This is a genomic window from Paenibacillus rhizoplanae, from assembly GCF_042684125.1.
In the GTDB taxonomy this organism is placed as follows: Bacteria; Bacillota; Bacilli; order Paenibacillales; family Paenibacillaceae; genus Paenibacillus_AQ; species Paenibacillus_AQ rhizoplanae.
Map to the genome: position 1 here is coordinate 1 of NZ_JBHUKY010000014.1, position 57,671 is coordinate 57,671.

A 57,671-nucleotide genomic window follows, 5' to 3' on the forward strand; every position below is an offset into this window, starting at 1 on the left:
ATGCCGCTGCGGGTGCGGGCCCGGCGGCTGCGCTCAGCCGGGCGGAGGCACCGCGCGGCGTAACGCCCGCCGCGCTGCGTAAGCGGAGCGGCGTGCCCGGCGCCGCCGCGATCCTGCAGAAGAACTACTATTCGTGGTTCTTCCGGGTGGGTCGCGGCCGCTACACGCTCACGGCCGCCGGAAGGGCAGCGCTGATCGAGTATGCCCGGGTCGCGGAGATCAGCGCCGCCAAGCTGTAGGCGGTGCGCCCGGGGGAGCGCCTGACGGGATTCGCCCGGCCCCAACCGGGGAAGCCGCTCCGGGATTCGCCCGGCGCCAACTGCGCCGTCTATCCATCTAAGCGACGCCTTCCGCTGGGCCCGGGCAGCAACGCTTGAGCTAGCTACAACCCCCGCCTGGGGTGCCAAACTGGCTGCGTACCAGGCGTGCTGCCTAGCTTACCAGTGCTGCTTCTGGCGGATGCGCCTATAATACACCCAGCCACGCTCACTTCCAGCGCCATATCCCTACAGGCGAATCGCGTACCCGTTCCACCTGCCCAACAGCAGGTGGAATTTAGACACTTAAATTCACTGGTTTATCCGGTCCAAAAAGATTAGTTGGATAAACAGCATTTATTTTCTGTGATTCTGAGCCCCATTAGCGTATCCCGGGCGAGTAGATGTACTTTTTCCAACTAAACTCCTGAATTTCAGGATTCTAGCATAATTAAGTGCCTTTTTTCCAACTGCTATTATGTTAGGTTGGGAACGGTCACCAGGATAGCCCGACCTGGACTATTCCCCATCCACCCGCGCCCCAAAAAAGCTACAACCGTAAGCTCCTGCAGACGGCCCACGGATGATCAGGCGCAGGTTGTTCCGCACACAGTATCGCTGCAAGGCTGCGGCGCGACAACTCCAAAAGTCCGCTCACCCCCAACCACACTCCCCACTCACTCCCTACACACTCCCCCACTCACTCCTCACTTACACCCCGCTCACTTCCTACACACTCCACACTCACTCCCTACACACTCCCCACTCACTTCCCGTGCAGCTCATATTTGCGCCCGTTCAGCAGCGCACTTCCCATCGCTCCGGCAAGCAGCGCCACCAGCAGGTTCATGCCTACGGACAGCCAGTTAATGGTCTCGTTAATGTTGGACGGCTGCTCCTGCCCCGCCGGGCTCACGGTAAGCAGATTCGCATATTGCTTGAAGCTGTCCGCCGCAGAGGAGCCGATGCTGAAATGCTCGCTTCCCCGGATCACCAAAGCAAACTGGATACCGGTTATGAGGACGATGAGGGCAGCAATGCAGAGGTGGCTTAGCGCCGGCTTACGGAATCTTTTGGCAGCCGCAAGGGCCAGACCCATCAGCGCCAGGCCTGCCGGAAGGCTGCACAGCTTGGAGAGTATGAAGTAGGTAACGCCCAGCGCGGGACTTGTGGAATGTGCGATCCGCTGATGGTACAGCCCCTCGGGATTCAGGAACACATCCAGCAGTGTGGTGGACCAGACCGCCGTAAGCCCCAGCATAAATACAGCGGACTTCACACCGAACAGAGCGGAGGTTCGGAGCGGCAGCATATGGTTAATCGGCATCGTCCCTGTGAAGAATTCCCTGTAATAATCCATATAGATATAGACCGGCAGCAGTATGCCTATTACCATATTTACCAGCAGGAAGACGAAGGCGATATCCTGTCCGTGATTAAACAGAAAATACAGGTTAGCCAGACCGCTTAAGACAGTGAAGATGGCAAAGATGGCAAAATGCTTCCGGCATTCAAGCTTGAATTGATGTAAATAAACCATGATGTTCTCCCCTTTTGTAAAGTAGCTTAAATCAGACGTTTGAATAAATCCTCAATCGGCATACCGTGCTCCCGCCGCAGCTCCTCCACCCTTCCCTGCAGCAGCACTTTGCCATCGTTCACAAACACCACATCCGTAAACAGACTCTCGACATCGTGAATCAGATGCGTACTGATCAGGATGGAGCTGTCCGGATCGAAATTATCCAGGATGATGCCTATGATCTTATCCCTCGTGGAAGGGTCCACCGCCGCCAGCGGCTCGTCCAGAACGAATAGCCGGGCTTTGCGCGCAAACACCAGCGAGAGGCTTACCCTCTCCCGCATCCCTTTGGATAAGGATTTCACCTTGTCCTGCAGATTCAGTCCCAAGGCTTCAATCATGCTGTACGCCTTCTCCCGCTGAAAATCGGCAAACGAGTGGTCAAAAAAAGCAATGCTTTCTTCAATCGTCATCCATGGGTACAGGAACTCGCGGTCGGGCAGGTAAGAGACGATTTTTTTGGTGTCCAGGCCGGGCCGCATCCCGCTGACCGTAAGAGTCCCCTTATAATCCCTGAGCAAAGAGACAATCAGCTTCATCAGCGTCGTCTTCCCCGCCCCGTTTGGTCCAAGCAGCCCTACGATTCTCCCGGCGGGAATAGTCAGGTTAAGACCGTCCAGCGCCGTCTTTCTTCCATACCTTTTGGTTACATTGCTGCACTCCAGTACATTCTCCATCTCCTGCAACTCCTTAGATATGTATTTCCTGCTTAGTACTTGTGAATATATTCACTTGTTATCTTAGACGTATTACACATCGTAATCCCTGCGGAGGCCTGCACAAAAAAGGATGACCGCCAGCCATCCAGGCCCAGCGGTCATCCTGCTTCCATTTAGGGGTTCATTCGTTCGCTCGCACCCGGACCCTTAACTACGGGCCGTGAACTCAGTGACAGCTTCACTCATCAGGTTCATTCCGAGCAACAGCTCATCCCGGCCGGGATGGCTGAAGTTCAGGCGGATGCGGTCAGTGCCTCCGCTTACACTGCACAGCGGCCCGGGCAGGAAGGCGACACCCTTCGCCAGAGCGGCGCGCAGCAGAGCCATCGCATCCAAGCCTTCGGGCAGCGATACCCAGAGGAACATGCCGCCCACCGGCATATCGTACACGCTGCTCTTCCAGGCCGGACGCTTCAGCAGCTCCGCCATTAGCTTCAGGCGGGTATTGTATTCGCGGTTCAGCAGGGCGATATGCTCGCGCAGATCAAAGGCCGATACACTCAGCAGATGATGCAGCAGCCGCTGATTCAGTGAGCTGGACTGCCAGTCAGCCATCTGCTTGGCGGCAGCCATCATACCGATCAGCTCCCGGCTTCCCGCCGCCCAGCCCGTCCGCAGCGCGGGCGCGACAGTCTTGCTGAAGGAGCCGATATACAGCACATGCCCGCCCTCGCTGACATTCTCCAGCGCGTAGAGGGTTGGATACCGCCTGGAAGGATGTCCTTCACTCCGCTGGAAGTGCAGATCGCCATAAGAATCATCCTCCACAATCAGCACATTATGGGAGATACACAGCTCCAGAATCTCATGACGCCGCGCCAGGCTCCAGAGCACTCCGCTGGGATTGGTGAAGCTCGGCGCGGCGAACAGCATCTTGGGCCTGTACTGCCGGATCATGCTGCGCAGATGATCCGGCAGCAGGCCATCCTTATCACCCTGCACCGGAATAATAACGGCTCCCTGCATCCTCAGCGCCTGCAGAATACCGGGAGACGTCGGATTCTCAACCAGCACATGATCCCCGGGATCAATATACACCCTGGACAGCAGATCGATGGCCTGTTGACTCCCCGTTGTCAGCAGCACTCCGCCTTCGGCTACCGCCACGCCTTTGCTGCGGAGCCAATCTCCGGTCAGCCATTCGCGGAGCGGGCCATACCCCTCAGGCTCCCCGTATTGCAGCGCACTTGCATCTGTGGAGATAACGGTAGATGCCGCCTCAGACAGCAATGACAGCGGAAATAATTCTTCTGCCGGGAGCTCCTCTGCCAGCGAGATTAGCGTACCCCGGCGTGTCTCCTTACGGATACTCAGCAGCGGTGAAGATAACAATGTATGTGCGCGCGAAGAAAACTCATACTTCATACGCTTCCCCCCTTTATCTGGTTTAAGAATATTCCAGTCCTGACGCCATTATGTCGTAATACAGGGATTATGCGTAGATTTGCTTGTTCTGTCTTGAGAAAAGCGCGAACTTCTCAATCGCCTGCGCTCTTGTCGATACTTCCAGCTTCACATAAATCTTGCGCAGGTAGTTATCGATTGAACGGCGGCTGACTTCAATTTCAAGTGCGATTTTGTCGTATGTAATTCCTTGCACAATGCGTTCCATGATGAACATCTCCGTCTGTGTTAGCTGCAAGACACCTTCCAGTCCTCTGGAGGAGGCTACTGGACGGAAGCCCTTTTCGATCCACTCCAGCGGAATGGAGAGTAACCCTTCGCGGATACCGCGGATCATCTGCAGAAGCTGACCCGGAGTGGCTCCCTTCGACAATACCCCGCTCGCTCCCAGTTCAATCAGGGGCAGGAATATTTCCTTATCGTTCTCTTCCGTCATGATAATAATGTGGGAACACGGTGAGCTTTTTTTCATTTCCGGCAGCACCTGCTCTACGGTTCCATCATGCATCTGATAATCACTCAGCACCAGATCAGGCCTTAATTCCTCCATACCCGCGAGACATTCTTCCCAGGTAGCGAACATGCCGTCTACCGTCAGTCCCTCCTCATCTTCCAGAATTAATTTTGTTCCCAGCATACTTGTGGGATGACACCCCACGATGACCACCTGCCAGACCTTCGTCATTAATGCCCAGACCTCCTGCTATCTATATAATTTTCCAGAATGGAAAGCGCTGTAAGCGTTTCCTGTCAACACGCAAGCAAGGATCTATGCTGTCTAAGTCTAATCTTCCTACTTTTACCTTGAATACGTCCATCAGATATTCCAATCTATAGAAATTGTATCGCAGTAGTTTAACAGGATGCAATTACTTTTTGTCGTTTCTGCGCGGCTCTTTCATTTTTGCGAAAAAGATGAAAGTCTGATAGAATGAGGACTTGAAAAAATATGGCTTGAGGTGATGAAATGCAACCGCTAGCGGAATCGACCCGGGTACACTCTCGCCGGAGCGCAGAGAGAAGCGGCTCGTCCGTAAAATGGTTTCTACTGTTCTGGATTCTGATGATCGCAATCGGCGTTTATGCCGTGTACAGCTACAGCAATCATCTGAAAGATCAGGTGCTAAGCGAGCTTGGATCTCAAAGCCAGCAGCAGCTTACCGTTTTGAAGACCGATTACGAGTCCAAGATTGCCGTCCTGTCAGAACAAGTGAAGGAGCTTCAGAGCACCGTGCAGACATTCAATGAGCTGCTGACCTTCACCAAGGATAATGCCAGCAACAAGACCGACAATAGCAACAAGCTGTACACGCAATTAAGCGAAGTCAAGAAACAGCTCGATACGCTCAAGAAAGAGATGGATCTGCTCAAATGATGACACCTGTCAAAAGAGTGAACCGGTTCTTCATGCTTCTGACCGCTCCGTTATTCGGACTGCTGCTCTGTCTGTGGCTGTATCAGCCGCCGCTTGAGCTTAAGCTGAATACTGCACCCTTCGCAGCTGCTCCCGGACCCGTGAATGAAACCGCCCAATTGAAGCAGGATCTGGCTGTAGCCAAAAGCTATGCCTCTTACACCATAGACTCCATCGGCACCAGCGCACAGCTCTACAAGCAGACTACGAACGCTATGAACGCACTGGTCAGCACAGCAGCAGCACAGACCTCCCGGCCCGAGCGGATCTACAACCGCCGGATTAGCTCCCGGCTCGGCATTCCCGCCGATGTGATCAGCAGTGACCGGATTACCATTGAATTATACCGGCTGAACCCCGGCAACTATACAGCATACGCCATGAAGATTAAGCTGAAGGATTCGTCAGCCATGAAGATGAGCCTGGCCGGGGACGGCACAGGCGCTTCCGAGACCACCCTGCAGGCAGTGAACCGCTACGGCGCCTCAGCCGGTATTAATGCCGGAGGATTCGCCGATCAGAACGGCAAGCGTTATCCTCTCTCAACCACCGTCGTCGGCGGAGAGTATCTGTACGGCTTCGAACCCAGCTACAAGGACCTCAGCTTCGTCGGCCTGAACAAGTCCGGCCAGCTGATCGGCGGCAAGTTCACCAGCCGCACCCAGCTGGATCAGCTGGAGCCGGTATTCGGGGCAACCTTCGTCCCCGTTCTGCTGAAGAATCAGAGCAAGACAGCCATCCCGCTGAAATGGCAGCTGGCCCCGAAGCGGGCACCGCGGACCATTATCGGCAACTACAAGGATAATCAGCTGCTGATTCTGGTCGCTGACGGATATAACGAGAACGGCAACTCCGGTGCTACACTGGCCGAGCTTCAAGACAAGCTGTACAACCTCGGCGTCATTGATGCTTATAACCTGGACGGTGGCGGCTCATCGTCCATGATTTTCCGCGGCAAGGTCATTAACAAGCCTTCCGACGGCAATCTGCGCCGCGTCCCGACGAACTTTCTGTTCTTCAAGTAATTCCGAGTATAACCGTCAATGCTAAATATCACATTTTCATTTATTTTTACAGATTAACAAGGTATACTCAGGATAACGAAGATCGTCAATAATGGAGGTGCCTTGCATGTCGTTCTCCCTGACTTTTTGGATCGTGACCCTGGTATTCGTACTTTTTATGGCTGGTATTCTTACTTCTTCCTACAACGACGACAAGACTAAGGGCCTGTAACCCGCCCCCCGCGAATGAACCGCCGGATGCATACCACAAAAAGGAGCACCGCACTGATGTGCGGCGCTCTTTTTGTATTGTTCACTATTCACCGAAGCCGAGTCCAACCAGCATCCATGTTATAGGACGCCGCTGTGGCGTTTTACCCTATGTAGATAATTGATGCGGTCTACGCTTTTACGCGTGTCTTGGCAATTGGGTCATTTCGGAAAGACAGCTTGAACAAATATAACGGTCTTTATATTCGCTTACGCCTTCGACAGATCCACAGAAGACACACTTCGGACGGTAACGCTCCAGAATAATGTGGTCGCCCTGAACCAGAATCTCAACAGGGTCACCTTCATTCATTTGATACCTTTTACGCAGAGACTTAGGCAGAACAATTCTACCCAGCTGATCTACTTTACGTACAACGCCAGCAGGTTTCATATCTAACTTACACTCTCCTGTTCAACTTATGATTAGTAGTGCCATTTCAGACATCTAAGTTCACGTACCCTATTACTTTCTTCGGCACTATTCAACTATTTCGTTACTAAAATGTCGAATCCTGCTGAAAAAAATAAAAAATGATGTCAACTTTTAGAAAAGTTGTGGGAAATCGAGTTGCCGGAGCGCTTCGTAGACCACAATCGCTGCCGAATTGGATAAATTCAGCGATCTTACCGCCTCGCTCATCGGCATCCGCATCGCCGTTTCTTGTCCAGCCTCCAGAATCTCTGCCGGTAATCCTTTGGTTTCTTTACCGAACACGAAGAAGTCTCCATCGCGGAAACTGAAATCGCTATAACGTTTCTTGGCCTTGGTGGTTGCGTAGAAGAAACGGCCTTCCTGATACTTCTCAAGCACTTCACTGAAGGAATTGTGGTATTCAATATTCACCGCATGCCAATAATCGAGTCCGGCACGCTTCAGCGTAGCATCGTCTGTGCGGAAGCCCAGCGGGTGTACGAGATGGAGATGGGTTCCTGTTGCCGCGCAGGTGCGGGCGATATTGCCGGTATTCGCCGGAATTTCCGGTTCCACCAGCACAATGTGTAATGCCATAATATGGACGCTTCCTCTCTGTAGGGTCTTAAAGACTGCGGCGGAGTAAGTACCCGCAGTTCCTTCCTTGGCCCTGTGATGTATTCTTGATGCTGCGGGCAAGAAGAAACCTTCCGCTGCCAGGCGGAAGGTCAGGAACGTTCTTTCATTACCCTTGAGTTTGCCGGAAATGCTTCATGAAATCAGCCAGTGCCTTAACGTTCTCATGTGGAACCGCGTTGTAGATCGAAGCCCGTAAGCCGCCTACGCTGCGGTGTCCCTTGAGGCCGACAAAGCCTTCTGCTTCGGAAGCTTTGATGAACTGCTTCTCCAGCTCCTCCGATGGCATCCGGAACGTTACATTCATGATGGAACGGCTGCCTTCTTCCGCAACTCCGCGGTAGAAGCCGTCGCTGCCGTCGATATAATCATATAGGAGACCTGCTTTGTCACGGTTCTTGGCTTCAGTGCCGGCAAGCCCGCCCTGTTCCTCAATCCATTTTAACACTTCATTAACCATATATACAGAGAAGGATGGCGGCGTATTGTAGAGAGAATTATTCTTGTAATGAGTATCATACCGCAGAATCGTAGGAATATTCGCCGGAGAACTTGCGATCAGCTCTTCCTTGGCAATCACTACGGTGACGCCTGAGGGTCCGAGATTCTTCTGCGCACCGGCATAAATCAGGCCGAATTGGTTCACATCGAAATCGCGGCTCAGAATATCACTGGACATATCGGCAATCAGCGGAATGTTACCGGCATCAGGATACTGTGCATACTGCGTGCCTTCAATCGTTTCATTCGAGGTGACATGCAGATAAGCTGCATTGTCCGCAGCCTTGATGCTGCTAAGCTCAGGAATGGCCAGGAATTTCTTGTCTGCCGAGGATGCAGCTACATGCCCGCCGCCTGTCAGCTTGGCTTCCTTCAGGGCTTTGTCTGCCCAGCTTCCTGTCATTACATAGCTGCCGACCTGGCCTTCTGAGATAAAATTCATCGGAACCATAGCGAACTGTGTGCTTGCCCCGCCCTGGATGAACAATACCTTGTAGCCCTGCGGATTGCCGAGGAGCGAAAGCAGGCGTTCCTGAGCTTCATTATGCACGGATTCGTATATCGCCCCGCGGTGCGACATCTCCATGATGGACATTCCGCTCTCCCGGAACTCTACAAACTCCGCTTGCGCACGTTCCAATACTGCCAGCGGCAATGCTGCCGGACCGGCATTAAAATTGTATGCTCTCTTGCTCAAAATAACTCCCACCCTTTCTCTCCTATGAATATGGATATCGCTATGATAGCAGATAACGATAAACACCAGCAAGTATAATTATTCACATATAAGGTAAGCCAGGCAGGGTTCAGGAAGTGAAAAACTGATAGCTGCGGCTCCAACCCTTGCTGTGACGCGGTAAAATAGTGATGTCAGCAAAAACCTCGGGAGAAATAACATGCTTATCCCCCCACAAAGCAATCCGCTCGGCGGCGAAATCTCCGCTCTCTCTGATACAGGCTCCGCTCGGCTTATGGATCAGCTCCCAGTAATAATCTGCCTCCGCCTGCTCCCAGCCTTCGAGTCTGCAATAGAATTGGCGGTCCGCTTCCCCTGACCATGTCAGGCTATTCCCGTCTACGCTGAGCAAATTCTCCGTATAAGCGGATTCCGGGGCTACGATCTGCGGCGTTCCCGGCAGCCTAAGCTCATAATCCGTCCCTACAAGCGCCCCATCAATGCCGACAAAATTATGAATATACTCTTCAATCCGCAGCGCTTCGGTCCCTGTATTCTCTACCCTGTAAGAAATGTCCAGCCGGTTCCCTTCCAGCTTCAACGTCTTGACCAGCCGCATGCTGTATCCCCGGCATTCCAGCGGCTGCACAGTGTATGTAACCGATTGTCCGCTCCACTCTTCAGTGACCGGAAACGGTTTTAGCGGATACTTCCCTACGAATGAATAAGGCTCATCACTTTGCTTCTGCAGCAGCCCGATACCGAATTTGGGAAACCATTCCCCGGCGGCAGCATCCTCATAGCCAATTGCCCGGGAAATGCCAAACTCATTGCAGAGACCTATCCCTCCCGTACCCTGTCCTGGCACCAGACTTTCCGGAACGCAAAAGGTATGCCCGCCCTGCTCCAGCGTCACTCCTGTAATAAATCCGGTCCAGTCAAAACGGGTGCCCCCGTAGGCTCCCACCTCAGCAATCTCTACTGTCAGTACTCCATTAGATAGTATACGTGTCATTAATCTCTTTCCTTTCTGTCCTTAAATGGACGCAGCACATCCTATCATAGCATTACCAGGCCCATTCTATACGGTATATTTGGATATTGAAACGCCTGCTCTGCACAGACCGGCAGAGCAGGCGATAGTGTTCAGCAGCTCCGGCTTAGGCCAGTTCTACCTCCAGCAGATGAATTTCTCCTTCAGGCAGGCCTGTCAGCAGGCTGCGTGGAATCACAGCGCCCTCTGAGACGCGCTGAAGCGTTACCTCAGCTCCGTTCAAGCGGACTGCGTATATTTGATACTCTCCATACTCCGTGCTTCCTGAGGCCGTATAGACGACTTTCAGCTCGCGTCCGGCAAAGATAGTCTTGATAGCGGCGCTCTTATCGCCGTCAAACTGTTCATTTACCAGCTTCGGCTGCAGCAGCAGGTCGCCGAGCTTGCCTTTGACGCCAAATACTTCAGTGACCATGGTCAGCAGCAGCCAGCTTGCCGAGCCTGTCAGATACGTATACATTCCTCTGCCCTGCTCGTTGATATATTCCGGGATACCGGGATACATCCGGCTGACCTCGAAGTTCGCACTCAGGCGATACAGTGAGTCCAGCACCTTGCGGCCTTCTTTGACATATCCGCGCTTATACAGCGCATTGCCGTACATAACGGTCATGTGGCTGAACATAGCCCCGTTCTCCTTATGTCCGAAGGCGAAGCCGAACGCCCGGCCCAGATTCTGCTGAATGCCGCCGAAGTTACTGTTCAGCCGGTAGCCGATCTTCTGATCGTACAGATTGCGCTCTACGGCAGAGATGATCGCAGGAATCTGCTCTGGAGCAGCCGCGTGGCCCAGGAGAGGGAAGACCTGTCCGGTAAGCGTCATCCGTGTGCCTGAGGCACCTTCACCCTCTACCCGTTCCCCGTCATTATTATAATAGCCGTTGAACCAGCCGTCACCGTGTCCGCTCTCTACCCATTCATTGCGGCGCAGGTGATCGAAGATCCATTCTGCTTTACGGGCGAGATCTGCTGCAACCTCGTCAAGCTTCAGGACGGTTTTCTCCCCGCTCACCTTGTTCGGTGCAGCAGCATAGTAGCGGCTGAGCTGCTCATGCTTGGCAGAGATAGATTCATAGTTGACCGCTTGCCCCAGTGAATCGAGCAGCAGTACCATCTCTTCAGCCAGCCCCAGCGTATCTCCGCCAGTCCGGTCCTTCAGGGTAATCAGCAGCTTGGACAGATCGAGCAGATTGCTGGCATAGAAGGCTGTGAAGGTGACACTTTCGCCCCGCTGTGCAGCCATATCGAGGCCGTCATTCCAGTCCGCTCCTTCCAGCAGAATGTTGTTATGCTCACCCACATTGAAGAAGGGAACCAGATTCTGCAGCAGGATATGCTCTAAAATAGTACCTGAATAGACTTCGCCCGCAGTTGTCCGCAGACTGCTTCCTATACCCGGTTCCCAGGAGGCATCGCGGTCCTTACAGCGGTTCATGAAGCTATCGCGGAAGTAGGTCTGCTCCTGCAGCAGGAAGTCCAGATCCCCGCTCTGATCCAGATAGAGCATGGTAGTCAGGAACGGCCACGCACCATGGTCCATCCAGACCCGTGGAATATTGTTGCGGTCCGCAATGAATTCGCCCGGCTGCTGACCGATGATCGTCGCATTGCTGCCGTCTATTCGGACTCCGGCGTAGTTGTTCAGGAGCAGGCTGCGTACATCCGCAGGCTCCATAATCAATAGAGCCAGACAATCCTGCCAGAGATCGCGCCAGCCGCGTCCCCCTCTGCCGTAATCGTGGTACGGCAGGAACGAGTTACCGTATAATCTACGCAGCACCGGCTGCAGCGTGACCCATTTCATCCATTCGTCAGCGGCATGATCTCCTGTATGGAATTCTACCGTATTGACTTTATCCGCCCAGAAATGCTTATTCTCTTCAAGCAATGTATCGAAAGCCGCAACCGAGCCATATTTGCCCATCAGCGCCTGCACATCGATTCTATTATTGTCAATAGCCATCGCTATGACATAAGAATGACTCTGACCCGGCTCCAGAGTGATCGCGGCGAAACGCAGGCCTCCCAGTGCCTCGTATCCTTCCTTAGCTGCTTCGCCGCCTTTCCCAATCGGCGGAGCCAGATTGTTCACAACGGCTTCCGGCCAGTCCAAGCTTCCACCCTCACCGATGAATTCCTCCTGCACCGGGAATAATCCTGTTGGCAGCTCACCGCCCCCGCCAGCCCCGAATACCCCGTACGAAGTATGATTCACCCGGTGGCCGCGTTCGTCGAAGGACAGGGCAGGCTGCACCTCTACACCATAATCCGAAGTATAGATCCGGTTCAGCAGCGAAGTAACATGCCGGTGATCGCGCAGGTCATCCGCAGAACGCGCATACAACGGAATAGCCGCAGTAGGTGTCAGCGTAAGCGCCTCTGTACCGCAGTTTGTAAGTACCACCTTCATTAGCTCAACCTTGTCATTGCCGCAGGGTACGAAGCTTGTGATCTGCGCCCTTAGCCCCAGGTCACTGCTCTCCCGCGTCACCCGATGCCACAGAAGTCCTGCTTCCAGCAAGGATTCATCTGCTGCTTCGCCATAGAACGCCGCATTCTGCCGTGCGGAATTACCCGCAGCTGACCAGGCTCCCTTACCTTCAATGTACACCCAGAAATTGCGCGAGGCGCGGGAATTATGCAGATCCTCCACCGAGATGGGCGGCGTCAGAAAGGTATTATGACCCGAAGCGGCCTGACCATGCAGCTTAGGACTGACCGAGGACATCATGCCCCCTTCATTAACTAGCGGAAAATATAAAAAACTGCTCCGGTCCGGCTGCTCCAGCCGAAAGTCCCCGTTATTCCCGGTGAAGCTCCAGCCTGCTTTTGATCCATTGGTTTGTTCTTTCAATCCATTCATCCTCCCTGTTCCCTAACAGCAGATCTCTTCTTGTTTGCGTTGATAACATGACCACACGAGCACATAATTGCATAACCCGAATCCGCTTTCCGAAATCGGTTTCGGTTCCATTATCACACCGTTATTTCCCTTTGTAAAGCGTTATTTGTGACTTATGAGCAGAGATTGATGTGCTAAATTAATACTCAAAAACTCAGAACGCCACATTAAATTGTAACTTTATTACATTAATACTATTTAAATAACGAAACTTTACGAAAACACAATATTAAGCTATTTGTAACCCATGAGAACGGGGTTCCACATTTGCTCAACTAGCACACATTCGCCGAATTCAGGAGGACTAATGCTCTTTACACGCAAACACGCAAAAAGCCCCCGGAATCAATGATTCCAGGGGCCTCTCTATCCAGCTATATTCACACTAGACCAGCTTATCTTATACGTCGAAGTACAGGGAGTATTCATGCGGATGAACGCGGATGGCAACGGCTTGAGCTTCGGAACGCTTCAGGGCGATATAGTTATCGATGAAGTCCTTGGTGAATACGCCGCCCTCTGTCAGGAATTCGAAGTCAGCCTCCAGTGCATCCAGAGCTTCGTCCAGGGAAGCTGGAACGCTGCGGATCTTCTCTTTGTCTGCATCAGACAATTCGTAGATGTTCTTGTCCAGCGGACCGTAGCCCATTTCTTCAGGGTTGATCTTCTTCTTAATTCCGTCCAGACCTGCCATCAACATAGCGGAGAAGGCCAGATATGGGTTAGCCGTGGAGTCCGGTGTACGGAATTCGATGCGACAGCCCTTAGGTGTCACAGCAGCAACCGGGATACGGACAGCAGCGGAACGGTTACCCTTGGAATAGACCAGATTGACCGGTGCTTCATAGCCAGGAACCAGACGTTTGAACGAGTTGGTGCTTGGGTTCGTCAGCGCGATCAATGCAGGAGCATGATACAGGATACCGCCGATGTAATGCAGCGCCATTTCACTCAGGTTGGCATATGCGCCTTTTTCGTAGAACAATGGAGCATCGCCGTTGAAAATCGATTGGTGAACGTGCATTCCGCTACCGTTATCGCCGAACAGCGGTTTTGGCATGAAGGTCGCTACCTTGCCGTATTGGCGTGCAGTGTTCTGCACAATGTATTTGTAAGTGAGGAGGTTATCAGCTGTTTTCTTCAAGGTGTCAAAACGGAAGTTGATCTCCGCTTGGCCTGCTGTTGCTACTTCGTGGTGGTGACGCTCGATTTCGAGGCCAGCTTCACCAAGCAGACGGCACATTTCACTGCGGATATCCTGCTGGGAATCCACTGGAGCTACAGGCACGTATCCACCCTTCACGCCAACCTTGAATGCCATGTTGCCGCCTTCTTCCTTGCGGCCAGTGTTCCATGCTGCTTCCTCGGAATCTACGTAGAAGGAGGAAGTATTCATTCCGCTCTCGTAACGTACATCGTCGAAGATGAAGAACTCGGATTCAGGTGCGAAGAATGCTGCTGTACCTACACCGCTGGATTGCAGGAATTCTTCAGCCTTCACTGCGATACCGCGCGGGTCGCGCTCGTAACGTTCGCCATCCGGCGTGAAGATGTCGCACATAATGTTCAGCGTCGGGTGAGCAGTGAACGGGTCAATGTAAGTGGTGCTTGGATCAGGCATCATTACCATATCCGACTCTTCAATCCCCCGGAAGCCTGTAATGGAAGAACCATCGAATGCTACTCCATTTACAAAGGTTTCTTCTTCAACTGCGGATGCTGGCAAAGAGATGTGGTGAGCACGTCCACCCAAATCTACAAACCGGAAATCCACCCACTCGATATTGTTTTCCTTGATCGTCTGCAATACTTTTTCAACCGACATGCTTAATTCCTCCCCAGATTCCGAACATTAGGCCGCTCATCGTATCAAATGTTCTTGTTTTTATTTTTTTGCTGTCGTCATTATAAAACGCATACCTAACATCGTCAATGCTTATGTCAGGTATTTCTTGCGACAATGTAAGATATTCTGACGCTTTGGTGAAAATAGCAAATTCATCCGGATTCCATGTCACCTTTGTCCCAGGTGCAGCAAAAACAGCCCCCATCCTCCGCCCTGGAACGGGGAGAAGAGAGCTGTTCATTAGTCATTATACGTTGAAAATCACACTACAGGCGCAGCCTCCAGAGAAGGAGAGAACTTGCGGCCTACCAGCGGTGCCAGCTTCTCCAGATCGCGCAGCAGGCTGTCAAACTGTTCAGGGAACAGGGACTGCACGCCGTCGCCGGTCATGGAGTTATCAGGGTCGGTATGCATCTCGATAATCAGACCGTTGGCGCCGGCAGCAACTGAGGCCTTGGCCATAGGGGCTACCAGTTCACGGCGTCCGGTGCCGTGGCTCGGGTCAGAGATTACAGGCAGGTGGCTGAGATTCTGCAGCACAGGAATGGCCGACAGATCCAGTGTGTTGCGCGTGTAAGTCTCGAAGGTACGGATGCCGCGCTCGCATAGCATGACATCCCGGTTGCCCCCGGCGAGAATGTATTCTGCCGCATTCAGCAGCTCATCGTAGGTCGCACTGAACCCGCGCTTCAGTAGCACAGGACGGCCGCAGGTCCCCAGCTTGCGCAGCAGATCAAAGTTCTGCATGTTGCGTGTACCTACCTGCAGAATATCCGCGTGCTCGGCACAGATATCCACATATTCCGGCGTCATGACCTCAGTAATGGTCAGCAGGCCGTGACGTTTGCCGGCTTCCGCCATCATCGTCAGCCCTTCCACGCCAACTCCCTGGAAGCTGTAAGGTCCGGTACGCGGCTTGAAGGCACCTCCGCGCAGCACCTGGCCGCCGGAAGCCTTGACCAGCCTGGCAATCTCATCGATCTGCTCCGGAGATTCCACAGCACAAGGACCGCCCATAATAACCATGTTCTCTCCGCCGATCTTCACTCCGCGGATATCAATAACCGTATCCTCCGGATGGAAGTCGCGGCTTGCGAGCTTGTAGGATTTGGTAATCTTCACCACGTTCTCCACGCCCTTCATCTGGCGCAGATGCTCGGCAAGCTTCGGAGTGACGCCCCCGACCAGTCCGATTACGGTATGGTCAGCCCCTACTGAGAGGTGGACCTGCAAGCCTTCCTTCTCAATCACGGCAATAATCTCATTCACCTGTTCCTGAGGTGTTTGGTTGGATGTAATAACGATCATATTATAGCTCCCCTTTTGGACCTGTATTGGTAATGTTGGATAGTCCGGCACACTGCTGATTCTCTAATTCACTATCTCACTACGACGCGTGTACGCTTTTAAGCACTAAAGTGATTTTACCGCATATTCCCCTTTCAGTCAACCACTATTCCCCCGCTTCGCGTGAATTCCAGGTGGCAAAACAAGTAGAAACGGCTTTGCCCTCCTTTTAAAGGACGGTACCGTTTCAGCGAGAAATAGAAGGATAAGTATCTTGTGCAACATATACATTCTTATATTTCGAAAAAAGCAGCACAGCCCTCTCGGACCGCACTGCCGATTGAATCGTATGAATTCCTTGTTATTCTGAAATGTCAGTTGGTGCTCGCTGTCTTTTTCTTCACCGGCGGCAGGAGCTTCGCCATATTAACCGTGCGCGTGATCTCCCAAGTCTCCGGCTTCGCTTCGTCATACTGCTCCAGATAATTAATGACTTCCTTGGTGATCGGTGTCGGCGTAGAAGCGCCGGAAGTCACACCTACCTTGGTAATTCCCTTCAGCCACTCCGTATTCAGCTCGGAGACGTCAGCGATCCGGTAAGCCGTAACTCCGGCGATCTCCTCGGATACCTGCGCCAAGCGGTTAGAGTTATTGCTGCGCGGATCACCCACCACAATAACCAGCTCGCACTGGCCCGCCTGCTCAGCGACAGCCTCCTGCCGCACCTGCGTAGCCATACAAATCTCATTATGAACCTCGGCGCCGGGGAAGGTCTCCAGCAGCTTGCGCATAATATGCTTGATATCCCACTGGCTCATTGTAGTCTGGTTTGTAATGACAATCCGTGAGGAAGGGATAGAGAGCCCGGCAATATCCTCTTCCTTTTCGATCAGATGGACATGCTCCGGCGCAATTCCCACCGCACCTTCCGGCTCCGGATGGCCTTTCTTGCCGATATAGATAATTTCGCAGCCCTCATCAACCTTCTCCTTAATGAGGTCATGCGTCTTCGTCACATCAGGGCAGGTAGCATCTACCGTAGTCAGCCCTTTGGCGCGTGCCATCTTACGGACCTCGGGCGATACGCCGTGCGCTGTGAAGATGACTGTTCCCTTATCTACTTTATCTAGAATATCCAGACGGTTATGCCCGTCCAGCGTAATGATTCCGTCATCCTCGAAGGAGTTCGTGACATGGCTGTTGTGCACAATCATGCCCAGTATATAAATCGGCCGGGGCAAATCAAGATTCTGCGCAGCCTGCCGTGCCATTACCATAGCATCGACGACGCCATAGCAATACCCCCGGGGAGAGATTTTGATGACTTCCATGAATTCACCGCTTTCTGCTGTCAATGACTGCTGTAATAGGAGCCCCTCAATTATAACCTATTCCAGCGGCGGGGCAAAGAGAAGCGGCAGCCAGATGACAAAGGTAGTCCCTTCCCCCTGACGGGTGACCACCTCAACAGAGCCTCCATGCTCTTCAATAATCCATTTGGCAATGGACAATCCAAGCCCGATGCCTTCCGTGATTCCTCTGGATTCATCTGCGCGGTAGAAGCGGTCGAAGATATGCGGCACCTCATCTTTGTCCATCCCGATTCCCGTATCGGCAATGCGGATTCCTACCTGATTCTGATACAGCAATGCATCCAGCGTAACCTCACCGGCCGGGGTATATTTGAACGCATTGTCAATGAAAATAAACATCATCTGCTGCAGATAATCCTTATTCCCCAGGATATACTTACCGTTCAGATGGCCCATCTCACCGACAGACCACTCCGCTTCACGCGTCAGGAACGACGCCCGGCGGGCCACTTCAGTCATCATCGGCTCCAGTGCTACCGGCTCGATCTCGAAGGTCCGGCCGGTATCCGCCCGGGCCAGGGAGAGCATATCCGCGACCAGACGGCTCATGCGCTTAGACTCATCAGCAATATCCTTCACGGATTCGATCGAGAGCTGACGGATCTCCGCCTCGGTCATCCGGCTGTCCTGCGGGTCCATCTCCCAGACCTTTTGCAATAGATCAATGTTCCCGCGGATGGTTGTAAGCGGTGTCCGCAGCTCATGCGAAGCATCCGAGACGAAGCGGCGCTGCGTGGCATAGGCCTCCTCCAGCCCCGTATAGAAGCCCTCCATCCGCCCAAGCATACTGTTGACCGTCGCGATCAGCCGCCCGATCTCATCCTCCGGCCCGTCGTATTCGATCCGTGAGCTGAGGTCGGTTCCCGTCTGTATCCCGTTCGCCGCCTCAATGACCATGCCGATCGGGCTCATCGCCTTGCGGGCCAGGAACAGGCCGAAGGTGAAGGCCGCGACCAGAGTAGCGAAGGAACCGGCCAGCAAAATATTCTTTAGCCGGTTGAGCAGCGTGACCTGTTCCCCCGTATAGACGGCGACCTGAAGGACAGCAGGCGCAGGCAGACTGTTGTTGAGCGTTACATCAACCGCCCGCTGATAGATCAGGAAGGGGTTGCCGCCATACCTGGCTTGCAGGAATCCCTCCTGGCTATGCAGGTCCTCCTTGGCAGGAACCTGGAATTTCAGTTTAATTTCGGTCATATTCGGGCTTGGAATCAGCCGGTCCAGATCATAGATGTACATTTGGGCAAACAGGCTCTGACCCGCCGGTCCCCCAAGCATCGGCTGAAGGGTTCCGTCCTGAGTCAGGCCAGCCTTCAATTCTACCTGTTGCGACAGATTCTGGAGCCGGTCCTTCAAATCGCCATACGTATTAATATAGACAAAGCCGTAGATAACCGCCGACAAGACCAGCAGCATAACGGCAAGAATCCCAGAATACCAGGCAGTGAGCCGCAAACGTATGGACATATTAGTCACCTCTTAGGATGTAACCGGCTCCCCGGATCGTCTGAATCAGTCGTTTGCCGCCATGCTCCTCCGTCTTCTGGCGCAGCATTGCAATATATACCTCCAGCACATTCGATTCCCCGCTGTAATCATAGCCCCAGATCTTATCCATGATGAGATCGCGGGAGAGCACCCGCTTCGGGTTCTGCATGAACAGATGCAATAGCTCGAATTCCTTCGCCGTCAGCTCCAGGCGACGGCCGGCGCGGGTTACTTCCCGGGAATCCACATCCAGCGTAATATCCTCATAAGAGACCGCTTGATCCGGGCTTCCTCCCTGCTCGCTTTTGCGCCGGAGCAGTGCCCGGACTCTGGCCAGCAGCTCCTCCAGAGCAAACGGCTTCACCAGATAGTCATCTGCACCCAGGTCAAGCCCCTTCACCCGGTGTTCAATTTCATCCTTAGCGGTCAGCATCAGCACAGGAACACTGCTGCCGCCCTCACGCAGACGACGGCATACCTCGAACCCGTCGACCTGTGGCATCATGACATCCAGAATGACCACATCGGGATCACTGTTCAGAACAGCGCGCAGCCCATCCGCCCCGTTCGACGCAGTCTTGACATCATAGCCCTCAAAGGCCAGCCCGCGGCGGAGCATGGAGGTTATTTTCTCATCATCATCAATTATTAGTATATTCGGTCGCATCCGGCAGCCCCCATTGTCTCATTCATATATCTCTATTGTATCAGATGCACCAGTCTCTCCGCATCCGTACACGAACAGCACAGAGCGGAAGGGTTGCCCCTTCCGCTCTGCCGCTCACCGTCCGGTGTGCTTATTGCTTCTGAGTCTGTGCATTCTCGAAATCATTCTTGTTGCCGATCGTTACGGGCAGATCCAGCTTCTTGCCGTCACGGACCACATTCAGAGTCGCCTTATCGCCTACCTTAAGCGTCTGGATGTAAGTGATCAGATCCTGGCTGGTAGCGTAGCTCTTTCCGTCAATTCCTGTGATGATATCGTAAGGGCGCAGATCTGCTGTATAGGCTGGAGATTTGAAGACAATTTCGGCCACTACAGAGCCTTCTTTAATCGTTGTCCCCATTTGCTTGGCAACTTCATCGGTAATCGTCATCAGGGTGGCTCCAATGAATGGTACCGGTTCCTTCGGAATTTCCTGATTGGCTTCAAGCTTATCTACTACGCCTTTAATGGTATTTACCGGAATCGCAAAGCCGATACCCTGAGCGTCTCTGCTAACTGCAACGTTCATACCAATGACCTGGCCGTTCATATTAAGCAGCGGGCCGCCCGAGTTCCCCGGATTGATGGAGGCATCGGTCTGGAGCAGGTTTTTATAGGTTTTGACGCCGCTGCCGTCTTCTTCGTTGATATCAATACTGCGGCCTCTGGCGCTAAGCACCCCGGTTGTCACCGTATGGTCGAAGCCCTGCGGGTTACCGATCGCCACCACCTCAGAGCCTACCTTGATGCTGTCGGAATCGCCCAGAGCCACAGACGGGAAGTCCGAGCCTTCAATTTTCAGTACGGCGAGATCCAGATCCTTACTGGAGCCCAGCAGCTTCGCTTCATAAGTCTTGGAGGTGCCGTCTACGGTAACCTGGATGACATCGGCGCCATCTACCACATGCTGGTTGGTCAGGATATAACCGTTCGAATTATAGATGAAGCCTGTGCCAATACCGTAAGGTGTAAGCTGCGGAGAAGAATTATTCGAGCCCGGCTGGGATTCCGAGTTATTCGAACCGGAGCCGCCGCCGAATTGATCCCCGAAGAAGAACTGCGAGAACGGATCGCTCATATTCGGACTGCTGCTTCTATTCCGCGAGTTATTCGATTTCACCAGCGTCTCAATCTTGACCACTGCCGGCCCTACCCCATCAACTACGCCGGATACATCTCCCGAGCCGGTGACCAGCGCCGCTGCGGAAGTGGAAGGTGTAATGTTGGCATTGCCGCTAGCCGTCTTCCCCGCCGGATTCAATGCAACCGTGGTTGCCTCCTGGCCTCCTGTGAACCAATTCCCCCGGTCTGCCATGAACATGGAGCCTGATAAGACCACCATTCCAGCGAGAAAAGATACCAATACCGCCTTCACCGGCTTCTTCGGCTTACGGTTGTACTGCCAGCCGTTTCCTCCCTCAGGAGGATTTCCGCCGCGCCCGCCGTTCCCGTCATTGCCGGTAGTGCGGAGCGATGTGTTATAAGGTAAGGACTTCACCGGCTGTGGCGGTGTAACCTCAACCCGCTCAGGTTCGCGGCGGTTATAGTGCTGCGGGTCATTGCCGTTCATCTCATCATTGTTCAGCGATTTGAAAGGTCCGTAAGAATAATAGTACGAGCCGCCTTCTGCGGATGAATTAGTGCTTTTATCAGTATCAGTATGATTATTGTCCCATTCACGATCTGGTCCCGGTTCATGATCACGATTAAAGTTGTTGTTTTTGTTATCGTCCATGTTTACTTTCCTCCCGCGCCTTGCCGTGTCAGGCAAAGTGTTATTTGTTTTGATGTCCTTATTTTGTACTGTAAACCTTAAGGTCACATTAAAAACAATTTAAGCGGAGATAAAAGATACCAAGACGATGCTGGATCGTTGATTAATCAAACAGATCTTCTATGGTACGGATAGGCTTCACCTCCATAGGTTCTTTGAATGCTGCCATATGAAAGTAGGCGGCCAGCCAGATGATTGCGCATATAAGAATATAAGCCACGTTTATTCCCTCCCTAAAGTGGATGGGCACAGCAGCCGGTTCACCCGCTCTGCACTGCAGAACATGAAGATCAGGAGCGTAAGTACAGCAAAAGGGAATACGGAAATGCTGGTGCGCACGGATAAAAGTCCAAATAACGGCGGAATTAACGTTGTCCCCGTATAGGCTACCGCCATCTGATACCCGATTAGGCGGGCTGAATTCTCCTTGCCGAACCGGGCCGGCGTCTCATGCAGGAGACCCGGATAAATCGGTGCGAGGCCCAGACCAATCAATATCAGTCCTGCAAGTGAGAGGGCCGGATGGAACGGGATTACAAGAACGGCTCCGCCTGCAATGGTCACCAATTGACCGTAACGGATAAGAAGGCGGTTACGGACTTTTAACGTGATGAAGCCGGTAATCAGCCTGCCAACTGTAATGCCCGCGTAGTATACGGAGATCCAAACCGCTGCTGTATCTGGCGCAATCCCTCTTGCACCTACCAGATAACTGGCGCCCCACAGTCCAACCATCGCTTCTATTCCGCAGTACAACAGGAACGTCAAAAGAGTAGGCTTCACGCCCCGCAAGCGGATGGTGTTCGCCTGCGGCTTAAGGTTCACTGCCGCATCATCTGGAAGATTGCCGCTAAGCGCTGCGGGAAGCTGCGGCTCCCGCGTGGCAGCAACCTTGTTCCATAGCGGAAGTGTCACTAACAGAATCATCGCGAATCCGAACTGAATGATGGCAACAACCGCATATCCTCCTCTCCAGGACTGGGCGTGTACGAGATTGACCGCCATAATCATGGGTCCCAGGGTCGCGCCTACGCCCCAAAAGCAGTGCAGCCAGCTCATATGATGAGCCTTGTAATGTTCGGCCACATAATGATTCAGCGCCGCGTCCACTGCTCCTGCTCCAAGACCTAGCGGAACGGCCATTACAATGAACCAAAACACGGATGGCGACACGGAGAATCCGAACAATGAAGCGGCGGTTAAGAGGCAACTGACAAAGGTAATTCGTCCTGTCCCCAGGCGTTTCACCATTGTATTGCTAAACAGACTGGACACGATGGTCCCTCCGGCAATAATCATCGAGATGATTCCCGCCGACCCAAGCGAAGACCCCATCTCTGGCCAGATCACAGGCCACGCAGAGCCAAGTAAAGAATCGGGAAGTCCCAGACTGATAAAAGCCAGATAAATTATAATCAAAAAATACGTAGACAAAAATTCTCCCCCTAAAATCACTTAATAAATAATCTTTATAAAGTATATAAATTAAGTATGTGCTCTCTCTTATTTTTTGTCAAGAAGCGGATTAATCTATTCAATAAAACAACAAAAAACCCCTGTAGTTAACAAGGGTTGTTAGTACGTTTGGTCTATGTAGGCTCCGGCTCTAACTCCTTCAGGGTCAGCCTGCGCAGACCGTGCTCGAAATCTTCCTGAAAGGTGTGCTGTAACACGACCTCCGGATAAACCGGCATGGGATGCTGAAGCTGATAGGCTGCCCAGGCCGATGTCCAGACTTCATCCTCTACTCTGTCCTGATAGATGACAATTCTATCCGGGGCCAGCACTGCATTCACCGTCTGTAATATCCTGCAGGTTGCAGCTATGAATGTATCCCGGGGTATCTCCAGGCTCCACTCAGGCATATCGGGAAGGAACTTAACCTCGCCTGACATCCCCTGATTTCCTTTTAGAATACTGCCGTGCAGATATATCCCCATCCCCGGCGGGTATCCGTTCGGAAAGTAGAGCCCCAGTAAATATTGCTCTTCGCCTTCGCTATGCTTCATGCAATATCCGCTGATCGCTGCATTCACATCATTCTCCACCAGAATAGGCAGCCCAAACCGGGTCTCAATCTCTTCTATCAAACGTGAGCCCGTCAGCTCCCGGAGACTGCTGACCTTAATTTCACCATTTACCGCCTGTCCCGGAATACCTATGCCAATCACCTTGATGGAAGGATACTGGCACAGTGCATGTTCAATGATTGTATAGAAGAAATCTCGTTCGAAAACCGGGATGATATGCTCATCCTTCATCAGAATATCGTCCTTCAAATTGATAACTGTGGCGGAGACCAGGACCTTTCCCGCTTTTTCTGTCACGTACATCACCAACGCGAGGCTGAAATTATAATTATAGCGATAGGTCTGTGCGGGTCTGCCCCCGTTGGAGGGCACCACCAAGTCTTCGAACAGTTCCCCTAACTCGGACAGTTCCTTAACTAATGAGTTCACAGTTACTACGCTCAGCTTGGTCAATGCAGCTAGCTGGGGTTTTGTGGCCGTCTCCATACGTTTCATCACCTGGCGCACATTATTCAGGTTCATTTCCTTCATCAGATTGGCGTTTGCTATTCGGATAGCCTCCTTATCGGTTCGATAGATCATTAGATTAAGTCAAAAAGCCTGCAACTGCTACCCTTGCGCCCAGCCCTTGCGGTGCGCGTAGATCGCCAGCTGGGTGCGGTCATCCAGCTCGCATTTCATCAGCAGGTTGCTGACATGGGTCTTCACGGTCTTGATGCTGATATGCAGCTCCTCGCCGATATCCTTATTCGTCTTGCCCTCGGCGATCAGCAGCAGCACTTCCTTCTCCCGTTCGGTCAAGCCGGAGGAGTCGCCCTGGACCGTGCGCTGGCGGATGCCGCGGGTCAGTGCCTGCGACACATCACCGGTCATCACCGGCATGCCGCGAAAGGCGCCTTGCAGCGCATAGATCAGCTCTTCTGCCGAGACGGTCTTGAGCACATAGCTGACAGCCCCGGCTTCAATTGCATCAACCACCAGATCGTCCTCCAGGAAGCTGGTAAGGATGACAATCTTGAGGCCGGGGAATTCGGCCAGGACCGCGCGCGTGGTCTCAGCTCCGTTCATCACCGGCATCATCAGATCCATCAGCACCAGATCCGGCAGCGCCTCCTGCCCCAGCTCACGCAGCATCGCCAGCGCTTCATGTCCATTGGCTGCTTCCCCGATCACTTCAAACATCGGGTCCAGCATCAGATAAGTTTTGAGGCCCATCCTCACCATATCGTGATCATCTACAAGCAGTACTTTTACGAGACTCATTCTGCACTCCTCCTAACAATTGTATAGCATGATACTGCCCCAGCTTCTTCCCCGCTGAGCCCATCAAGCCTCTTCAGAATCGGCGTCAGTCCCGTTAGCAGTAGTCTCCGCACGGCCTTGGACAAACTTTGGAATATGTACGCGGATCGTCGTTCCCGCTCCCCTGCGGCTGATAATCTCGACCTGGCCGCCGAGCTTCTCGGCACGCTCACGCATGGTCGTGAGCCCGTAGGAGCCTTGCTTATGCTGCACATGCTCGAAGCCCTGCCCGTCATCGCTGATGCTCAGCACCACCTGGCGTGTCACCTCCCGCAAGGATAGACTGACCACCCGTGCACCGGCATGCTTCACGATATTAGCCATCGATTCCTGAATAATCAGGAACAGCTGATGCTCAATGGCTTCGGACAGCTCACCCTGAAGCTCGAGCTCCTTCACCCCTTTGAGCCCGTTCTGGCGGCAGTAATCCGGGAACCACTTCTCCAGTGCCTCGAACAGATTGCGCCCCTCCAGCTCCACCGGACGCAGCTGTGCGATCAGCGCCCTCATCTGCTTCTGCGCCATCTGGGACATGCTGATCAGCTGATCCATCACCGTCTGCCCGTGCTCGGCGCTGCGTTCAAGCACTTTAGGCAGCGAGGAGGCGGACATATGAATAGCGAACAGCTGCTGGCTCACCGTATCATGCAAATCCCGGGCCATACGCCTGCGCTCTTCCAGTACCGCGCTCTCCGCTGCCTGTTCCTTCTCAATGACTTCCTGTTCCCCGAGCTGCTGGAGCCGCTTCATCTTCTTCTCGACCGTATCCATCATAATGTTGAACTCATGATAGACGCGTGCAAAAGACTGGTCCTCGCTCTCCGGCATCCGCACCGACATATTCCCCTTGGCCACTTGCAGCATATTCAGATCCAGATGATCGATCCGCCGCTGAATCCGCTGACCGGCGATGTAGCCGATGATAACCGTGAACAGTACAATGCCCAGACACAGGTAGATCCACATCCGGGTATCCACCACCTGAATATAGCCCAGGCATGTCCCGGCATACATCAGCCCCGCGCTCACCCCGCCGCTAAGCAGGAAATACACCAGCAGCATCCACTTGGTATTACTGAAGATCCCCATTTAACCCACCGTTTTAACTTTAACGTCACCGATGAAGCAGCTAACGTTGATACGGACCTTCTTGCCCGATTCCTTGTAATATGGCGTCTTGCACTGCACATTGCTCATGAACCCGCTGCGCGACTGCTCAAGCACCTGCATATCGCCGATGAACGAGCTGCCGGTCACAGCCACACCCAGATCCATATCATCTGGAATGTACACCTTAATGTCGCCGACAAAAGCAGAAATATTAATCTTCGTCTCGCCGTAAGGAATCTGCGCATTGGTCAGATCCAGCACCGTATCCCCGATGAACTGCGAAATGTTGGTCCTCTTCAATTGAAAATGCTCCTTGCCCATATGCACATCGCCGATAAAAGCCGAGCGGTTCGTCGCGTCCTTATCATGTCCGGAATCCTGAAACTCCTCATGCCATTCGCCGTGACGGCGGGCTTGCCGTTCCTGACGCTCGTGGCGTCTTCGTTCCTGGCGCTCCTGCTTCTCCTGCCAGCGGGTATCCGCCGAGGCATGAAGCGGGTTACCACCTGCGTCTTCCTCATTCTTATGCAGATAATCATTCCAGTTCCGGTCCTCGCTGCCAGCCGTCTTGCCGAATTTCTGCTCGAACTGCTGATCGAGCGTAGATTCCAGCGGAGCGGGCGGCGCTGTATCCAGCGGACTCTTACCGGGTCCAGGCGGGTAGTAGCCCGGTGGTGAAGGCGGTGCCGGAGGTATAGGCGGAGTGCCCGGCCGCGGCTTGAAGATGACGGATAATCCGCCGCCGATCAGCATGACCGGAATCAGCATTTTGAAGAAATCGCCTGCCGAGTAGTAGAACCAGTCTAAATTCCGTCCCAGGAAAAACACCCCAAGGGCCAGAAATAAGAACCCTCCCAGTGTTGCCGAGAATCTTGAATGCTGCTCATCCGGAGCCAAAAACCGTTTGATTCCCATCACGATCAGAATAACCGGCCAATAGGTGGAGATCAGTGAACCCAGACTGAAATCCGTGTAACCCATCTGCCGGAGCAGGAACATTCCCCCCAGAGCGATGAGGAGCAGGCCCCCGAGCACCTGACTGGTGAACCTTCGTTTCATAACGTCATCCCCTTTGTCGTAAATACAACTCTTCCTTAGTAAACACTTATAGCCTTAGTGTACAGGAAGAATGCGGCGGAGAACAGCGGCGTAAGAAGGAACCGCATCTCAGTCTCCAGACCGAGATATCTGGAATAATAAGTAATATTATAGCTACATAAAAAAGCTGCCCCCCAGCCCGTAATCCGGACATGGCAGGACAGCTTGTTGCTTCAGGAGCTTACCGGGAACCCAGCATTACTGCTGCGGTTTCTGAGCCGGCTTGGTCATAGAAGTGCTGCTTTGCTTAGTAGCGCCGTCATTTTCAACAGCGAACTCTGCATTGTATTTTTCATTTGGTGTTTTGAAATTTTCCTGTACCTTCGGTTTCTTGGAATTAGCCACGAGAATCACCTCCCTATAGTATCGGAAGAAGCAAGTATTTGCCCCAGTCGATATTATGGGAAGCAGCCCCCTGTATTATGCATACTCACGTGAAAATAAATTCAAACTCCCGGATTGTATGGCGTAAGCATCCCTTAAATAGCTTCTTCCAGCAAATATTGCGGAACCGCTTTATAGGTCTGGATAGCGTGACCCAGACTCTTCAGCATACTTTCCGTGCATTTGCCGTCGCCGCGCTTAATCAATTGAACCACGACCGACTTCTTGCCCCATTCCTTGTAGACCTGCTTGGTGGTGCTGAAGTAAAGATCGATCTTCCGCCCTTTGATCGCTGATCCGGTGTCAGCCACAATTCCATATCCATAACCCGGTATATATAAAATACTTCCCAGCGGCAGCACCTTCGGGTCCGCAGCAATCGTGGATACCGCATTCTTGTCCCGCCGTACCTTGACTCCAGAATACGTAATCCCGTACTCCGGATGCTTCGCGGTCTTGCCGGTGGATTCGTATCCGGCGGTATAGCCGGTCGCTGTTACTTTCAGCGAAGTGATGATCTGCTCTGGAGCCGGCGCAGCTACCGGTATTGAACCAGGGGCCTTGACAGCATTCTTAGGCTTAGCTGCCTGTCCCTCTTGCTTAGGAGCCTTAACTGCGGCATCCGGCCGTACGACTCTTGAAGAGCCTCCAAGACGAGATGCTGAGCCTGCCTGCTGACTCCCAACCGGTGACTGCTTCTGTATACTGCTGCCAAGTTGTCCTGCAGTGTCTTCCATCCCTCTCGCCTGAACCGACTTGCGCGCGTAATCCGGGAAGATCCCGGCAGCGGTCAGCATAAGGACGATCGTGACGAAAAGACACCAAAACCTCTGGTATAAGCCCATTTTGTTCATTAGTTAAACCCTCCCCATACTACGAAGGTTTCCCGTTTCACAAAATTATATACATGAAACCGCGTTCCGGCGGTCTCATGCGGCTTATAACAGAGGCTTAGTGTAATACTCTAGATAACGCGTCCGGCAACTTCCTGTGCAAGCGAATCAATAGCTTCCTGCAGCGGCTGGGCACCGATATCCCCTTCACCGCGTTTGCGGATTGACACGCTGCCGGCGTTCATTTCATTCTCGCCGACTACGAACATGTACGGCAGCTTCTCGAGCTGCGCTTCACGGATCTTGTAGCCCATCTTCTCATTGCGTAAGTCCACTTCCGCCCGGATGCCGCTACGCAGCAGCTTCGCTTCCACTTCCTTCGCATATTCGTCGAAGGCCGACGATACCGGGATAATCTTCACCTGCTGCGGGGACAGCCAGAGCGGCAGTGAACCGGCAAAGTTCTCCAGCAGGAAGGCTACGAACCGTTCCATGGTTCCCAGAATCCCGCGGTGCAGGACAACCGGACGGTGTTTCTGGCCGTCGTCGCCGACATATTCCAGCTCAAAACGCTCCGGCAGCAGGAAGTCAATCTGTACGGTCGAGAGTGTCTCTTCTTTGCCGAGTACAGTCTTAATCTGCACATCGAGCTTCGGACCATAGAAGGCCGCTTCGCCTTCGGCTTCGTAGAACGGCAGACCTGCTTCTTCGACTACCTCACGCAGCATACGCTGTGCAGTCTCCCACATCTCGTCGTTGGCATAATATTTCTCAGTATCCTTAGGATCACGGTAGGAGAGGCGGAACCGGTAATCTTCAATCCCAAAGTCGCTGTATACTTGCTTAATCAATTCCAGCACGCGGATGAACTCGCTCTTGATCTGGTCCAGACGGCAGAAGATATGCGAGTCATTCAGCGTCATGGAACGCACGCGGTGCAGACCTGTCAAGGCTCCCGACATTTCATAACGGTGCTGAATCCCAAGCTCGGCAATACGGATCGGCAGATCGCGGTAGCTGTGCATCGAACTCTTGTAGATCATCATATGATGCGGGCAGTTCATCGGGCGCAGCACGAACTCTTCGTTATCGATAGTCATCTTAGGGAACATATCTTCCTGATAGTGCTCCCAGTGCCCGGAAGTCTTGTACAGCTCTACGTTCCCCAGTACCGGAGTGTAGACATGCTGGTATCCGAGGCTTGCTTCCATATCCACAATATAACGCTCCAGAATACTGCGCAGCTTCGCGCCCTTAGGCAGCCAGATCGGCAGGCCTTGTCCAACTAACTGGTTGAAGGTAAAAATCTCCAGCTCCTTGCCCAGCTTCCGGTGGTCGCGCTTCTTCGCTTCCTCCAGCAGACGCAGATGCTCATCCAGCTGTGCCTTCTTGATCCAGGCTGTGCCGTAGACACGCTGCAGCATCTTGTTCTTGCTGTCTCCTCGCCAGTAAGCCCCGGCCACATTCATCAGCTTGAATACCTTGATCTTGGCTGTAGACGGCAAATGCGGGCCACGGCAAAGGTCAAAGAATTCGCCTTGCTCATAGATGGTGATTACACTGTCTTCCGGCAGGGCTTCAATCAGCTCCAGCTTGTAAGGATCACCCAGCTCGCCGAAGCGCTCCAGTGCTTCCCCACGGCTGACCTCATGGCGGACAATCGGCAGATTCTCCGAGACGATGCGGTCCATTTCCTTCTCGATCTTCAGCAGATCCTCGGGATTGAGCGGATGCTCCAGATCCATATCATAATAGAAGCCGTCTTCGATCACAGGACCGACTCCAAGCTTCACTTCCTTGGTGCCGAACAGGCGTCTTACCGCCTGCGCCATCAGGTGAGCTGTACTGTGGCGCATCACCTCGAGACCTTCCGGCGAATCCAGAGTTACGATCTCTACCAGATCGCCTTCCTGCAGCGGGGTTGACAGGTCTACGACAATCCCGTTGAGCTTGCCTGCTGCTGCGTTCTTGCGCAGTCCGCTGCTGATAGAGGCGGCTACATCATCAATGCTGCTGCCGTCTGCGTATTCCCGGACCGATCCGTCCGGAAGCTTAATATTTACTGACATGATTACTTCCTCCTAAAGTTTGTTGGGCTGTACTTCGCTGAACTCTTCACACAAAAAACACCCGTCCCGCAAAGGGACGAGTGATTGCACCCGTGATTCCACCCAAATTCGATCTATCCTTGCAGCTGCCGCTTATGCTTCAGCTTCACTGCAGAATAAAATCCTTCGTTAGCATGGGGATAACGGCCATGAACCGGCGGTTCTTACTATCCGTTAAGGTTCCAGAGTACGGAAGCCGTCAGGAGTTCATAACCGCAGCTACAAAGGGGTAAACCAACAGCCGGTACCGGAGGAAGTTGCAGCCTGAGGCTTCCTCTCTCTGAAACGGTCCAAAGCAAGTGGTTCATATCTTCGTCAACGCTGATAACATGAATTAAGGCAATTATAAATCTCAGCTTATCTTCCGTCAAGCGCAAACCGGCTGTCCGCCCCAGGTCAGAAAAGGGCCCGTGCTATTTCAGCACGGGCCTTCTATCTGACTTATGAAGCTTTGTTCTCCAGCATACGGAAGATGATCACCGCAGCCTGGGCACGGTTAGCCATGCTCTTCGGTGCGAACTGCTTAGCATCCACACCGTTGACGATACCAATCTGAGTCAGCTGTGCCACCGCCTGTTGGGCGTAAGGAGCAATCTTGGCCTTATCCGTGAATTTGTTCAACGTTGCAGCGTCAACCGGCTGCAGTTGGCCCTTAAGGGCATTCGCAATCATAATCGCCATTTCCTCACGGGTAATCTCACGGCCCGGTTCGAATTTACCGTTGCCGGAGCCTTTTACAAGACCTGCATTCACAGCCGCAGCAATCGTATCAGAGTACCAGACACCCTGCTTCACATCGCTGAATTTCGCAGGTGAAGCCGAATTGCCAAGTTCAAGTGAACGAACCAGCATGGTTACGAATTCTGCGCGGGTTACACTCTTCATTGGCGCAAAGTTCGTGCCGTCCATCCCTTTGATAATACCTTTGGCTGCCAATGCATTAATAGCATCTGCGGCCCAGGCTACCTTGCCCAGATCCTTGAAAGCTACTGCAGGTACAGCCGGGCTTGGCGTTGGAGCTGCCGTTGCCGCCGGTGTAGCTGCCGGACTTGGAGTGGCCGAAGGCGAAGCTGTTGGCTTCGGTGCTGCAGTTGTAACCGGTCCAGGGTTGTTACCAGGGTTCGGATTAACCGTTCCAGGGTCTTTCTCCACATTAGTGATCCGGCCTTCAATAGCAGCAGTGATCGCGCCGCCGTTGAATGTTTTGACGATATATTCATAGAATACATCCAGGTCAATCGGTCCGGCCAGCGAGGAGCTTGCCTCAGTTAATACCTTATAATTGTCGCCGCCCGCAGCCATGAAGTTATTAACTACAGCCGTGTAGCTCTTCGACATTTCAATAGGTGTTCCGTCAGCCTTAGTCAGGTTAGCCACACGCTCTGCAACCGGCAGATACATGTTAGCTGTATATTTCAGACCTGAGATTTGCAGGGTCTTCGTATCTGTGGTGCCGTCAGGCTTAACTGCCCATTGCTGCTGCAGCAGGGTCTTGATCTGTTGACCAGTCAGGGTCAGCTTCACCAGCGTGTTGCCGAACGGCTGGATCTTCGCCAGATCCCCGAACGCTACATTGCCCTTCGGAAGATCCGCACGGATACCGCCCGGGTTCATGAAGGCGAAATCCGCAGGATCTTTCTCGCCCTCTTTGAAGATAGCATGACGCATCGCATCTGCAATCAGATTACCCAATGCTGATTCCTTAGTGTAAGCATCTGTACGGGTTACTGTACCGTCAGTAGTTCCTACAGGCTGAGTCAGCTCAGGGTGACGATTCAGATAGTAGTCCACCAATGCCTTGGTTTCGGCATCCGGTGTGATTTTACTCTGAACCGTGTTCGTTACAGTAGCGGTTTTACTCTTCACTGTACCAGTAGCTCCGTCAATCACCAGCTTGATGTCTTCAAAAGCCGTTCCGTAAGAGTAAGCCTGAACGATCAGCTTACCGTTCACCATATCATTGGCATAGCCATGATTGTCCCCTGCTACGATAACATCAACCGGGGAATTGGCTGGAAGCGCATTAGCCAAATCTACAGCTTCGCCGGTGGATACATTCTTTTTGGTAACCGGATCAGTCTTGGTTGTTGCCGGATCATGGGCAAGCACCACGATCGTCTTGACGCCTTGAGCATTCAGCTCGGCCGCATATTTCTCAATCGCCGCGACTTCTTCCTCGGCACTCAGGAATTTCACACCGGCTGTACCGGCTGGCGATACTTTGCTTGGCGTTGCTTTGGTCACAACTCCGATGAAGCCGATCTTCACGCCGCCAACTTCTTTTACAACATAAGGGGTAATAATAGGTTTGCCAGTAGTGCTGTCTACTGCGTTGGCATTGATATAATCGAAATCTGCGCCATTATGGACGACTTTATCATTCTTAGGGTCCTTACCGCCATAGATTTGAGCCTTCATAGCCTCAACACCTTGGTCAAATTCATGGTTCCCCAGGGTGCCGATGTCGAACTTCATGAGATTCATCCATTCCATCGTCGGCTTGTCGCGTTCCAGTGAAGATACCGGAGCGGATGCGCCCACAGAGTCGCCGTTGTGGAACAGCAGCGAATGCTCATATTTGGCACGGGCTTCCTTCAAATAAGCTGCAAGTGTAGCCGCTGTGCCTACTGCTTCCCCGTTCACCACCGAGGTAGTGTCCAGTTGGCCGTGGAAGTCATTAATGCCCAGCAGATGGACTTCAACATCTCCCGTTGGAGTTGGAGGAGCTTTTTTCAAGTCAAGGTTGTAGATCTCAAATCCTCTTACATCTGTAGTACCCGTAGTTTGGATATTGGCAGGAGCAACTGCTGCTGCTCTAGGCGAAGACGGGAACGTTACAGTGACATTCCCTTCGATATGGTCAATCGACCAGTTGTTGTCTGCGGTAGGATCAACCGTTCCGGCAGCGCTGATATAATCCATCAGCACCTGGCGGTTCTCCATCTGGGAATCAATAATCATATTAGCTTCTTTGACACCTGGGAAGTTCCCTCCGCCGCTTGCACGGTAGTTGTTGGTAACGACCACGAAGTTCTGTTCCAGATCCAGTGCCTTGTCGCCATAAGTAATGGAGGTTACCCGGCTGGAGGACTTATCGTTGATGCTGCCGTCGGGCTTGTACTTCGCATTGCGGGTGACATCAAGCGTATATTTGATGCCGTCAATCACATCGAAATTGAACACAGCAAATGCTGAATTTAAAAGCGGCTGAGGCGTGGAGATGGAAGGCTTAATGCGGTTGAACGCTCCTGCACTCATCTCCACCCATTCTTTGACGGTCGAACCCTTAACTACAATCGCCTTCAGCGTGTTGTCATAGAGATACAGATCGCTAGCACTGGCAATCGTAAGGTTGCCTTTCTTGATGTCCGTATATTCCTCAGGGCCGTTGCGTCCGGCCTTAAATGGTGCACCGACGCTCAAGATCGGCAGGTTTCTATAATCAGCCAAGTTCTCGTTAGTATGAATCAAGTTAGATACATACTGCTGCTGGGCATAGGTTACGATCTGTACTGTCGGATCATCCTGCACCATAGCAAAGTAGCTGTTCATCGGCGCAGTTGTTACACCAAGCGGTTGATTCACGTAATCAATCGTAGCTTGATGTGCCGCTCCGGCAAGATCATCAATGGCAGAGTCAACGGCTGCGCCAGCAATAGAGCGTGTAGAAGCCTTGGAGCCTGCTTTGTCTACTGTCCACTCGCCGTTGCTGTTCTGGGCGATCTTCAGATCGATAAGGCCCAGGTAACCTCCGCCATAGCCCGCTTGTACTGCCGGAGTGCCATTGATATGGCCGTTAACGTTATCTACCTTGGCTACATCATTATTGTAAGGAAGCTTGGTGGACGGATCTTTGAAGGAAGCATCCAGCTTGCTGTCATCCCCGTTCGTCGGGAATACCTTGTGGGTATGCGAGAAGGTAATGGCATCGATGCCTGGAACCTTGCTCAGCAGGTTAATGACATTCTCTGCTCCGGTTCCTTCAGCGGCCGCAGCGTCGAACCCGGAATGAGTCATGGCGACGATAACGTCCGCACCATCGTTCTGCATTTCAGGAACAAACTTCTTCGCCGTTTCCACAATATCTTCGGCAACAACGTTTTTCTCCAGGTTCACCTTGTCCCACTCCATAATCTGCGGAGTAACCAGACCCATGAGGCCGACTCTAATGGTAACGGTATTGCCGTTGCTGTCCTTTACTACTTTATCGATGATTTGATAAGGTTCAAACGTATTTTTACCGTCTGACTTATTATAAATATTTGCATTCACATAAGGGAATTTCGCACCCGTAGACTCTTTATAGGTTGCACTGCTCACATTGCCCTTAACTGTCCGGTCCAGATAATCCAATCCATAATTGAATTCATGATTGCCGAAGGTTGCTGCATCATAACCCATGAGGTTCATAGCTGCGATGATCGGATGAATCTGGTCCTCGCTAGTCTTGAAGTCAGACACTTGGGCCATGTACGTTCCCAGTGGTGTTCCTTGAATTAAATCGCCATTATCCAGCAAAAGGTTGTACTTGCCGTCTGGATCATTGCGTGCAGCCTTTACTAAGGTTGAAGTACGGTCCAGACCTACAGTCGCGGAGGCGGCACCCTTAAAATAGTCCCATCCATATACGTTCGTATGAACATCAGTAGTGCTCATCAAACGTAAATTAATGGTTCCCGGATTAATCACCGGAGAAGCCTCAGCCTTTCCTGCCGCCAGCACAGGAACATTGAATACTCCGCCCAGCATCTGTGCTGCCAGAACTGTGGTAGCCAATAAAGAAGCTATCGGCTTGTTCCATCTTCTCTCTCCCATAAATCTAATTTCCTCCCTGTGATTGCTATATTATTCTACCACTGTCCGAAAAATTGTATCATAGCCCTGCCTATGAATCTATCAAATTGCATTAACTCTTATAAATTGTTGTGTAAAATCTCACATTAATTGATCGTTTTTTGTAAAATATAACGATATCATTTTACAATTAAGCGAACAATTAAGTGAAGAAAGCGGAAAAAGCCAATTCAATTGGACTCCATCCTGTTGGACAGGTTAAACAGGAAATAAAAACAGATTAATTACTCTTTTATAAATGGATTTTTACAATACCATAGGATTTATAGGGGGAGTTGAAATGACTATACAAAAACCTGTACGCGGTATATTTCTCGACCTTGGCTGGACGATTTTCCGCCCTGCAACAGGTGATTGGAGGATAACATTAAAAGCGTTGGAATACATAAATCCGCAAATACTAGGGTCAATACCACAAGAACAATTGAATACGGCAATTTCAAAAGCAAATGAGCACCTCAAAAATGAAGTTTACAAAACTGAAGATGAGGAGCTTGAAAGGTATACAAATTACTATAAAACAATGGCTGAAGGGTTACCTGAAATTCACCTTACCGACGAACAAGCTGAAATCATTGCCTACGATAGAGTGTATAACGATGCTAATTATGTGTTTTTTGATCATACAAAACAGACCCTTGAAAGCCTGAAAGAAAAGGTTACGATTGGAGTTATTTCAGATACCGACCCGTCAATCAAAAGGGTTCTTAAAAATGCTGGTATTTATGAGTATTTTGATAATATGACACTTAGTTTTGAACTTGGAGAAAACAAACCTAATCCCGGCATGTTCAGCCATGCACTTGATGCGATGCATTTGCCGGCAACAGAAACAGTATTTGTCGATGATTATGAACAGAACTTAGATGGTGCATCAGCTCTGGGTATACAATCAGTATTAGTCCTATCAAGAACGAATTCTCAAGCAAGCACAAGGTATCTAAACATCAAAAAACTATCCGATTTATTATTGTACTTATAAAAGACAAATAACGCTTATCCATAACTAATCCTCGCCTTAGGGATTAATATTGAACAAGCGTTGTAGTTGAACATGTAAAATTAACGGGGTAAATACTACAAGATGTGTAGTACATACCCGCTACTTTATCCTTGATGTATTTACCCCATTATGCCAAAAGCACCCTATAGCTAGCCTCTAGTTCTGCATCACAAAATCATTATCGATCTTCGCATTCGCATCCTCGAACGTGCGCAGAATGTCATAGCGCGTGTTGCGCTGCGCCGGGATCTTCCCTGCTTCGCGGATGAGCTGGGTAATGGACTCGATGTTGACCTTGTAGGTCGCGCCAGCGGAGGAGACTACGTTCTCCTCGATCATCGTGCTGCCGAAATCATTACAGCCGTATTGCAGGGAGAGCTTGCCTACTTCAGGCCCCATCGTTACCCAGGAGGACTGGAAGTTCTTGATATTATCCAGCACCAGACGGCTGATGGCTACAGTCTTCAGATACTCCTCCGGTGTCTGCCGGTCAAGCTTCAGGTTCGTATTATCCGGCTGGAAGGTCCAGGAGATGAACGCCAGGAACCCTTCGGAGTCATATTTGTTCGCAATACATTCATCCTGCGCTTCACGGACACGCAGCAGATGCAGCGCCCGCTCTTCCATGCTCTCGCCCAGCCCGATAACCATCGTGGCTGTCGTGTTCATGCCGATCCGGTGTGCGGTCTGCATGACATCCATCCACTCGCGCCAGGAGCCCTTAAGCCGGCTGATCTTGCGGCGGGTACGGTCATCGAGAATCTCTGCGCCACCGCCGGGCAGAGAATCGAGGCCCGCAGCATGAATCTCACGCATGACCTGTTCCAGCGGCAGGCCGGAGACCTCAACCATTTTCATAATCTCAGCAGGTGAGAAGGAATGCATCGTAATCTCCGGGAACCGCTGCTTGATGCCGCGCAGAATATCCGTATAATAGCTGAACGGCAGATTCGGATTCGTACCGCCCTGCATCAGAATTTCGGTTCCGTTTACGCTCATGGTCTCAGCAATCTTCTGATAGATTGTCTCATCGGGAAGCACATAGCCTTCCTCCGAACCGGGTCTGCGGTAGAAGGCGCAGAAGCGGCAATATACATCACATACATTGGTGTAGTTAATGTTGCGGCCGATGACGAATGTCGTCACAGGCTCCGGGTGCCAGCGCTTCATAATAATATCTGCAGCAGCGCCCATCTTCTCAATTTCATTGCTCTCGAACAACGTGATCGTGTCTTCCAGTTGAAGACGCTCACCCTTAAGTGTCTTATCCAGAATAAGGTCAATTGCACTCACCGTTGACGGCCTCCTCTTAATCTATGAAGTAGTATAGATAAATTTAATTTGAAGTAAAATACTCGTTCTCCCATCGTATCACAATCAGCTGTTCTTGAGAAATGTTTCGCTGCGCAGGACTGATAATTGCCCTTGTCCCAGGCAAAATTAAACAGCAGCGCCCGAAGGCACTGCTGCTTGTACGTTCTGCGAATCTTCACATGCCGGGCCAGGTCCGGCGCATTGCCTTATTCCAGCTCACTCCGGGCGGCCTCCAGGGCCTGCCTTAGATCGGCGATCAGATCATCTACATGCTCTATGCCGACCGAGAACCGCAGTAGGCGATCATCCACGCCGACCGCATCGCGGATTTCAGCCGGAATATCGGCGTGGGTCTGTATCGCCGGATAGGTCATAAGCGATTCAACACCGCCCAGACTCTCGGCGAAGGCGATCAGCTTAATGTGGCGGAGCAGCGGCTCCACATAGCTGGCCTCTTTTACCTTGAAGGAGAAGATTCCCGTGTTGCCGCTGGACTGGCGGTTCTGAATGGCATAGCCCGGATGGTCCGGCAGGCCCGGGTGGAAGACCTCGGCAATAGCCGGATGCTCCTGCAGATAACGGGCAATGGCGAGGGCGTTGCTCTCATGCCGCTCCATGCGCAGGGCGAGGGTCTTCATGCCTTTCATCAGCTGGTAGCTGTCATTCGGTGCGAGAACCGCTCCCAGGGAGTTATGCAGGATGGCCATTTCAGCCGACAATTCTGCGCCCTTGGTTACAATCAGCCCCGCCAGCACATCGTTATGCCCGCCCAGATACTTGGTCGCACTGTGAACCACGATATCTGCCCCAAGCTCCAGCGGGCGCTGGAAGAACGGAGTCAACAGCGTATTGTCCACAATCGTGAGCAGCCCGTGACGGCGGGCCCAGGTGCATACCGCTTCGACATCCGTAATCATCATCAGCGGATTGGTCGGCGTCTCAATGAATACAGCTTTCGTACCCGGCTGGCGGGCCGCTTCGAGACCCTCCAGATCATTCGTATCTACATAGGAGGCGCTGATGCCGTATTTGGAGAGAATCCGTTCCAGCAGCCGGTAAGTTCCGCCGTACAGGTCGAGCGATACAATGAGATGATCCCCTTGTCCAAACAAGGTGAACACGGTAGTCAGTGCAGCCATACCGGAAGCGCAGGCGAAGCCGGCATCCCCGGATTCCAGGGCCGCTGCCGCTTCTTCGAGTACAGAACGGGTAGGATTTTTGGTGCGGATGTAGTCAAAGCCTGTGCTCTGTCCAAGTCTCGGGTGACGGAAGGCCGTCGCATGATAAATCGGGTAATTAATGGCCCCGGTAGCGGGGTCCTCCATCGAACCCATCTGTGCCAGTCTGCTCTCAATTCTCAGTTTCTCGTCCATCTCCATTGCCTCCTAAAAGTTTGGTAAAGCGTACACAACCTGATCATTCTTCGGGTTAAACTCGCTTCCAAAGCACCCGGCTATGTGTATGCACCTGATTAATTGCTTCTATAATAATAAGTCAACCTCTTAGATAAATGCCCCGATATCGTAAGGAGTCTCCTGGTATACATAGTAATTGAGCCAATTAGCGAATAATAAGTTAGCATGGGCGCGCCAGACTGCCGGCGGTGTGCGGGTAGGATCATCCTTGGGATAATAGTGCTTCGGCAGGGCAACCTCCATCCCCTTGGCGATATCCCGGTCATACTCCCATTTCAGCGAGAAGGGATCATACTCCGAATGTCCGGTGACAAAAATCTGCTTCCCGTCATGCGTAGCCACCAGGTACACCCCGGCTTCCTCGGATTCTGCCAGAATCTGCAGCTCCGGGTTCTGCTCAATATCTTCACGGGAGACATCAGTATGGCGGGAATGCGGAACATGGAACACTTCATCGAAGCCGCGCAGCAGCTTGACATTATTATGGCTAATCGTATGCGGAAACACTCCGAAGCATTTGTCCGGCAGACTCACCTTGCGCACGCCGAAGTGATGATACAGTCCTGCCTGCGCGGCCCAACAGATGTGCATCGTCGAGGTTACATTCTGCTTGCTCCACTCAAAAATCACTTTCAGCTCTTCCCAGTAGTTGACATCCTCGAACTCCAGTTGTTCTACGGGAGCGCCCGTTACAATCAAGCCGTCGAACCGGCGGTGGCTGATCTCATCAAAGGTTTTGTAAAAGCTCTTCAAATGCTCAGCCGAAGTATTCTTCGACGTATGGGAGCTGGGATGCAGCAGGACAACATCCACCTGAAGCGGGGAATTCCCGATAAGGCGCAGCAGCTGTGTCTCCGTAGTTTCTTTGGTTGGCATCAGATTCAGGATGGCGATTCGAAGGGGACGAATATCCTGATGGAAGGCCTGGCTTTCATCCATTACAAAAATATTCTCACCGGATAACACTTCTTTAGCCGGCAGGCTGTCGGGAATTTTGATAGGCATTGCTGTTCACTCCTTAACTGAAATGGGGTTCCACTTGGTGGTTAATACTGAGGCAGGGTAGCGAAAAAAGACCTTTCCCGGGCGAGAAAGGTCATATCATGCAGTCATATGCGCCTCTCTCATCTGCCAGAGAACTTCCGCCGGACGAATAACGCCCTGCAAAGCTTCCGCAAGAATTAGCACCGTGCGTTCACACGCCGGTTGCCGGGTTTCATCGGGCTAGTCCCTCCACCTGCTCTTGATAAGATTTAGCTGTATTCAGTTAAATAACCTTGAAGCATCCGAAAGATGCTTTTTCTTAAATTTCACTTTAAATCATGAACCTCCTTTTCGTCAAGTCCATACAATGCTGAAGGGGCCTTATGACAGAAAACAATTTCTCTTGTAAGAGCCATATCCCGGCGTTATACTAGACAAGTGTTTCAAACCCAAAACGGCGAAAAGAAGAGGTGAGAGAAAATGGAAGGCGACCCGGGCTCGCGAATAAGCGTGCAGAATGAACAACCACACAGGATTAACATCAGCTTGCCGGCGGCGGGAGCCCTTTTTCTTCATGCTCTCGGACCGTCTTTTGGCCTTCATCCATGATTGTACCACCGGCCAAGCTGATTTTTTCCCGTGTGCTGAAATTAGCATACCCCTGGAGAAGACCAGGGACATAAGGAGTGAATCAGATGAAAATCCGGCTGGTAAATGCAGGGGTTTTTACGCCTATTGACAATATTGAAGAAACTTTAACCGCCCCTGCCGAGGGGTTCTACTGGATTGATGCGGATGTGGAAGACCTTGTAGAGCTTCAGCCTATATACGGCCTGCATGATCTGGCTGTGGAAGACTGTCTAAGTGAAGAGGATCAGCGTCCGAAGCTGGAGATTTATGAGAGTCATTATTTCATCGTGGTGAACAGCATCCGGTTCGATGATGAGGAAATTTTCCTCCGTGCGCTCAACGTATTCCTTGGCAGACATTTCATTATTACCGTTACGAAGCAGAAGATCCATGAGCTGCGTGTCCTGAAGCCCGTACTGTGGGAGCAGGAGGTCAATACGCCTGACCGCTTCCTCTATCTGCTGATCGACCTCGTTGTCGACAACTTCTTCTCGGTCGGTGACCGGATTGAAGCGCGGATTGAGAAGCTGGAGGAAGACATCCTCATGCATACCAAGAAATCGCATCTGAGCGAGATCATCGGTCTGCGCAGTGAGATTCTCTGGCTGAAGAAGATGCTCGGCCCGCAGAAGGAAGTTATCAACACGCTCAACAAAAAGGATCTTCGCCTGATTGACGATCAGCTGCAGAAGTATTTCAGCGATATCTACGAGAATGCGGTCAAGATCTCTGAAACCTTCGAAACGTACCGCGATCTCATGGGCAACTTACGTGAAGCTTATCAGTCCAGTATTGCTAACCGCGCCAATGAAATCATGAGAGTATTTACAGCGATTACTACCATATTCATGCCGCTGACCGTGATTACCGGGATCTACGGCATGAACTTTGACAATATACCGGAGATTCACACCGAGTACGGCTACTATGGCGTCATTGCCGTCATGGTGACGTTAGGCTGCGGAATGCTCATTATCTTCCGTAAGAAGGAGTGGCTATGAAGCAGAGCGGACGAATACGAAGGACGAAGGCACCGTATACCCGGCTATTCCGGGACTCGGAGAGCCTTCGTCTTTTTGATATGTCACCGTTATGTAATGCGTCTGCGCGCTGCCCAGGAGTTCAGGTCATCAGGACCGCCGGATTGAAGCTGATGCAGGCCGTCACGCCTCAATAATTATTGAGGCGTGACCATCCCTACCGCCGCCGGATGCTCACGCCGGAAACGGATGCGGATTAGCCGCAGGCGTTCGTAATACAGATCGAGTCCGTCAGCAGGAACGAAGTTGTCGCCGTAAGCTTTGTAGAGGACAGGCTTCAGGAAGTTGTCACCGATCAGTTCATAGGCTGTCCAAATATTGTTCTGTTCTTCGGGGCTCACTTCGCTCAGCTCCAGGGCAATGAGCTTCTCGGCCGAGTAGCCGTCCTTCTCCAGCTCCTCTACCACTTCAAGCACTTCACGGCGGGAAACTCCGCTAAGCACTCTAAGCTGCTCCATCCCTTGCTCCTCTTCGATCCCTTGTAACAGAACACGCCGCAGTCTCAGCCGCTCCAGCTGCTTCTTGTACTTAAGCTCCTTCTGCTTATAATGCCAGGATACAAAGCTCTCTTCGTCAATGGCATGATTCACCCAGCTTAGCGGAAAATCATGCTCACGCTCAGCCGCCGCGGTGATGCTGAGCCAGTCCGCTCCATATTGTGAGGCTTTGCCTTCACCGACACCCGGAAGCTGCAGCAGCTCCTCCTCCGTGCGGGGAAGAAACGCGCTGATCATGCGCAGCAGACGGTTGCTGGCCAGGATATAAGGCGCCTTCCGTTCGCTGGAGGCCTTCCCTCTGCGCCAGGAGCACAGCTCCTCGAAGATGGCTTCATTCCCGTATTGCTCACTGTAATACTGCAGCTTAAGCTGCTCCTGGCTGCGGCTGCTGAGGTTATCCTCGTCATGAAATACCCCGTCAATCAGCGGGCGGTAGCCATCCCCCATCTTCACGGCAAGCTCGTGCCGGTATACACAGAGCATCTCATTCCATGATCCGCCTTCATACCACAGGCTGTCGCCCGTCTCTTGTTCGCCGGAGAAATCACGCCAGCCAAGACGCCACTGACCCTCTTCCTCTCCAATCCACAGCTGGGCAAAAACCTCCCCGTCCACTCCTGATCTTCTGCACAAACGGTTCATAAATACGATCTGCATATGAATCCCTACTTTCGTCGTCTTACAGTACGCATGAGCGCTGGCAAGTGAAAACGGTTCTGCCGTCCTTTTAAAGGACGGTACCGTTTCAGCGAGAAATATAAGGATAATGTATAGCGTGAAACATATACATTATTATATTTGAACGCAAAAAAGCACCTCTCCCACGAAATTCGTGAAAGAGGTGCTTCCTCTTAAATGCTATACTGTTAAAACCTAGAATACCATATATTACGAAACAGTCAATGTCTTTTTGACAGGAGATCCTACTTGCGGTCCAAAGCCAGCTTGGCCAGACCCAGTGCACCCGACAGACCGGCGTTATCTCCAAGCTGCGGAGGCACAATATAGCTGCCAATCTCTTCATTGAGCGCCGGGTGCTGCACATATCCGCCGAGCAGCTCCTGCAGCTTGGCATGGATCAGCGGGAAGAGCTGGCTCTGCTTCATCACACCGCCGCCCATTACGATCTTCTGCGGCGAGAGGATCAGCACATAGTTCATAAGCGCATGGGCCAGATAGTGGGCTTCCATCGCCCAGGCCGGATGATCCGCAGGCAGCTCGCCCGCCGGCTTACCCCAGCGCTTGCCGATGGCCGGACCCGCTGCCAGACCCTCCAGGCAATCGCCGTGATAAGGGCAGAAGCCTTCGTAGTGGTCCTCGGGATGACGACGGACCAGAATATGGCCCATCTCCGGGTGGGACAGCCCGTGAACCAGCTTCCCGCCCACCACAGCACCGGCACCAATCCCGGTGCCCACCGTGATATATAGGCAGCTATCCAGACCTTGCGCTGCCCCCCAGGTGTATTCGCCCAGCGCCGCGCCGTTCACATCTGTATCGAAGCCGATCGGAACCTGGAATTGCTCCTCCACGGCTCCCACCAGATTATACCCGCCCCAATGGGGCTTCGGTGTGGTTGTAATATATCCATAGGTGGGGCTGCCAATAACGGGATCAATCGGTCCGAATGAACCGATGCCGATAGCCTCCACGGATTTTCCGCTGAAATAATCCATTACCTGGCTCATAGTCTCTTGAGGAGTGGCAGTCGGAAAGCTCACCCGGTCGATAATCGTCCCGTCCTCATTCCCGATACCGCATACAAACTTCGTTCCCCCTGCTTCAATCGCTCCCAACAATTTCACTGCAGTGTTCCCCCTTCTCCTGATGCATCCATATGCTGTTGCTACTGATAATTTCGATAGATTCCTGAGATACGATAAATACAATGATAGTTTCCTGCGCTAGAACTAACCGGCTGATCAGCCCGAGCGCGGTAATAAAGCGTTCTCTTGCCCTATTATACGTGGCTCTTATACGTATGACAAGCGGTTGACATATGGTGGATTCGTTATTCCATTTGTTATTTGCAAGAATCGGGATCATGTTGCTGCACAGCCTGTTTGCGGTCTCGATAGGCCCGGCAGGCTGCTACAAGCCGGGCTGCTGCCGGGAGATGGGAGGCCAGATGGATATGCGCATAAGCAGCCATGATGCTGCCGCTGATGTAGCCTTCAGGCTGGCTCCCCCCTCTGCCCTTACTCTCATAGGCATAGGTCCGTGCTTCCCCGTCGGGATAGCTCATGACGGAGTAATGAAATTCATGGCCGCGCAGACGCTCGCCCTGCTTCAGCAGCAGACAGTCGTGAAGTGCCGTAACTTCACGATATCCGAGTGCCGCCCGGCGTTCCTGCATCACGGTATGTGCCGGAACGATTCCGGCCATCTCATGCACCACACCGGTGCGGTCTGTCAGGCTGCGGGCCAGCACCATATAGCCGCCGCACTCCGCATACAGCGGCATTCCGGCAGCTGCGGCAGACCTCAGGCCGCTTAGGAAATGCTGGTTCGCGGCAATCACCGCCGCGAATTCTTCCGGGAAGCCGCCGCCGATATAGATGCCATCGGCTTCCGGCGGAATGCCTTCACCTCTGAGCGGGCTGAAGTAAACCAGCCTAGCACCTTCACGTGCGAGCAGCTCCAGATTATCGGCGTAGTAGAAGTTGAACGCCGCGTCCCGGGCGACGGCAATGACCGGGCCAGACTCCACCGGGCCTGTCTGTGTCTTATGTATTATCTGCCCGGCAGGATTACCCTGGTCATCCCCAGCCGCAAGCATCTCCCGCACAGCAGGCGCGGCAGCTGCAAGCTCCAGCAGCCGCTCCAGATCCGTGCCTTGCTCCAGCATGTCGGCGGCACGGTCGAACAAGGGCGCAAGCTCCCCGCGCTCCACTGCGGGCAGCAAGCCCAAATGCCGCTCCGGGATGTCCAGTCCGCTGTCGCGGGGGAGCCAGCCAATCACGGGAATCCCGCAGGCTGCTTCAATGGCCGCCTTAACTAACCGGTAGTGACCCTCGCTGCCGCAGCGGTTCACCAGAACGGCGGCAATCCGCACCTGCGGCTCCAGCTGCCGGAAGCCCAGCACAATCGCCGCAGCACTGCGGCCCATGCTGCGGACATCGACCACCAGCAGCACAGGACTGGCGGTCAGGATGGCGATCTCCGCCGTTGATCCGGTCAGCGCCGTATCCTCCTTACCGTCATACAGTCCCATGACGCCCTCAATGACGGACAAGTCGGCCTCCGCCGAAGCCTGCAGGAAATACTCCTGCAGATAGGCGCTTGAAGTCATCCAGGAGTCCAGGTTGCGCGAGGGACGGCCTGTGACCGCACTGTGATAGGCGGGATCGATATAGTCAGGGCCGCATTTGAAGCCCTGAACCTTCAGGCCCCGCCGGGCAAAAGCGCGCATCAGCCCCAGTGTGACCGTTGTTTTGCCCGAGCCGCTGCCTGTGCCTGCGATGACCAGGCGGGGACGCGCCTGCGGCTCCCGGGGGGCTGATCCAGGCGCTTTTTCATACCCGGCTACATTCCTTGAATCATTCACTGCTGCCCCTCCTTCTCTCCGGGATATACAATTCGGGCTACCGCGATGGTCACATTACCGCTCTTAAGCTTAGGTTGCAAAAGCGAATGCGCACCTGAGGACAACAGCGCAGCAGGTTCACAGACACCGTAAGCCCCCGTTGCCCTGAACACCACCTCAGACGGATGGTCCAGCTCTACTGTATTGAGCTGCTCTGGGGTGTACAGAACCAGCTCCCAGCTGTATTTAGCACACAAGGCCAAGAGTCCTGCTTCATCCCCCTTGATCCCGGCCGTCGCCACATTCCGCACACTATGGAGCGATAGATGAAGCTCATTCAGAGTGTGCAGGACCACGGCTTCCAGCTCTTCCGCAGACGTCCCCCTGTTGCAGCCGAGTCCAAGCACCAGACTGCGGGGGCGATAAACTACAGTGAATTCGGCCAGAGCAGTATCTGCCGGTGCGTCCTCCTCCGGTTCCTCAGCCAACCGGTCGCTTACCACAATCGCTGCGCTGAAGCTGCGTCCGCTATGCCGAAGCTCAGCCCTGCTTGCGAACATAGAGACATGCTCCGGCACCTCAGCACCCGGCGGCAGCCAGTCATGTTCCCCGCTCTCCTGCACAAAAGCCACCGGCTCCCCGTTAACCAGCGCAGCACTAACCCCCTTCATGGGGGTGAAGCTGTCCGCGCGCCAGCCATACTCTTGGCCCAGCAGATCGACAGCGAAGGTGCCCTGCACATCCGAAGCTGTGGTGATCACCGGATGGCTGCCCAGCAGCTCGGCAATCTCCAGTGTCAGCCTGTTCGCTCCGCCGAGATGGCCGGATAGCATGCTGATGACATGCTCCCCGCGCTCATCGATGACGATGACGGCAGGATCGGTTCTTTTATCGCGCAGCAGCGGAGCCGTCAGCCGGACAGCCGCCCCCAGCGAGAAGAACAGAATGACCGCCTCGTAGCTCCCGAAGAGCCTAGGCAGCAACCCTCTGACCGGTCCGTCAAAAACAGTGATCTCTCCGCTCCGCGCCTCCAGCCCGCCGCTGTACTTGGCATAGACAAAGACCTCAGTCCCGCCAAGCCGCCCGCCAAGCTTCACAGCCAGCTCTATCCCGCTGCGCGTAATGGCAACAGCCGCATACCGCTTACTCACCGGAGCCGATTCCTTCCCGGCAGCCGTGGGTGAAGGTCTTGTCATACAGCTTGGAGCGGTGCTGATCGCGGTCCGTCAGCCCGGGGTCCAGCGCCCAGCCGGCCAGGATCATGGCATGCATGGTGATGCCGGCATCCCGCAGGTCCGCCTCCAGCTTCTCGACCGTTGTCCGCAGAATCTGCTGATCCGGCCAAGTGGCCCGCTTCACGACCGCCACCGGGGTCTCCGGGCTCCAGCCTGCGGACAGGAATTCCCTGCTCACATGACCGGCCAGTGATGCACTTAGAAACAGCGCCACCGTGCAGTGATGCTCCGCCAGCTTGCGCAGCTGCTCACGCTCAGGCACCGGCGTGCGCCCTTCCGCACGGGTCAGAATGACCGTCTGCGTCAGCTCCGGTACGGTCAGCTCTGCGCCAAGCGCCGCCGCAGAGGCAAAAACCGAGCTGACGCCCGGCACAATCTCATAACGGACGCCGCATAGCTTCAGCAGCGACATCTGCTCCAGAATCGCTCCATACATGGCGGGGTCTCCGGTGTGGACGCGGGCTACGCTTTTACCGGACTGCACAGCAAGCGTCATCAGCTCCACCTGCTGCTCCAGATCCATGCCCGAGCTCTGAAGCACCTGCGCACCGGGCTTAGCGCTGCGGATCAGCTCCTCGCTGACCAGCGAATCCGCATACAGCACCAGATCTGCCGAGCGCAGAATCCGGCTGCCTTTGACCGTGATCAGCTCCGGGTCGCCCGGTCCGGCACCGACAATATATACTTTTGGCTCCAACAGCTTATTCGTCATTTGCTCACCACCATCAGACTCAGGTACTCCACTTCCTTGCCCCGCAGGTCCCGCGCATCGCGCCAGACGGTCTCATAGGGGGAGGTTACCTTGGTTACCACCGAGGCGCGGCCGGACAAGCCCAGCTCATCCAGCACATCCAGCACCAGATCCAGCACCTTGGCCACCTTAAGGAACACCACCGTATCATGATGCAGCAGCGCTTCTCTAAGCGCCTCCCTGTCGTCCGTAGCCGGGATGATCCCCACCCGCTGATTGCCGTCCGCCAGGGGCTGCTCCAACGCAGCCGCCGCGCCCAGCACCGAGGAAATCCCCGGAACCGAGACGACCGGCACACCGGGATGCAGCTCCTGCATCAGCCGGGACAGATGAATGAAGGTGCTGAAGAGATTAGGATCGCCTTCCGTCACAAAAGCCACATCCCGGCCCTGCTTCAGCTCTCTCCAGCACAGCTCTACCGTTCGGGTCCAGCCGCCTGCCAGCAGCTCCGGGTCCTTCGTCATCGGAAAGACCAGTCCGAGCATGATTTTATCCTGCGGGTCTACATGCAGCTCAATGATTTCATAAGCGTAGGATTTGCCGCCCTTCTTGGTGGCCGGGTAGGCAATCACCGGACATTCCCGCAGCAGACGGCAAGCCTTAAGCGTGATCAGCTCGGGGTCGCCGGGGCCAACGCCTACGCCGTATAACGTTCCGAGCGCCCGGGGAGTCAGTCTTTCCTCCAGAACCAGCTCTTCTGCATCCAGCGGGTCAAATAACGCACTGGCCGCCTGTATCGCTGCTTCTGTCCACAGCGTCCCGGCCGCTTCTCCTGACGATATTTCCTGTCCGTCCGCAGCCTGCTCACGCGGCGAAGTTACATCGGTCTTCATTGCGGGTTCCTCCTTCGTTATTGTCTGATGATTAATGAAGCTTCCGGCCGCTGACCACATAGACGGGATTCATTCCGTCGAACCGGGTCATGCCGAGAATCGGCTTGCCGCGCGACGCCTGAAGCATCGTGACCTCGCAGGCCAGTCCGGCTGCCTTGAGCGCTTCCATGCTGCCATGCAGCGTCTCCACCGTGATCGCCCCAACGACAATCCGGCCCTCCGAGCGCAGTCTGGCGGCGCTGTGCGCAATAATGTTCGCTAATTCCCCGCCGCTGCCGCCGATGAAGACGGCATCCGGATCAGGCAGAGCCGCTAAGCCCTGCGGAGCCTTCTCCTGAATGATTTCGAAATCCGCCCGGAACTTCAGACGATTCGCTGCCATGTTCGGCAGGTTCTCGGCACTTTTCTCCAGAGCGTAGACCTTCCCGAGTCTGGCGATCCGTGCACATTCCGCAGCCACTGCACCCGAGCCGGAGCCGATATCCCACACGACTGCATCCTCGGACAGGTTCAGCTCCGACAGCACCAGCGCGCGGACCTCACGCTTCGTAATCAGGCCTTTCTCCGGCTTACGCTGCCGGAATGCCTCGTCCGGATAAGCGAATCCGCGCCGCACAGGAGCAGAGACCTCCTGCTTATGGCGCAGGATCACGACATTAAGCGCTGAGAACTCCCTGGTCAACATCTCCTCCAGCGTCCAGAACCGGCAGACTTCCTCCGCCCCGCCAAGCCGCTCACAGATAAACGCCTCATATTCTATCATCCCGAACTCCCGCAAATATGCGGCAATGACCGCAGGAGTGTTGTTCTCGTCTGTCAACAGGGCGATTTTGTGCTTGCCGTCGATCCGCTGGGCCAGTCCCTGAATGGGACGACCGTGCAGACTGATCAGCTCCGCATCCTGCCAGCTGTCCCCCAGCCGTGCAAACGCAAGCTGCACGCTGCTATAATGTGGGATCACCTCCACATGCTCCGGCCCGAACCTGCGGACGAGATACCCGGCAATTCCAAAAAAGAACGGGTCCCCCGAGGCCAGCACCACCGTCCGCCGCTCACGCCACACCTCCTCCAGCTTGTCTGTAAAAGGCTTCAGCCCGCCTTGCAGCACGATTTTCTCCCCTCTATACCTGCTGAAAAAATTCAATTGCCGCTCGCCGCCCAGCAGCACCTCGCTGTTGTTCACTATGCTTAAGCTATCCGGTGTCAGGCCGCCGGCGCCATCCTCACCGATCCCGATCACATAAATCAGGTTATCCATGAATCTCCGCCCTTCCCAGCACCCGGCCCTTCATTGTAATGAGCACCATTTCCACAATCATGCCTCCGTTCATATGCGCCAGACTCTGTTCACAGGCATGCCTGCACAGCTGCTCGAAAAAAATGTGATTCCCCGCCTCAGTCATCATATCCACGACCTGTGAGGCTGTGTTGGCGGCAGCAATCTCCTGCACCTGCTCCGGGGACGCTCCCGCACCAGCCGCAACGGAGGCCAGAAATCCGAAATCGACGGGGGCGTTCTTGGAGTGAATCAGCATGGCCCCCTGCGCCACCTTGGAGAATTTACCTGCCATCCCGACGAAGGTAACTTTCCGAAGCCCGTAAGCCTTCGCATGCTCCAGCGAGAAGCCTACATATTCCCCCATCTGGATAAAAGCTTCCTCCGGAAGCTCCGCGAACATCGCGATGGCATATTTCTCGCTGCTGCCGCCTGTGGTCAGCACAATCTGCCGGTTCCCCGCCGCAGCCGCCACCGAGATGGCCTGAACCACACTCGCCTTATAGGCCTCGGTGGAGAATGGGGTCACCACACCCCGCGTGCCCAGGATCGAAATGCCGCCCAGAATACCCAGCCGGGGATTCAGCGTCTTAAGGGCGATGCTCTCGCCCTCCGGCACGCTGATGACTACCCTAAGACCCCGCGCTGCACCGTGCTCCTCCAGTACGGCGGTTACCGCCTCCTGAATCATCCTCCGGGGCACCGGATTAATCGCCGCCTCTCCCACGCCAACCGGCAGGCCCGGCTTGGTCACCCGGCCGACACCGCGGCCCCCGTCAATCTCCACGCCCGGCTGATCACGCCAGCTCACCGCCGCTTCGATCCACGCCAGATGTGTCGCATCCGGGTCGTCTCCGGCATCTTTGACGGTGGCACAGCTTGCTGTGTATGATCCTGTATGCTGCCAGCCAGTCAGCTCAAAGGTGTGGCGGAACCCGGCTGGCAGATCAATCTCTACCGCAGGCAGCCGCTCCCCTGTAATGAGCAGGGTTGCCGCACCTGCGGCTGCCGCTGCGGCACAGGCCCCTGTCGTGTAGCCCCTGCGCAACGGGGGAGCAGGGGTTGTCTCTGCGGATTCGGGATCGGGCAATCCGGTGCCGGGCACTTGTGCGAACTCAGGCCCAGTAGCCTGTTGTACACGATCACCCGCCTGCTCGATCTCGGGGCCGTCTGTTTGCTCCACCTGCCGGGCTGCCTGATCGAACCCGGAGCGGCTGGCTTGCTCTATTTGCTCAGCTGCATGATCGAATCCGAGTACATACGCTTGCTCTGCCTGCTCAGCCTGCCCCGCCCCTGCCTCCCCGCTTCTTTGGCTCCGGCTCTGCCTGACGGCTTGATCCGGTATTTCCTTGGTCATGGCAATCCCTCTTTGCTGATGGTTTAAGAATGAATCCTCACAATCTGCACATCACTGAAGCCTATCCTCTGAGCGTTCGCCTTGGGCAGGTAACTTGTCTTACTCTCTATATAACCTGATTATACTGCTGCTTCTAAGTAAATCAGGAGATTTTTATACAAATATTTCTAGTTCTTCTAGCTCCATTGCACTTTGTACATTAGTTGAACCCCATGTCCGCCAAAAAAGTGAATCTGCTGCATTTTGTACATTAGAATTTGGTGAGGGAGGTGTTGTGGAGCCCTTATCCAAAAATCAAGTGTATGAACTACAACAGAACCGGATTTCAACTATAAAATTACGAATTCTGTTGCACAGAATACAATCACTCAACCCACACGCTACCGCAATCCGCACAGTTAGCACATTTACCTGGTAGTTGGTAAGAACCCTCCAGCCGCCTGATCCGTGATCAGCTGATCAAGCTACCCCAGCCAGCCCGCCGCCCGGCGGACGGCCAGCAGACTTAGTGCGTTCACTGCGGCGACCACAATTGTACTGCCGCCTTTGCGGCCGATATTGGTGATGTAGGGAATATCCAGCTTGCGCAGCTCATCCTTGGACTCTGCCGCCGAGACGAAGCCAACGGGCATGCCGATGACGAGGCCTGGCTGGGCGGCGCCTGCTTTTACCAGACGGATTAGCTCCAGCAGGGCAGTCGGCGCGTTGCCGATGACATAGATTCCCCCTGGTGACTGGGCGCAGGCCTTGCGCGTTGCGATGATCGCCCTTGTGGTTCCCAGCGCCTTCGCCTCGTCCACCACATCAGGATCTGCAATATGTACCCGGACCTCGCCGCCGTACCGCTGAATCCGTTCCTTGGCAATGCCCGCCTCCACCATCCGCACATCCGCTATAATCGGCTTGCCCTGCAGCATGGCGTGAATCCCCGCCTCAATCGCCCCGGGATGAAACACCAGACTGCGTCCCAGCTCAAAATCAGCCGAAGCATGAATAATCCGCTGTACAATCGGGTACTCCAGTGCACTAAACGAATGTTCACCCAGCTCCTCCGTAATCATCTGAAAGCTTAGACCCTCTATCTCCTGCGGCTGTACGGTCACCGGCTTGAACTCTGTCCCGAAATCCACATTCATCCCTCTTCCCTTGTCATTAGCAGCACATTCTTCACAGCAGCCGTAATCTCGTCAAAAGAATCAAACACCGTTCCGCCATCCCCGAAGGACAGCCCCGGCCGCATAATCAGAATCACATATAACCCCATATCCAGCGCGGCATGCAGCTTCTCATCCACCGAGCCCTCGGCCCCGCTCTCCTTGGTAATCATCACCCGGGTGCCATACTGCCGGTATAAGGCCTCATTCATCTCTCTGCTAAAAGGGCCCTGAAGCGCAATAATATTCCGCTGCTCGATCCCAAGGGCTTGGCACTTCTCCAGATTCTCCAGACAAGGCAGCAGCCTTACGGTCAGCCGGATATCCGGATCTCCCAACAGCTCCTCCGCAAAAATCTCCAGCGTTTTGCCGCCGGTGGTCAGCATCACAGATCCCTTCAGCTCCTTGGCCTTGTGCGCAGCCTCTTCATACGAATGCACAAGCAACAGCCGGGGATGGCTGTTATAGATAAGACTCTGCCGCTCGTAGCGGAAGTAAGGCAATCCCAGCGCAGCAGCAGCTTCCATCGCATTGGCATGGGCCTCCAGCGCAAAAGGATGGCTGCCGTCCACCACGGCACGGTACCCGCCCGCTTGCAGCAAGGAGATCATCGCCGTGCGGTCCAGCCTGCCGACGCGGGTGCGGATGCCTGCCGCCTCCAGGCGTTCTGCCCCGCTGGGCGTCACCACGCTGGCCTGCAGCGGCAGGCCTTGGCGCGTAAGACTCTGTGCCAGCTCCCGGGCGTCGCTGGTGCCGCATAACATGAAGATCATCGCGGCTGGCGAAGCGCCTGATCATCTGCCAGAGCTGCCGCCTCCGTTACATCATGCCGCTCATTCCGCCCATGCTGCCCATGGCAGTGATGCCCGTGCGCGTGTTGCGTGTGCCCATGTTCATCATGCTCGTGATGCGTGCACTCGTGCTGCCCATGCTCATGATTACCATGCCCGCAATGTCCATGTTCCTCATGGCAATGATGCACATGTCCGTGCTCATGATCTCCATGCTCATGGTGCCCGTGTCCATGTCCCTCATGACTGTGATGCCCATGCCCGTGATGTTCATGCTCATGCTCTCCATGCCCCTCCTCACCATGGTGATGGTGATGATGCAAAGAGGCTGCATCGCGGTATTTGCAGTTATCGCAGTTGCTGAAGGCACGGCCTTCCAGCGTCTCCTCGATCCGCTCTGTCAGCATATCCGCCAGCAGCGGATGTGCGCCCAGCGTGCCGCCGATCTCCACTTCAAGCCCTGGATGCTCCGCTGCAAATTGCGCCACTCTCTCAGCGAACTGCTGCATTAGCACTCCGGTGAACAGCAGGTACGGCAGAACAATAATTTTGCGCGCACCCAGTGCCAGGCAGCGCTCAAGCCCGTCCGGCAGCGACGGCTTGGCGATGGCTATGAAGCAGCTTTCCACACTTCGGTAGCCTGTTTTCTCCCAGAGCATCCGGCTTATTTTATACAGATCACTGTTAGCATCCGGGTCACTGCCCCCGCGTCCCATCAGCAGCACGATGGTATCCTTATCCTCTATCGTGGATGCACCGTTCCCGCGCAGGTCCAGGTCCATTCCGCCAGCCGCCTTCACCTGCACCACTGGAAGTCGTTCTGCTTCCTGAATCCGCTCCAGCAGAATATCGACGGCACGGTCCTGCACCCCCAGCGGACGCCCGTAGATGAACTTCACCCCAGGATATCTCTGCTTGGCTTCATCAATGGCCATTGGAATATCGAGCTTGGAATGCCCTGCCGCGAACAAAATAATCGGCACCACGTATATCTCCGCCGCACCGCCCTCGATACATCTCGCAATTCCGCCAGCGATAGAAGGGGAGGCGAGCTCTATGAAGCAGGTCTCGACCTTCAGCTCCGGCTTACGGGCCGCGAGCAGGCGGGTGAATTCCAGCAGCTCCTCATTTCCCGCTTGAACCCGGCTCCCGTGTCCCACCAGTAATACCGTTCTCATCGTCTGCACTCCTTCTATGTTGTTGTTATTGTCGGATGTATGGGCTGCACCACCTTTTGCGCTGTCCATCCGTTCCCGGAACGCATGATAACGCTCCTGCTCCCGGCCATTAGCCCGGTAATCCTCAACTGCCGCAGATACAGCGGCTAACGCTTGATCTTCGTCCATCCCTTCACGCACCAAAATCCCGGAATGGGCGCCCCGCCCGGACTTCTTGCCGCCGAGATACAGCTCATAGCTGCCGCGCGAGCATACGAGCCCGATGTCATCCAGCACAGCTGAGCTGCAAGCCATCCCGCAGCCGGCTACACTGATGTGCAGCTCTCTGGGCACAGCGAGTCCATGCAGCAGGGTGTGCAGCCGGACAGCAGCACTTAACGCCCCGCTTCTGCGCAGCTCACAGAACCCGCAGGTTTTCACCTTCACGTAATCTCCAGGCGTACTTACATTCAGTCCGGCCTCCAGCAGCCTTGCTCCTGCCTCTGCTTCTTCACTCCGGCTGCCGCGCAGCAGGAAATACCCGTCCTTCGTATAGACCAATTGCCCTTCGCTGCCCGCAAGCTCAGCCAGCAGCTTCATCTGATCGCCGCTGAAGCTGCGGCTGCCGGCTGCCGGAGCAATCTCCAGCTCGAAGGGAGACTCTGCTGCTCTCCCCGCATCCACAGCTTGTGCCGCTCCGGCTCCAGCTGCCCCCTCTGCCTGCCCGGACTCCGCCGCAGCCAGTGACCAAGGCTCAGCTGCCGTGCGCAGCCGCTCGTGCGGCTTCAGTGTCTGCGTCTGTGCCCCGAGACTATACTTGCGCTCATATCCGCGCGGCGTAATCATAAGGTCCTCATAGACAACGGTAGCAGAGTTGCCGACCACCACTGTCGAGAGCATGCCGATCTCATGCTCCAGCATATCCTGCAGCGTGGTTACGACGGTCTGCTGGCGGTCACGGTAGGCGCTTTTGACAATGCCTACCGGTGTAGCCGGATCACGGTAACGCAGCAGAATGCCCCGCGCTTCTTCAATCTGGCGCGTCCGTCTGCCGCTGCGCGGATTATAGAACGCAATGACGAAATCCGCCGCCCCCGCCGCTTCCACACGCGCAGCAATGCTCTCCCAGGGCGTAAGATGATCGCTCAGGCTGATTGTGCAGGAATCATGCATTATCGGGGCCCCCAACAGTGAGGAGCAGGACTGGATCGCCGAGATTCCCGGGATCACCTCGACCTGTACCCCATCTGAGCGGCTCCAGCCGCGTTCAATCAGCACCTCGTAGACCAGCCCGGCCATTCCGTAGACACCGGCATCGCCGCTGGAGATTACCGCAATCGTCTGCCCTTCTTCTGCTCTGCGGACGGCCTCCTGGGCCCGGCTGACCTCCTCGGTCATTCCCGTGCCGACAATCTCCTGATGCCGCAGCAGCGGCCTGATCAGATCTACATAAGTGGTATAGCCAATGACCGCCTCGCTCTCATCCAGCGCAGCCAGTGCGCGGCCGGTAATATGCTCCAGCGCTCCGGGGCCGAAGCCGATAATCAGCAGTTTTCCTTGTTTGTTCATTCTTCTTCCCCCGTTCATGAATAGCTGTGGTTAAGCGCAAGCAGCTTATGCAGCTTCACTTTGAATTCGTCGGCGGTGCGGGGAGCGCTCTGACCTGCGGTCAGGCTGGCAGGCAGGCTGAACCATAAGTCAGCCAGCAGCGGTAATCCCAGACCAATGGACAATAGCTCCTCCCGTCCCGCAAAAATCTCCTCCGGTGTCCCCGCCGCCCGGCATCTTCCATGCTCCAGTACAATAATCCAGTCCGCCCAGCGGTAGGCCAGGTCCATATCATGCGTAGCCATAACTACGGTTGTCCCTTTATCATGTATGGCTTCAAGCCCCTTCAGCATCTGCGTTTCCGATAACGGGTCCAGATACGAGGTCGGCTCATCCAGCAGAATCAGCTCCGGCTCCATAGCCAGCACACCGGCGAGTGCCGTGCGTTTTTTCTGGCCAAGACTAAGCTGGTGAATCGGTTTATCGCCCAGATCGGTCAGATTCAGCAGCTCCATGACCTCCCGGCAGCGCGCAGCAATAGCCGGTTCTGCCATGCCGCTGCCGCGCAGCCCGAACGACACATCCTCCAGCGGTGTGCTGAGGATCAGCTGCTGCTCGGGGTCCTGGAAAACCAGGCCCACTTTCCGCCGCAGAGCGGCCAGCTCTTTTTTCGAGTAGGATAACGCCTTCCCTCCTTGCACAACCGTACCCTGCTGCGGGCGCAAAATGCCGACGGCATGCAGGAACAACGTCGATTTACCCGAACCGTTATGGCCGAGCACTGCCGTCTTGCTGCCTGCGGGGATGGAAAACGTAAGTTCATGCAGTGCAGGCTCCTTCGTATCCGGGTAGTGAAAGACCACTCCGTCACAAGCCAAGCTAGATTCCTGAACCATGGCCGGCTCCTTTCATGTGTTAGTGATAAAGTACGCCTCAGCCAGCAGCAGTAGCGCAATACCGGCATAAGCCTGAACGGTATACCGCCGCGGTACAGGACGCGCAGTATAAGGCGGGAGAATAATCTCGTCTGTGAATCCGCGGGCCAGCAGCCCCTGCGATAATCCGTAATAACGGTGCATCGTGTTGCCGAACAGCGCTCCTGCCATGGCCGCAGTCTCCCGCAGCATAGCCTTGTAACCCCGGCGGCCTCCGCGCAGCCTGCGGGCCAGCAACAGACCATGCGCTGCATCACTCAGCAGGAACAAGAAGCGATACATAATCAGCATCAGCTCCAGGACAATCTGCGGCATCCGCAGCCTGCGCAGCACCTGTAAAAGCTCACTGAACGGAGTAGTGAACATCAGGAAAAAGAAACAGCTCATGCAGGCAGAGATTCTGGCCAGCAGTTCTCCCGCCCGCTGAAGCCCGGCCGCTGTAACATATACCGGCAGGTTCAGTCCCGGCAGCGGGAATATTCCTCCCTCTCCCGCTGCCGGATGCCCGAATTCCACGAGCAGCGCCGGTACGCTAAGGGCATAGAACAGCAGCGCTGTGCCGAACAGCATGCCATAAGCACGGAAGGGAATGCGGGCCTGAAATATACACCAGGACATCATCCATAGGGTGATCACAGCCTGTAGTACCGGATGTACGGTGTAAGAGAGCAGGAACATCAGGGCTGCGAACGAGCTTTTCCACATCGGGGACAACTGGCGCAGAGCATTATTGTAGGAGAGAACGTCAATCCGCCGGATCACTTGCTGTTATGCTGCTTCGTCACGCCCTGCTTACCCTTGAGCAGTCCCAGGGTATAACCGATCACACCGGCACCAATCGCTGCCTGCAATGCAAACAGCATACTCTCCGTCTCCCCAGGCAGCTCAGTCAGCGGCTTGAACCACGGCTTATAGTCAGGATTAATCTCGGTAATCACACCTTCAGCCGCATCATCGGCCCCGCCGAATTCCCCATTGACCAGCAGCAGCGGCAGAATGACCAGCAGAATAACAACCAGCAGCATCAACACATTTTTCCATTTATTGCTCATTAGGCTCTCCCTCCGTTCACCTTGCGTTTCAGCAGCGACAATTCATTCGGGCTATACGATTTCAGCCAGTTCCACAACAGTACCGTCAATAGCCCTTCACTGATGGCCAGCGGGATTTGCGTCACGGCAAAGATGCCCCCGAATTT

Annotated in this window: 47 protein-coding genes, 1 pseudogene and 1 riboswitch (1 of these 49 running past the window's edge); of the genes and pseudogenes, 5 read left to right on the plus strand and 43 right to left on the minus strand. The window is 53.9% G+C overall.

Going from position 1 to position 57,671, the window contains the following annotated elements; translation table 11 throughout:
* Positions 1 to 239, plus strand: a 239-nt coding sequence (locus ACFSX3_RS05485) for a DUF2161 family putative PD-(D/E)XK-type phosphodiesterase (protein WP_379312698.1), incomplete at its 5' end; no start/stop codon positions are given.
* 784 nt (positions 240 to 1,023) lie between these two features.
* On the opposite strand, the gene ACFSX3_RS05490 is transcribed toward ACFSX3_RS05485, so the two are convergent.
* The 4 genes from ACFSX3_RS05490 to ACFSX3_RS05505 all read right to left on the minus strand — a co-directional run bounded on the left by ACFSX3_RS05490 (position 1,024) and on the right by ACFSX3_RS05505 (position 4,647).
* Positions 1,024 to 1,797, minus strand: a complete 774-nt coding sequence (locus ACFSX3_RS05490) for a hypothetical protein (RefSeq protein ID WP_209991407.1) — start codon at positions 1,795 to 1,797, stop codon at positions 1,024 to 1,026.
* Positions 1,798 to 1,823: 26 nt separating this feature from the next.
* A complete protein-coding gene (locus ACFSX3_RS05495) occupies positions 1,824 to 2,516 on the minus strand; it encodes an ABC transporter ATP-binding protein (protein ID WP_209991408.1) in 693 nt (230 codons plus the stop codon).
* Between the two features lie 189 nt (positions 2,517 to 2,705).
* Entirely contained in the window at positions 2,706 to 3,923 is a 1,218-nt protein-coding gene (locus tag ACFSX3_RS05500) for an aminotransferase-like domain-containing protein (RefSeq protein ID WP_209991409.1), read from the minus strand.
* Between the two features lie 67 nt (positions 3,924 to 3,990).
* On the minus strand, positions 3,991 to 4,647 hold the full coding sequence (locus tag ACFSX3_RS05505; protein ID WP_209991410.1) for a response regulator transcription factor: 657 nt from the start codon (positions 4,645 to 4,647) through the stop codon (positions 3,991 to 3,993).
* Between the two features lie 282 nt (positions 4,648 to 4,929).
* Between ACFSX3_RS05505 and ACFSX3_RS05510 the strand changes: the two genes are divergently transcribed.
* Together ACFSX3_RS05510 and ACFSX3_RS05515 are read left to right on the plus strand one after the other, a co-directional pair.
* Complete coding sequence (locus tag ACFSX3_RS05510) at positions 4,930 to 5,337, plus strand: hypothetical protein (RefSeq protein WP_209991411.1); 408 nt, start codon at positions 4,930 to 4,932, stop codon at positions 5,335 to 5,337.
* The gene (locus tag ACFSX3_RS05515; RefSeq protein WP_209991412.1) at positions 5,334 to 6,401 is read left to right on the plus strand and encodes a phosphodiester glycosidase family protein; all 1,068 of its coding nucleotides are present in this window, start codon (positions 5,334 to 5,336) and stop codon (positions 6,399 to 6,401) included. The genes ACFSX3_RS05510 and ACFSX3_RS05515 overlap by 4 nt, the downstream gene beginning before the upstream one ends.
* Before the next feature lie 388 nt (positions 6,402 to 6,789).
* Here the strand turns inward: ACFSX3_RS05515 and ACFSX3_RS05520 are convergent, their stop codons facing one another.
* The 20 genes from ACFSX3_RS05520 to ACFSX3_RS05615 all read right to left on the minus strand — a co-directional run bounded on the left by ACFSX3_RS05520 (position 6,790) and on the right by ACFSX3_RS05615 (position 34,988).
* Complete coding sequence (locus ACFSX3_RS05520) at positions 6,790 to 7,044, minus strand: AbrB/MazE/SpoVT family DNA-binding domain-containing protein (RefSeq protein WP_209991413.1); 255 nt, start codon at positions 7,042 to 7,044, stop codon at positions 6,790 to 6,792.
* A gap of 153 nt (positions 7,045 to 7,197) precedes the next feature.
* Positions 7,198 to 7,662: a tRNA (uridine(34)/cytosine(34)/5-carboxymethylaminomethyluridine(34)-2'-O)-methyltransferase TrmL gene (gene trmL, locus ACFSX3_RS05525; RefSeq protein ID WP_209991414.1), complete on the minus strand. Its 465-nt coding sequence runs from the start codon at positions 7,660 to 7,662 to the stop codon at positions 7,198 to 7,200.
* 148 nt (positions 7,663 to 7,810) lie between these two features.
* The gene (gene serC, locus ACFSX3_RS05530; protein ID WP_209991511.1) at positions 7,811 to 8,902 is read right to left on the minus strand and encodes a 3-phosphoserine/phosphohydroxythreonine transaminase; all 1,092 of its coding nucleotides are present in this window, start codon (positions 8,900 to 8,902) and stop codon (positions 7,811 to 7,813) included.
* A gap of 106 nt (positions 8,903 to 9,008) precedes the next feature.
* Positions 9,009 to 9,893: a hypothetical protein gene (locus ACFSX3_RS05535; RefSeq protein ID WP_209991415.1), complete on the minus strand. Its 885-nt coding sequence runs from the start codon at positions 9,891 to 9,893 to the stop codon at positions 9,009 to 9,011.
* Positions 9,894 to 10,038: 145 nt separating this feature from the next.
* Positions 10,039 to 12,786, minus strand: coding sequence for a GH36-type glycosyl hydrolase domain-containing protein (locus ACFSX3_RS05540; protein ID WP_379257109.1), 2,748 nt, complete (start codon positions 12,784 to 12,786; stop codon positions 10,039 to 10,041).
* A 448-nt stretch (positions 12,787 to 13,234) separates the two neighbouring features.
* The gene (gene glnA, locus ACFSX3_RS05545; RefSeq protein ID WP_209991417.1) at positions 13,235 to 14,659 is read right to left on the minus strand and encodes a type I glutamate--ammonia ligase; all 1,425 of its coding nucleotides are present in this window, start codon (positions 14,657 to 14,659) and stop codon (positions 13,235 to 13,237) included.
* A 282-nt stretch (positions 14,660 to 14,941) separates the two neighbouring features.
* Positions 14,942 to 15,988, minus strand: a complete 1,047-nt coding sequence (gene aroF / locus ACFSX3_RS05550; RefSeq protein WP_209991419.1) for a 3-deoxy-7-phosphoheptulonate synthase — start codon at positions 15,986 to 15,988, stop codon at positions 14,942 to 14,944.
* A 353-nt stretch (positions 15,989 to 16,341) separates the two neighbouring features.
* Entirely contained in the window at positions 16,342 to 17,298 is a 957-nt protein-coding gene (locus tag ACFSX3_RS05555) for a 4-hydroxy-3-methylbut-2-enyl diphosphate reductase (protein WP_209991512.1), read from the minus strand.
* A gap of 57 nt (positions 17,299 to 17,355) precedes the next feature.
* Positions 17,356 to 18,807 carry a sensor histidine kinase gene (locus ACFSX3_RS05560; protein WP_209991420.1) on the minus strand — a complete coding sequence of 484 codons (1,452 nt, stop codon included), beginning with the start codon at positions 18,805 to 18,807 and terminating at the stop codon, positions 17,356 to 17,358.
* A 1-nt stretch (position 18,808) separates the two neighbouring features.
* Positions 18,809 to 19,495, minus strand: coding sequence for a response regulator transcription factor (locus ACFSX3_RS05565; protein WP_209991421.1), 687 nt, complete (start codon positions 19,493 to 19,495; stop codon positions 18,809 to 18,811).
* Positions 19,496 to 19,625: 130 nt separating this feature from the next.
* Positions 19,626 to 21,269 carry a S1C family serine protease gene (locus tag ACFSX3_RS05570; protein WP_209991422.1) on the minus strand — a complete coding sequence of 548 codons (1,644 nt, stop codon included), beginning with the start codon at positions 21,267 to 21,269 and terminating at the stop codon, positions 19,626 to 19,628.
* A gap of 261 nt (positions 21,270 to 21,530) precedes the next feature.
* The gene (locus ACFSX3_RS05575; protein ID WP_209991423.1) at positions 21,531 to 22,742 is read right to left on the minus strand and encodes an MFS transporter; all 1,212 of its coding nucleotides are present in this window, start codon (positions 22,740 to 22,742) and stop codon (positions 21,531 to 21,533) included.
* A 155-nt stretch (positions 22,743 to 22,897) separates the two neighbouring features.
* On the minus strand, positions 22,898 to 23,893 hold the full coding sequence (locus tag ACFSX3_RS05580) for an ROK family protein (RefSeq protein ID WP_209991513.1): 996 nt from the start codon (positions 23,891 to 23,893) through the stop codon (positions 22,898 to 22,900).
* A 54-nt stretch (positions 23,894 to 23,947) separates the two neighbouring features.
* Positions 23,948 to 24,601 (minus strand): response regulator, encoded by a 654-nt coding sequence (locus tag ACFSX3_RS05585; RefSeq protein ID WP_209991424.1) that lies wholly within the window; start codon positions 24,599 to 24,601, stop codon positions 23,948 to 23,950.
* Positions 24,602 to 24,664: 63 nt separating this feature from the next.
* Entirely contained in the window at positions 24,665 to 25,729 is a 1,065-nt protein-coding gene (locus ACFSX3_RS05590) for a sensor histidine kinase (RefSeq protein WP_209991425.1), read from the minus strand.
* The gene (liaF, locus tag ACFSX3_RS05595) at positions 25,730 to 26,809 is read right to left on the minus strand and encodes a cell wall-active antibiotics response protein LiaF (protein WP_209991426.1); all 1,080 of its coding nucleotides are present in this window, start codon (positions 26,807 to 26,809) and stop codon (positions 25,730 to 25,732) included. It abuts the gene before it with no gap.
* 237 nt (positions 26,810 to 27,046) lie between these two features.
* Positions 27,047 to 27,193, minus strand: a complete 147-nt coding sequence (locus ACFSX3_RS05600; RefSeq protein ID WP_209991427.1) for a hypothetical protein — start codon at positions 27,191 to 27,193, stop codon at positions 27,047 to 27,049.
* Between the two features lie 134 nt (positions 27,194 to 27,327).
* Positions 27,328 to 27,969, minus strand: coding sequence for a 3D domain-containing protein (locus ACFSX3_RS05605; protein WP_209991514.1), 642 nt, complete (start codon positions 27,967 to 27,969; stop codon positions 27,328 to 27,330).
* Between the two features lie 227 nt (positions 27,970 to 28,196).
* On the minus strand, positions 28,197 to 30,134 hold the full coding sequence (thrS, locus tag ACFSX3_RS05610) for a threonine--tRNA ligase (RefSeq protein ID WP_209991428.1): 1,938 nt from the start codon (positions 30,132 to 30,134) through the stop codon (positions 28,197 to 28,199).
* A 480-nt stretch (positions 30,135 to 30,614) separates the two neighbouring features.
* Positions 30,615 to 34,988: a bifunctional 2',3'-cyclic-nucleotide 2'-phosphodiesterase/3'-nucleotidase gene (locus tag ACFSX3_RS05615; RefSeq protein WP_209991429.1), complete on the minus strand. Its 4,374-nt coding sequence runs from the start codon at positions 34,986 to 34,988 to the stop codon at positions 30,615 to 30,617.
* A gap of 319 nt (positions 34,989 to 35,307) precedes the next feature.
* On the opposite strand from ACFSX3_RS05615, the gene ACFSX3_RS05620 reads away from it, so the two are divergent.
* Positions 35,308 to 36,009 (plus strand): HAD family hydrolase, encoded by a 702-nt coding sequence (locus ACFSX3_RS05620; RefSeq protein ID WP_209991430.1) that lies wholly within the window; start codon positions 35,308 to 35,310, stop codon positions 36,007 to 36,009.
* A gap of 177 nt (positions 36,010 to 36,186) precedes the next feature.
* On the opposite strand, the gene mqnC is transcribed toward ACFSX3_RS05620, so the two are convergent.
* The 3 genes from mqnC to metA form a co-directional block, all read right to left on the minus strand.
* Entirely contained in the window at positions 36,187 to 37,323 is a 1,137-nt protein-coding gene (mqnC, locus tag ACFSX3_RS05625) for a cyclic dehypoxanthinyl futalosine synthase (RefSeq protein WP_209991431.1), read from the minus strand.
* A 227-nt stretch (positions 37,324 to 37,550) separates the two neighbouring features.
* Positions 37,551 to 38,717 carry an aminotransferase class I/II-fold pyridoxal phosphate-dependent enzyme gene (locus tag ACFSX3_RS05630; RefSeq protein ID WP_209991432.1) on the minus strand — a complete coding sequence of 389 codons (1,167 nt, stop codon included), beginning with the start codon at positions 38,715 to 38,717 and terminating at the stop codon, positions 37,551 to 37,553.
* Between the two features lie 129 nt (positions 38,718 to 38,846).
* Complete coding sequence (gene metA / locus ACFSX3_RS05635) at positions 38,847 to 39,764, minus strand: homoserine O-acetyltransferase MetA (protein WP_209991433.1); 918 nt, start codon at positions 39,762 to 39,764, stop codon at positions 38,847 to 38,849.
* Between the two features lie 116 nt (positions 39,765 to 39,880).
* Positions 39,881 to 40,012: riboswitch (SAM riboswitch) on the minus strand.
* 426 nt (positions 40,013 to 40,438) lie between these two features.
* On the opposite strand from metA, the gene corA reads away from it, so the two are divergent.
* Positions 40,439 to 41,374, plus strand: a complete 936-nt coding sequence (gene corA, locus ACFSX3_RS05640) for a magnesium/cobalt transporter CorA (protein ID WP_209991434.1) — start codon at positions 40,439 to 40,441, stop codon at positions 41,372 to 41,374.
* Between the two features lie 176 nt (positions 41,375 to 41,550).
* Here corA and ACFSX3_RS05645 read toward each other — a convergent pair whose 3' ends face one another.
* The 16 genes and pseudogenes from ACFSX3_RS05645 to ACFSX3_RS05720 form a co-directional block, all read right to left on the minus strand.
* A complete protein-coding gene (locus ACFSX3_RS05645; RefSeq protein WP_209991435.1) occupies positions 41,551 to 42,567 on the minus strand; it encodes an HRDC domain-containing protein in 1,017 nt (338 codons plus the stop codon).
* Between the two features lie 266 nt (positions 42,568 to 42,833).
* On the minus strand, positions 42,834 to 43,715 hold the full coding sequence (locus ACFSX3_RS05650; RefSeq protein WP_379257128.1) for an ROK family protein: 882 nt from the start codon (positions 43,713 to 43,715) through the stop codon (positions 42,834 to 42,836).
* 218 nt (positions 43,716 to 43,933) lie between these two features.
* Positions 43,934 to 45,379, minus strand: coding sequence for a cobyrinate a,c-diamide synthase (locus ACFSX3_RS05655; protein ID WP_379312714.1), 1,446 nt, complete (start codon positions 45,377 to 45,379; stop codon positions 43,934 to 43,936).
* Positions 45,380 to 45,453: 74 nt separating this feature from the next.
* Entirely contained in the window at positions 45,454 to 46,587 is a 1,134-nt protein-coding gene (locus ACFSX3_RS05660) for a cobalt-precorrin 5A hydrolase (RefSeq protein WP_209991516.1), read from the minus strand.
* A complete protein-coding gene (gene cobM, locus ACFSX3_RS05665; RefSeq protein ID WP_209991437.1) occupies positions 46,580 to 47,383 on the minus strand; it encodes a precorrin-4 C(11)-methyltransferase in 804 nt (267 codons plus the stop codon). The genes ACFSX3_RS05660 and cobM overlap by 8 nt, the downstream gene beginning before the upstream one ends.
* Positions 47,380 to 48,255 (minus strand): precorrin-2 C(20)-methyltransferase, encoded by an 876-nt coding sequence (gene cobI, locus ACFSX3_RS05670; RefSeq protein ID WP_209991438.1) that lies wholly within the window; start codon positions 48,253 to 48,255, stop codon positions 47,380 to 47,382. The genes cobM and cobI overlap by 4 nt, the downstream gene beginning before the upstream one ends.
* 31 nt (positions 48,256 to 48,286) lie before the next feature.
* Positions 48,287 to 49,513, minus strand: coding sequence for a precorrin-6y C5,15-methyltransferase (decarboxylating) subunit CbiE (gene cbiE / locus ACFSX3_RS05675; protein WP_209991439.1), 1,227 nt, complete (start codon positions 49,511 to 49,513; stop codon positions 48,287 to 48,289).
* Entirely contained in the window at positions 49,506 to 50,621 is a 1,116-nt protein-coding gene (locus ACFSX3_RS05680; RefSeq protein ID WP_209991517.1) for a cobalt-precorrin-5B (C(1))-methyltransferase, read from the minus strand. Before ACFSX3_RS05680 ends, cbiE begins: the two co-directional genes overlap by 8 nt.
* A gap of 731 nt (positions 50,622 to 51,352) precedes the next feature.
* Positions 51,353 to 52,018 carry a precorrin-8X methylmutase gene (locus ACFSX3_RS05685; RefSeq protein ID WP_209991440.1) on the minus strand — a complete coding sequence of 222 codons (666 nt, stop codon included), beginning with the start codon at positions 52,016 to 52,018 and terminating at the stop codon, positions 51,353 to 51,355.
* A gap of 2 nt (positions 52,019 to 52,020) precedes the next feature.
* The gene (gene cobK / locus ACFSX3_RS05690; RefSeq protein WP_209991441.1) at positions 52,021 to 52,815 is read right to left on the minus strand and encodes a precorrin-6A reductase; all 795 of its coding nucleotides are present in this window, start codon (positions 52,813 to 52,815) and stop codon (positions 52,021 to 52,023) included.
* On the minus strand, positions 52,812 to 54,080 hold the full coding sequence (locus tag ACFSX3_RS05695; RefSeq protein ID WP_379258877.1) for a sirohydrochlorin chelatase: 1,269 nt from the start codon (positions 54,078 to 54,080) through the stop codon (positions 52,812 to 52,814). Before ACFSX3_RS05695 ends, cobK begins: the two co-directional genes overlap by 4 nt.
* Positions 54,063 to 55,559 (minus strand): annotated as a pseudogene (gene cobJ / locus ACFSX3_RS05700) (precorrin-3B C(17)-methyltransferase); the annotation flags it as partial. The gene ACFSX3_RS05695 and the pseudogene cobJ, both read right to left, overlap by 18 nt.
* Before the next feature lie 14 nt (positions 55,560 to 55,573).
* The gene (locus ACFSX3_RS05705) at positions 55,574 to 56,434 is read right to left on the minus strand and encodes an energy-coupling factor ABC transporter ATP-binding protein (RefSeq protein ID WP_209991443.1); all 861 of its coding nucleotides are present in this window, start codon (positions 56,432 to 56,434) and stop codon (positions 55,574 to 55,576) included.
* Between the two features lie 12 nt (positions 56,435 to 56,446).
* The gene (gene cbiQ / locus ACFSX3_RS05710) at positions 56,447 to 57,235 is read right to left on the minus strand and encodes a cobalt ECF transporter T component CbiQ (protein ID WP_209991444.1); all 789 of its coding nucleotides are present in this window, start codon (positions 57,233 to 57,235) and stop codon (positions 56,447 to 56,449) included.
* Positions 57,232 to 57,525: an energy-coupling factor ABC transporter substrate-binding protein gene (locus ACFSX3_RS05715; RefSeq protein ID WP_209991445.1), complete on the minus strand. Its 294-nt coding sequence runs from the start codon at positions 57,523 to 57,525 to the stop codon at positions 57,232 to 57,234. Before ACFSX3_RS05715 ends, cbiQ begins: the two co-directional genes overlap by 4 nt.
* A protein-coding gene (locus ACFSX3_RS05720) for an energy-coupling factor ABC transporter permease (protein ID WP_209991446.1) crosses the window boundary here: on the minus strand, positions 57,525 to 57,671 show its 3' end. The gene runs 618 nt beyond the window's last position; only the last 147 of its 765 coding nucleotides appear in the window; the start codon falls outside the window, past its right edge; it ends in the stop codon at positions 57,525 to 57,527. Before ACFSX3_RS05720 ends, ACFSX3_RS05715 begins: the two co-directional genes overlap by 1 nt.

Coding starts and splice junctions, on each gene's coding strand:
- ACFSX3_RS05560 (WP_209991420.1), bottom strand. CDS start 18,807: ATGTCCATACGTTTGCGGCTCACTGCCTGGTATTCTGGGATTCTTGCC.
- ACFSX3_RS05555 (WP_209991512.1), bottom strand. CDS start 17,298: ATGGAAGTCATCAAAATCTCTCCCCGGGGGTATTGCTATGGCGTCGTC.
- metA (WP_209991433.1), bottom strand. CDS start 39,764: ATGCCTATCAAAATTCCCGACAGCCTGCCGGCTAAAGAAGTGTTATCC.
- cobK (WP_209991441.1), bottom strand. CDS start 52,815: ATGATCTTCATGTTATGCGGCACCAGCGACGCCCGGGAGCTGGCACAG.
- ACFSX3_RS05510 (WP_209991411.1), top strand. CDS start 4,930: ATGCAACCGCTAGCGGAATCGACCCGGGTACACTCTCGCCGGAGCGCA.
- ACFSX3_RS05615 (WP_209991429.1), bottom strand. CDS start 34,988: ATGGGAGAGAGAAGATGGAACAAGCCGATAGCTTCTTTATTGGCTACC.
- ACFSX3_RS05590 (WP_209991425.1), bottom strand. CDS start 25,729: ATGGGGATCTTCAGTAATACCAAGTGGATGCTGCTGGTGTATTTCCTG.
- ACFSX3_RS05715 (WP_209991445.1), bottom strand. CDS start 57,525: ATGAGCAATAAATGGAAAAATGTGTTGATGCTGCTGGTTGTTATTCTG.
- corA (WP_209991434.1), top strand. CDS start 40,439: ATGAAAATCCGGCTGGTAAATGCAGGGGTTTTTACGCCTATTGACAAT.
- ACFSX3_RS05645 (WP_209991435.1), bottom strand. CDS start 42,567: ATGCAGATCGTATTTATGAACCGTTTGTGCAGAAGATCAGGAGTGGAC.
- thrS (WP_209991428.1), bottom strand. CDS start 30,134: ATGTCAGTAAATATTAAGCTTCCGGACGGATCGGTCCGGGAATACGCA.
- ACFSX3_RS05535 (WP_209991415.1), bottom strand. CDS start 9,893: ATGACACGTATACTATCTAATGGAGTACTGACAGTAGAGATTGCTGAG.
- ACFSX3_RS05565 (WP_209991421.1), bottom strand. CDS start 19,495: ATGCGACCGAATATACTAATAATTGATGATGATGAGAAAATAACCTCC.
- ACFSX3_RS05705 (WP_209991443.1), bottom strand. CDS start 56,434: ATGGTTCAGGAATCTAGCTTGGCTTGTGACGGAGTGGTCTTTCACTAC.
- ACFSX3_RS05620 (WP_209991430.1), top strand. CDS start 35,308: ATGACTATACAAAAACCTGTACGCGGTATATTTCTCGACCTTGGCTGG.
- ACFSX3_RS05500 (WP_209991409.1), bottom strand. CDS start 3,923: ATGAAGTATGAGTTTTCTTCGCGCGCACATACATTGTTATCTTCACCG.
- cobM (WP_209991437.1), bottom strand. CDS start 47,383: ATGACGAATAAGCTGTTGGAGCCAAAAGTATATATTGTCGGTGCCGGA.
- ACFSX3_RS05495 (WP_209991408.1), bottom strand. CDS start 2,516: ATGGAGAATGTACTGGAGTGCAGCAATGTAACCAAAAGGTATGGAAGA.
- ACFSX3_RS05605 (WP_209991514.1), bottom strand. CDS start 27,969: ATGGAAGACACTGCAGGACAACTTGGCAGCAGTATACAGAAGCAGTCA.
- glnA (WP_209991417.1), bottom strand. CDS start 14,659: ATGTCGGTTGAAAAAGTATTGCAGACGATCAAGGAAAACAATATCGAG.
- ACFSX3_RS05505 (WP_209991410.1), bottom strand. CDS start 4,647: ATGACGAAGGTCTGGCAGGTGGTCATCGTGGGGTGTCATCCCACAAGT.
- ACFSX3_RS05490 (WP_209991407.1), bottom strand. CDS start 1,797: ATGGTTTATTTACATCAATTCAAGCTTGAATGCCGGAAGCATTTTGCC.
- ACFSX3_RS05570 (WP_209991422.1), bottom strand. CDS start 21,269: ATGGACGATAACAAAAACAACAACTTTAATCGTGATCATGAACCGGGA.
- ACFSX3_RS05585 (WP_209991424.1), bottom strand. CDS start 24,601: ATGAGTCTCGTAAAAGTACTGCTTGTAGATGATCACGATATGGTGAGG.
- cobI (WP_209991438.1), bottom strand. CDS start 48,255: ATGAAGACCGATGTAACTTCGCCGCGTGAGCAGGCTGCGGACGGACAG.
- cbiE (WP_209991439.1), bottom strand. CDS start 49,513: ATGGATAACCTGATTTATGTGATCGGGATCGGTGAGGATGGCGCCGGC.
- ACFSX3_RS05515 (WP_209991412.1), top strand. CDS start 5,334: ATGATGACACCTGTCAAAAGAGTGAACCGGTTCTTCATGCTTCTGACC.
- ACFSX3_RS05695 (WP_379258877.1), bottom strand. CDS start 54,080: ATGGACAGCGCAAAAGGTGGTGCAGCCCATACATCCGACAATAACAAC.
- trmL (WP_209991414.1), bottom strand. CDS start 7,662: ATGGCATTACACATTGTGCTGGTGGAACCGGAAATTCCGGCGAATACC.
- aroF (WP_209991419.1), bottom strand. CDS start 15,988: ATGATCGTTATTACATCCAACCAAACACCTCAGGAACAGGTGAATGAG.
- ACFSX3_RS05520 (WP_209991413.1), bottom strand. CDS start 7,044: ATGAAACCTGCTGGCGTTGTACGTAAAGTAGATCAGCTGGGTAGAATT.
- liaF (WP_209991426.1), bottom strand. CDS start 26,809: ATGAAACGAAGGTTCACCAGTCAGGTGCTCGGGGGCCTGCTCCTCATC.
- ACFSX3_RS05630 (WP_209991432.1), bottom strand. CDS start 38,717: ATGGACGAGAAACTGAGAATTGAGAGCAGACTGGCACAGATGGGTTCG.